The sequence below is a fragment of the Rhizobium sp. SEMIA 4085 genome (assembly GCF_013004495.1).
Taxonomy (GTDB): Bacteria; Pseudomonadota; Alphaproteobacteria; order Rhizobiales; family Rhizobiaceae; genus Rhizobium; species Rhizobium gallicum.
Genome location: NZ_JABEPH010000007.1, coordinates 1 through 40,600, shown reverse-complemented (window position 1 = coordinate 40,600; position 40,600 = coordinate 1). Strand labels below are relative to the sequence as shown.

36 protein-coding genes and 1 pseudogene are annotated in these 40,600 nt (G+C 58.7%); 20 read left to right on the top strand and 17 right to left on the bottom strand.

Annotation, left to right across the window (positions count from 1 at the left end):
* Positions 1 to 59: 59 nt before the first annotated feature.
* Positions 60 to 569: an FxsA family protein gene (locus tag C9413_RS01910; protein ID WP_039843400.1), complete on the bottom strand. Its 510-nt coding sequence runs from the start codon at positions 567 to 569 to the stop codon at positions 60 to 62.
* 126 nt (positions 570 to 695) lie between these two features.
* Here C9413_RS01910 and C9413_RS01905 point away from each other — a divergent pair, with 126 nt between their 5' ends.
* The 5 genes from C9413_RS01905 (at position 696) to gyrB (ending at position 6,018) form a co-directional block, all read left to right on the top strand.
* On the top strand, positions 696 to 1,397 hold the full coding sequence (locus C9413_RS01905; protein ID WP_039843401.1) for a Tim44/TimA family putative adaptor protein: 702 nt from the start codon (positions 696 to 698) through the stop codon (positions 1,395 to 1,397).
* Complete coding sequence (locus tag C9413_RS01900; RefSeq protein ID WP_039843402.1) at positions 1,394 to 2,512, top strand: murein transglycosylase A; 1,119 nt, start codon at positions 1,394 to 1,396, stop codon at positions 2,510 to 2,512. Before C9413_RS01905 ends, C9413_RS01900 begins: the two co-directional genes overlap by 4 nt.
* Positions 2,512 to 3,075 (top strand): Smr/MutS family protein, encoded by a 564-nt coding sequence (locus C9413_RS01895; RefSeq protein WP_039843403.1) that lies wholly within the window; start codon positions 2,512 to 2,514, stop codon positions 3,073 to 3,075. Before C9413_RS01900 ends, C9413_RS01895 begins: the two co-directional genes overlap by 1 nt.
* Entirely contained in the window at positions 3,072 to 3,449 is a 378-nt protein-coding gene (locus C9413_RS01890) for a helix-turn-helix domain-containing protein (RefSeq protein WP_022718415.1), read from the top strand. Before C9413_RS01895 ends, C9413_RS01890 begins: the two co-directional genes overlap by 4 nt.
* A 133-nt stretch (positions 3,450 to 3,582) precedes the next feature.
* On the top strand, positions 3,583 to 6,018 hold the full coding sequence (gyrB, locus tag C9413_RS01885) for a DNA topoisomerase (ATP-hydrolyzing) subunit B (protein ID WP_039843404.1): 2,436 nt from the start codon (positions 3,583 to 3,585) through the stop codon (positions 6,016 to 6,018).
* Positions 6,019 to 6,070: 52 nt separating this feature from the next.
* Here gyrB and C9413_RS01880 read toward each other — a convergent pair whose 3' ends face one another.
* The gene (locus C9413_RS01880) at positions 6,071 to 6,664 is read right to left on the bottom strand and encodes a nitroreductase family protein (RefSeq protein WP_039843405.1); all 594 of its coding nucleotides are present in this window, start codon (positions 6,662 to 6,664) and stop codon (positions 6,071 to 6,073) included.
* Between the two features lie 234 nt (positions 6,665 to 6,898).
* Here C9413_RS01880 and C9413_RS01875 point away from each other — a divergent pair, with 234 nt between their 5' ends.
* The 9 genes from C9413_RS01875 to C9413_RS01835 all read left to right on the top strand — a co-directional run bounded on the left by C9413_RS01875 (position 6,899) and on the right by C9413_RS01835 (position 15,787).
* Positions 6,899 to 7,741: a fumarylacetoacetate hydrolase family protein gene (locus tag C9413_RS01875; RefSeq protein WP_039843406.1), complete on the top strand. Its 843-nt coding sequence runs from the start codon at positions 6,899 to 6,901 to the stop codon at positions 7,739 to 7,741.
* A 205-nt stretch (positions 7,742 to 7,946) separates the two neighbouring features.
* Positions 7,947 to 9,218, top strand: a complete 1,272-nt coding sequence (phaZ, locus tag C9413_RS01870; protein WP_039843407.1) for a polyhydroxyalkanoate depolymerase — start codon at positions 7,947 to 7,949, stop codon at positions 9,216 to 9,218.
* Positions 9,219 to 9,362: 144 nt separating this feature from the next.
* Positions 9,363 to 9,797, top strand: coding sequence for a DUF2852 domain-containing protein (locus C9413_RS01865; protein ID WP_039843408.1), 435 nt, complete (start codon positions 9,363 to 9,365; stop codon positions 9,795 to 9,797).
* A gap of 88 nt (positions 9,798 to 9,885) precedes the next feature.
* Positions 9,886 to 10,650, top strand: a complete 765-nt coding sequence (locus tag C9413_RS01860) for a SprT family zinc-dependent metalloprotease (protein WP_039846551.1) — start codon at positions 9,886 to 9,888, stop codon at positions 10,648 to 10,650.
* Positions 10,651 to 10,726: 76 nt separating this feature from the next.
* Positions 10,727 to 11,395 carry a phosphoribosylanthranilate isomerase gene (locus C9413_RS01855; protein ID WP_039843409.1) on the top strand — a complete coding sequence of 223 codons (669 nt, stop codon included), beginning with the start codon at positions 10,727 to 10,729 and terminating at the stop codon, positions 11,393 to 11,395.
* 2 nt (positions 11,396 to 11,397) lie between these two features.
* Positions 11,398 to 12,618 carry a tryptophan synthase subunit beta gene (trpB, locus tag C9413_RS01850; protein ID WP_039843410.1) on the top strand — a complete coding sequence of 407 codons (1,221 nt, stop codon included), beginning with the start codon at positions 11,398 to 11,400 and terminating at the stop codon, positions 12,616 to 12,618.
* A 3-nt stretch (positions 12,619 to 12,621) separates the two neighbouring features.
* Complete coding sequence (trpA, locus tag C9413_RS01845) at positions 12,622 to 13,461, top strand: tryptophan synthase subunit alpha (RefSeq protein ID WP_039843411.1); 840 nt, start codon at positions 12,622 to 12,624, stop codon at positions 13,459 to 13,461.
* A 39-nt stretch (positions 13,462 to 13,500) separates the two neighbouring features.
* Complete coding sequence (accD, locus tag C9413_RS01840; protein WP_039843412.1) at positions 13,501 to 14,403, top strand: acetyl-CoA carboxylase, carboxyltransferase subunit beta; 903 nt, start codon at positions 13,501 to 13,503, stop codon at positions 14,401 to 14,403.
* A 31-nt stretch (positions 14,404 to 14,434) separates the two neighbouring features.
* Positions 14,435 to 15,787 (top strand): folylpolyglutamate synthase/dihydrofolate synthase family protein, encoded by a 1,353-nt coding sequence (locus C9413_RS01835; protein WP_039843413.1) that lies wholly within the window; start codon positions 14,435 to 14,437, stop codon positions 15,785 to 15,787.
* A 120-nt stretch (positions 15,788 to 15,907) separates the two neighbouring features.
* Here C9413_RS01835 and C9413_RS01830 read toward each other — a convergent pair whose 3' ends face one another.
* Entirely contained in the window at positions 15,908 to 17,374 is a 1,467-nt protein-coding gene (locus tag C9413_RS01830; protein ID WP_039843414.1) for an MFS transporter, read from the bottom strand.
* A 129-nt stretch (positions 17,375 to 17,503) separates the two neighbouring features.
* Here C9413_RS01830 and C9413_RS01825 point away from each other — a divergent pair, with 129 nt between their 5' ends.
* Positions 17,504 to 18,118: a TetR/AcrR family transcriptional regulator gene (locus C9413_RS01825; RefSeq protein ID WP_039843415.1), complete on the top strand. Its 615-nt coding sequence runs from the start codon at positions 17,504 to 17,506 to the stop codon at positions 18,116 to 18,118.
* Positions 18,119 to 18,184: 66 nt separating this feature from the next.
* Positions 18,185 to 18,509: pseudogene (locus C9413_RS32985) on the top strand (bifunctional folylpolyglutamate synthase/dihydrofolate synthase); the annotation flags it as partial.
* Positions 18,510 to 18,601: 92 nt separating this feature from the next.
* On the opposite strand, the gene trxA reads toward C9413_RS32985, so the two are convergent.
* From trxA to C9413_RS01755, 12 genes are all read right to left on the bottom strand, one after another.
* Entirely contained in the window at positions 18,602 to 18,922 is a 321-nt protein-coding gene (gene trxA / locus C9413_RS01810; protein WP_022718427.1) for a thioredoxin, read from the bottom strand.
* A 75-nt stretch (positions 18,923 to 18,997) separates the two neighbouring features.
* Positions 18,998 to 22,549, bottom strand: a complete 3,552-nt coding sequence (gene addA / locus C9413_RS01805) for a double-strand break repair helicase AddA (RefSeq protein WP_039843418.1) — start codon at positions 22,547 to 22,549, stop codon at positions 18,998 to 19,000.
* Complete coding sequence (addB, locus tag C9413_RS01800) at positions 22,542 to 25,736, bottom strand: double-strand break repair protein AddB (protein ID WP_039843419.1); 3,195 nt, start codon at positions 25,734 to 25,736, stop codon at positions 22,542 to 22,544. Before addB ends, addA begins: the two co-directional genes overlap by 8 nt.
* 3 nt (positions 25,737 to 25,739) lie before the next feature.
* Entirely contained in the window at positions 25,740 to 26,474 is a 735-nt protein-coding gene (locus C9413_RS01795) for a nucleotidyltransferase family protein (protein ID WP_039843420.1), read from the bottom strand.
* A 24-nt stretch (positions 26,475 to 26,498) separates the two neighbouring features.
* The gene (gene tsaE, locus C9413_RS01790) at positions 26,499 to 28,001 is read right to left on the bottom strand and encodes a tRNA (adenosine(37)-N6)-threonylcarbamoyltransferase complex ATPase subunit type 1 TsaE (RefSeq protein WP_170250136.1); all 1,503 of its coding nucleotides are present in this window, start codon (positions 27,999 to 28,001) and stop codon (positions 26,499 to 26,501) included.
* A complete protein-coding gene (locus tag C9413_RS01785) occupies positions 27,998 to 30,577 on the bottom strand; it encodes a PAS domain-containing sensor histidine kinase (RefSeq protein ID WP_039843421.1) in 2,580 nt (859 codons plus the stop codon). The genes tsaE and C9413_RS01785 overlap by 4 nt, the downstream gene beginning before the upstream one ends.
* A 202-nt stretch (positions 30,578 to 30,779) precedes the next feature.
* Positions 30,780 to 32,180, bottom strand: a complete 1,401-nt coding sequence (ahcY, locus tag C9413_RS01780) for an adenosylhomocysteinase (RefSeq protein WP_039843422.1) — start codon at positions 32,178 to 32,180, stop codon at positions 30,780 to 30,782.
* A 163-nt stretch (positions 32,181 to 32,343) separates the two neighbouring features.
* Positions 32,344 to 32,619, bottom strand: a complete 276-nt coding sequence (locus C9413_RS01775) for an HPr family phosphocarrier protein (RefSeq protein WP_039846553.1) — start codon at positions 32,617 to 32,619, stop codon at positions 32,344 to 32,346.
* Positions 32,620 to 32,636: 17 nt separating this feature from the next.
* Positions 32,637 to 33,038 carry a PTS sugar transporter subunit IIA gene (locus C9413_RS01770; protein ID WP_039843423.1) on the bottom strand — a complete coding sequence of 134 codons (402 nt, stop codon included), beginning with the start codon at positions 33,036 to 33,038 and terminating at the stop codon, positions 32,637 to 32,639.
* Positions 33,039 to 33,190: 152 nt separating this feature from the next.
* Positions 33,191 to 33,643 carry a serine/threonine protein kinase gene (locus C9413_RS01765; RefSeq protein WP_039843424.1) on the bottom strand — a complete coding sequence of 151 codons (453 nt, stop codon included), beginning with the start codon at positions 33,641 to 33,643 and terminating at the stop codon, positions 33,191 to 33,193.
* Positions 33,640 to 35,433, bottom strand: coding sequence for a sensor histidine kinase (locus C9413_RS01760; RefSeq protein ID WP_039843425.1), 1,794 nt, complete (start codon positions 35,431 to 35,433; stop codon positions 33,640 to 33,642). Before C9413_RS01760 ends, C9413_RS01765 begins: the two co-directional genes overlap by 4 nt.
* 77 nt (positions 35,434 to 35,510) lie before the next feature.
* Positions 35,511 to 36,242: a response regulator transcription factor gene (locus C9413_RS01755; RefSeq protein ID WP_194730257.1), complete on the bottom strand. Its 732-nt coding sequence runs from the start codon at positions 36,240 to 36,242 to the stop codon at positions 35,511 to 35,513.
* A 78-nt stretch (positions 36,243 to 36,320) separates the two neighbouring features.
* Between C9413_RS01755 and C9413_RS01750 the strand changes: the two genes are divergently transcribed.
* The 4 genes from C9413_RS01750 (at position 36,321) to C9413_RS01735 (ending at position 39,341) form a co-directional block, all read left to right on the top strand.
* Positions 36,321 to 36,464 (top strand): hypothetical protein, encoded by a 144-nt coding sequence (locus C9413_RS01750; RefSeq protein ID WP_170250135.1) that lies wholly within the window; start codon positions 36,321 to 36,323, stop codon positions 36,462 to 36,464.
* 120 nt (positions 36,465 to 36,584) lie between these two features.
* Entirely contained in the window at positions 36,585 to 38,195 is a 1,611-nt protein-coding gene (locus C9413_RS01745; RefSeq protein ID WP_039843427.1) for a phosphoenolpyruvate carboxykinase, read from the top strand.
* A gap of 98 nt (positions 38,196 to 38,293) precedes the next feature.
* Positions 38,294 to 38,728, top strand: coding sequence for an alternative ribosome rescue aminoacyl-tRNA hydrolase ArfB (gene arfB / locus C9413_RS01740; protein ID WP_039843428.1), 435 nt, complete (start codon positions 38,294 to 38,296; stop codon positions 38,726 to 38,728).
* A gap of 1 nt (position 38,729) precedes the next feature.
* Positions 38,730 to 39,341, top strand: a complete 612-nt coding sequence (locus C9413_RS01735; protein WP_170250134.1) for an alpha-ketoglutarate-dependent dioxygenase AlkB — start codon at positions 38,730 to 38,732, stop codon at positions 39,339 to 39,341.
* Between the two features lie 6 nt (positions 39,342 to 39,347).
* Here the strand turns inward: C9413_RS01735 and coaA are convergent, their stop codons facing one another.
* Together coaA and C9413_RS01725 are read right to left on the bottom strand one after the other, a co-directional pair.
* On the bottom strand, positions 39,348 to 40,343 hold the full coding sequence (gene coaA, locus C9413_RS01730; RefSeq protein ID WP_170250133.1) for a type I pantothenate kinase: 996 nt from the start codon (positions 40,341 to 40,343) through the stop codon (positions 39,348 to 39,350).
* Positions 40,340 to 40,600: phosphoribosyl-ATP diphosphatase (locus tag C9413_RS01725; protein ID WP_170250132.1), on the bottom strand; the 261-nt coding region annotated here is incomplete at its 5' end. The genes C9413_RS01725 and coaA, both read right to left, overlap by 4 nt.

The following is a 40,600-nucleotide window of genomic DNA, read 5'->3' as shown; positions in this document are numbered from 1 at the left end:
GGATGTTGCAGCCATCTAACATTTCGGGAAAAGGCTTACAACCCTGGGCGAATCGGTCTCTACTCCCCGAGCCGCTTGCCTGACCAGGGAGACTTGTCGTTAGGCTCGCGGCGATAATCGTCCTCGTCAAGATCAACAACTTTTGAATCCGGCTTGGATTGGTTGCTGAATCCGGACGATCGCGACGCGCTAGAGCCTCTCGCCGCCTCAACGATAACGAATCGCTTGCGGATGTAGTTCCAGGCAAGATCACGAACGGCCGGGATGAAAAGCGCGATGGCGATAATGTCCGAAATAAATCCCGGAACGATGAGAAGCAGCGACGCGATGACGAGCATGGCTGGCCGCAGAAGCTCCCGGCCAGGTATTACGCCGTTTCTCCCCTCGCTCGACATACGCTGCAGGATGCCGATCCCCTGGCGACGAAGCAGAGCCATGCCGATCACAACGCTCAGCACGACGAGACCAAGGGTTGCCAGTAGGCCGACTGCGCGCCCGACGATTACGAAGCCCGCTATCTCCGCCAGCGGCAGCAGCAGCACAAAACCTGGTAGCATTGCAAGTCGCATCGTCTCTCCAACCGGCGCTCGCCGGGCCTCAATGGCAATCGCAAGATTGCGGCTATTTGAATCATCTGTCTATGCGGACTATATGGGAGTACAAATCATAGATGTTAACGGTGGCTGCGGCACGATATGAGTTCAAACGACTTCATCACTTTGTTTTTCCTTGTGGCGGCGGTGCTGATTTTTTTCCAGCTCCGCAGTGTTCTGGGACGCCGCACGGGAAATGAGAAGCCGCCGCGCGATCTCTTTACGCCGCGCGATGCCGCCGGTCCTGAGCATTCCGATGCCGGCAAGGTCGTGACGCTTCCGCGCCGCGATACGCCTGCAGAGGAAGAAGGCCGCTTTGCAGTGGTCGACGCTTTTGCGGCCCCCGGTACGCCGCTCAATGAGCCCCTGCGTGCGCTCAGTAAAGCCGACCCAGCCTTCGCACCTAAGGAATTTTTGAACGGCGCGAAGATGGCTTACGAAATGATCGTCATGGCTTATGCCGACGGTGACAGAAAGACGTTGAAGAATCTTTTGTCCCGCGAGGTCTATGACGGTTTTGATGCGGCCATCGCAGATCGCGAGGCCAAGGGCGAGAAAGTGAAATCCACCTTTGTCGGCATCGATAAGGCGGACATCACACAGGTGGAAGTCAAAGGCAGCGAGGCACAGATTACGATCCGTATCGCCAGCCAGCTGATCTCCGCGACCTACGACAAAGCTGACAAGCTGATAGAAGGCGATGTCGAGAACGTTGCCGAAGTCAACGATATCTGGACCTTTGCCCGCGATACGCGATCGCGCGATCCCAATTGGAAACTCGTGGCGACCGAATCGGAAACATGAGTGACGATAAAGCGGGCTTCGTTCTGCAAGCTGCCGGTTTCGATGAACTCAAGGGCTGGAAGGATGATGATCCCTCCAGCCTTTTTGAAGTCATGGAAGCGTGCCGCAGCCAAGTTACCGGCACGAAACCCTACCGCACCGGATCGCTCGGCCTGAGCACCGACGATCTTTTGCCTCTGCTTAAGGCAGCCCGAAATGCGAAACCCGCATCTGCTTCGGAAGCCCGATCCTTCTTTGAGCAGAACTGTCGGCCGTTCTTTATCAAAAAACTGGACGGTGGCCGGGGTTTCGTTACCGCTTTTTACGAACCGGAAATCGCCGTTTCCGACAAGCTCGATTCTACTTATCGCTTCCCGTTCTACCGGCGACCCGATGATCTGATCGAGCTCGACAATAGCAACCGCCCCGTAGGCCTCGATTCATCCTATGCCTTTGGTCGCCTCCAGGATGGAGAGATAAGCGCCTATCCCGACCGGCAAGCGATCGACCAAGGCTTCCTCGACGGTCGAGGCCTTGAAATCGCCTGGGCGAAATCCAAGGTCGATGTCTTCTTCGTGCATGTGCAGGGCGCGGCGCGATTGCGCTACCCGGATGGACGGAAGGCGCGTATCACATATACGGCAAAGGCCGGGCATCCTTTCTCCGCCATCGGCAAGCTGTTGGTCGACCGCGGCGAAATCGACCGTGCGAACATTTCCATGCAGTCGATTCGCGCCTGGCTCGCAGCGCATCCAGAGCAGGTCGATGATGTTCTCTGGCACAATCGGTCCTATATTTTCTTCCGCGAGGCGCCGGTTGCCGCGTCTAAAGCTGGACCAGTTGCTGCAGCGAAAGTGCCGTTGGTCGCCGGACGGTCGCTTGCCGTCGACCGCCTGATACATACCTTCGGTTTTCCCTTCTTCATCCGTTCCGAAAGCCTGACCCATCTTGATAAGGGTAGGCCGTTCCAGCGTTTGATGCTTGCCTTGGACACTGGCTCCGCGATCGTCGGTCCTGCGCGTGGCGATATTTTTACGGGTTCCGGCGATGAAGCGGGCGAATTGGCGGGTACGGTGCGCAACGACGCGGACTTTGCCATCCTCATTCCGAACGCTGCGGCTGGAAGGTTCGGCTGATGACGCGAGACCGCAAGCTCAGCACGGACGAGCGAATTCTATGGGGCAAGGTTGCGCGCAGTACGCGGCCGCTCGCCGGCAAGAAGGGCGAGTTGACTGAACTCGATGCCTTTCTTGTGGAAACCGAAGCCGAGGTCGCGAATGCCGTACAGAAATCATCTGCCGACACGGAAATGCAAGCTGCAGCGCTGCCCGCGGCAGCGAAGCAGCCTTCCGGCACCCACCATCCACTGGAGCGGCCCGTCAAACGCAAGATCGCCAAAGGCCGGCTGGCACTAGAGGCGCGTATCGATCTCCACGGCCTCGTGCAAAGCCAAGCCCACGTCATGCTTCTCGATTTCCTCATCCGCGCGCACGAGCGCGGCATGCGGCATGTGCTGGTGATCACCGGCAAGGGCAGTTCGATGGGGAGCGAAGGTGCGTTGAAACGGGCTGTACCGCTCTGGTTTTCGAAGCCGGAATTCCGCTATCTGATCTCGTCTTACGAAGCGGCTGCGCACCACCACGGCGGCGAGGGCGCGCTTTATATCCGGCTCTCCCGGCGGCAGGGGGACAGGTCATGACGCCGTTCGGCGAAGCTGTTCGAAAGCTTCGGGCGCGCAAAGGCGTGTCGCAAAAGCAGATGGCAGCGGCGCTCAACGTCTCGCCTGCCTATCTCTCCGCACTCGAACATGGAAAACGCGGCTTGCCGACCTTCGACCTGCTTCAGCGGATCGCCGGCTATTTCAACATCATCTGGGATGAAGCTGAGGAACTCTTCCTGCTCGCCCGCGCATCGGACCCGCGCGTGGTGATTGATACCGCAGGTCTCCCCCCCGAATATACGGCTTTTGCCAATCGTTTGGCGGGCCGGATTCGCAACCTTGACAGTGCAGCTTTGGCCGAGCTCGCCGCTACGCTTGAAAATCTCGGCAAAGCTGACGGAAAAGCGTCATAATCCCCTGCTTTATGCCGGATTCCCAGGCTCTGCCATTGGGAATGGCGTCCAAAAACCCTATATTCCGAAATGAAAAAGGCCGGTGATTCGCAAGGCTCTCCGGGCTCCTACAACAGGGAAATTCAAAGACAGCATGACCGATATACCAGCGACGGAAAACGGCGTTAGCACCGAATATGGCGCGGATTCCATCAAGGTCCTCAAGGGACTTGATGCCGTGCGTAAGCGCCCCGGCATGTATATCGGTGACACCGACGACGGTTCCGGCCTGCATCACATGGTTTATGAGGTCGTCGACAACGCAATTGACGAGGCGCTGGCCGGCCATGCCGACATCGTCACCGTCACGCTCAACCCCGACGGCTCGGTCACCGTGACCGACAACGGCCGCGGTATTCCAACGGATATACACACCGGCGAAGGTGTTTCCGCAGCCGAAGTCATCATGACGCAGCTTCATGCCGGCGGTAAGTTCGACCAGAATTCCTACAAAGTTTCCGGCGGCTTGCATGGCGTCGGCGTCTCGGTCGTCAACGCGCTGTCGGTCTGGCTGAAACTGAAGATCCGCCGGCAGGGTAAGATTCATGAAATGAGCTTCACGCATGGCGTTGCCGATGCGCCGCTCAAGGTGACGGGTGAGGCGGGCAGCGACACAGGCACGGAAGTCAGCTTCATGCCGAGCACCGGAACCTTCACGATGACGGACTTCGATTACGGCACGCTGGAGCACCGCCTTCGCGAGCTTGCCTTCTTGAATTCCGGTGTCCGCATTTTGCTGACAGACAAGCGTCATTCGGACATCAAGCAGGAAGAAATGCGTTATGACGGCGGCCTAGAGGCCTTCGTTTCCTATCTCGATCGTGCCAAGAAACCTCTGGTCGACAAGCCTGTCTCCATTCGCGGCGAAAAGGACGGAATTACCGTCGAAGTCGCAATGTGGTGGAACGACAGCTATCATGAAAATGTGCTCTGCTTCACCAACAATATTCCACAGCGCGACGGCGGCACGCATATGGCCGGCTTCCGCGCCGCGCTGACGCGCCAAGTTGTGTCCTATGCCGATAGCTCCGGTATTACCAAGAAGGAGAAAGTCACACTCCAGGGCGAAGACTGCCGCGAGGGCCTGACGGCTGTCCTTTCGGTGAAGGTGCCGGATCCGAAGTTCTCGTCGCAGACGAAGGACAAGCTGGTTTCCTCGGAAGTCCGTCCGGTGGTCGAAAGCCTCGTCAATGAAGCGCTCAGCACATGGTTTGAAGAGCATCCGAGCGAGGCCAAGGTGCTCGTCGGCAAGGTCGTAGAGGCCGCCGCGGCCCGCGAAGCGGCTCGTAAGGCCCGCGAACTGACGCGCCGCAAAGGTGCGCTCGATATCGCCTCGCTGCCTGGCAAGCTTGCCGATTGCTCCGAGCGCGACCCTGCGAAGTCCGAAGTCTTCCTCGTCGAGGGTGACTCCGCGGGCGGCTCTGCAAAACAGGGACGTTCCCGTGAAAACCAGGCGATCCTGCCTCTGCGAGGCAAGATTCTCAATGTCGAGCGTGCCCGCTTCGACAAGATGCTCTCCAGCCAGGAAATCGGCACGTTGATTACCGCGCTCGGCACGGGGATCGGCAAAGACGAGTTCAGCGCCGACAAGCTTCGCTACCACAAGATCATCATCATGACGGATGCCGACGTCGACGGTGCCCACATCCGCACGCTTCTGCTGACATTCTTCTTCCGTCAGATGCCGGAGCTGATCGAGCGCGGCCATCTCTACATCGCCCAGCCGCCGCTCTACAAGGTTTCGCGCGGCAAGTCCGTTCAGTACGTGAAAGACGAAAAGGCGCTAGAAGATTATCTGATCGGCCAGGGCCTTGAGGATGCGGCGCTGAGGCTCGCAAGCGGCGAAGTCCGCGCCGGTCAGGATCTGCGCGAAGTTATCCTCGATGCATTGCGCCTGCGTGCGTTGCTCGAAAACCTGCATTCCCGTTACAATCGCGCTGTCGTTGAGCAGGCGGCAATCGCCGGGGCACTGAACGCCGAAGCGGTCAGCGATCGTGCCAGGGCCGAACAGCTCGCGACTGACGTCGCCAAGCGACTAGACATCATCGCCGAGGAAACCGAGCGCGGCTGGGAAGGCGGCCTGACCAGCGAAGGCGGGTTGCGGCTTGAGCGAATGGTGCGCGGCGTCAAGGAAGTCGTCGTGCTCGACATGGCGCTGATTGGATCGCAGGATGCGCGACAGATTGATCAGCTCTCGTCGCGCCTCAAAGAAATCTACCAGAGCCCACCGGCGCTTTCGCGCCGCGACGGAGATACCGAAATTTCCGGTCCGCGCGCTCTGCTCGATGCAATTTTTGCAAGCGGCCGCAAGGGACTGACGATGCAGCGCTACAAGGGCCTTGGCGAAATGAATGCCGAGCAGCTCTGGGAGACGACGCTCGACCCGAACGCCCGTTCGCTGCTACAGGTCAAGGTAAACGACGCGACGGATGCGGATGGCCTTTTCGCCCGGCTGATGGGCGACGAAGTCGAGCCGCGCCGCGAATTCATTCAGGATAACGCGCTCAGCGTTGCAAATCTCGATATCTAATTGATTTCTTGTACAAAAAGGCGCGTTCATGGCGCCTTTTTCTTTCACAGAATCAATTAGCAACGAATTTTCCGTTGAAGGCCACCTCCGCAAGCGGCATGCGCTGACTTGGCACTTCGCGTGCCTGGTTGCGCTCCGACAGAACGCTCTTGTCGCCAAGGCGGCCGATGGCTATTCCGGCCTCGACGCGATAGCCTTCCGGAATGGCGAAGGCTAGCCTGATTTCGTCATGTTTGATTCCGCCCATGCCATGGGCGTAGAAGCCGGAAAAGCGTGCCTGGAGGGCGAGATGCCCCCACGAGGCACCAGCGTCGAACGAATGCGTATAGCGCGGTTTGTTCTCCGAGAAAGCGCCACTAAAACTGCGTGAGACAACGAAGATCAGCGCGCAAGCATTTTTTGCCCATTCCTGGTTCGATTCCACGAGCAGGCTAAGATGCTTCTCGAAATGTTCCGTGCCCCTAAGGGCGTAGATGAAGCGCCAAGGCTGCTGGTTGCCGGAAGATGGCGCCCAATGAGCTGCGTCAAGGATCGTCAGCAATTGCTCTTCGGCTATGGTTTCGCCCGTGAAAGCACGTGGCGACCAGCGATCGAGAAACATCGCATCGATCGGATATTCGGATGTGCGGCTATTGGCTTCGGTCATCTTGTTTCCGGATAGTGGTTGAGGGGCTGGAGCGAATGATATTGCCCGCGAACAGAACTTTGCAAGCAAACCCGTCGCCGCAGATGCTTCTCCCTTCATTCAATCCGGCGTGCCAAATTCAGTTCCGGCGAATTTTTTAACAATGCGTACCGCTTCAGCAAAAAGCCGTAATGACACGCTTAGTCGACTGGTCCATAGGTGATGGTAGTCCGTTTTCGATGAGGAGGAGATTTTATGAAGCTGATGCGCGTTGGCGAACCAGGTCGTGAAAAACCGGCGCTACTCGATTCCGATGGCAAGATCCGCGACCTTTCGGCGCATGTTTCCGACGTCGCTGGCGAGGCGATTTCGCCGGCCGGCCTGGCAAAAATCGCAGCGCTCGACGCGAAAAGCCTTCCGGAATTGGCTCCGGGCCGCATCGGTGCCTGTGTTGCAGGCACGGGCAAATTCATCTGTATTGGCCTGAATTTCTCTGATCACGCTGCCGAAACTGGCGCAACAGTTCCGCCGGAACCGATCATTTTCATGAAGGCCACCTCCGCGATCGTCGGTCCCAACGATAACGTCGTCATCCCGCGTGGTTCCGAAAAGACTGATTGGGAGGTCGAACTCGGCGTTGTGATCGGAAAGACCGCAAAATATGTCACCGAGGCCGAAGCGCTGGACTACGTTGCCGGCTATTGCGTCTCCAATGATGTCTCGGAGCGCGCATTCCAGACGGAACGCTCCGGGCAGTGGACGAAGGGCAAATCCTGCGACACCTTTGGCCCAATTGGCCCCTGGCTCGTTACCAAGGACGAGATCGCCGATCCGCAGAATCTCGGCATGTGGCTGAAGGTCAACGGCCAGACGATGCAGAACGGCTCGTCGAGGACGATGGTCTACGGGGTCGCTTATCTGGTCTCTTATCTCAGCCAGTTCATGTCGTTGCAGCCTGGCGATGTCATTTCCACCGGTACGCCGCCGGGCGTGGGCATGGGTTTGAAACCGCCGCGTTACCTCAAGGCTGGCGATGTCGTCGAACTCGGAATCGAAGGCCTCGGCACGCAGAAGCAGACCTTTGTCGCGGATCGCTGAAGCTGTCCGATCCTTAATAAATGTGAGTGTATTATTTGCCGGGAATCACTTTTCCCGGCATTTCTTTTCGCGACACGGCTGCATTTGTTGCTATGCAACAAATAAGCCTGTTACTCTCAATTGAAGTGCCCGCAAACGATGGAAAGAAGTAGATGGTCTGCCTGACGGCGCTGTCCTTTCCGGCAAAAGAAAGGTGGCGCAACTCATGTTTTATCAGCTTTATGAATTGAACCATGCAGCGATGGCGCCGTTCCGCGCTGCCGCTGATGCGATGAGGCTTGTTTATGCCAATCCGCTTAATCCTTTTTCGCAGACGCCGTTTGGCCGCACGATCGCCGCAAGTCTCGAGATGTTCGAGCGGACGACGCGCCGCTACGGCAAGCCGGAGTTCGGATTGAAGGAAACGGTCGTCGGCGACAGCAAGGTGGCAGTGCGTGAAGAGATCGTCTGGTCGCGTGCTTTCTGCAATCTTTTGCATTTTGCGCGCAACACGCCTTCCGGCCACCGTGATCCCCGAATCTTAATCGTTGCACCGATGTCCGGTCACTATGCAACGCTGCTTCGCGGTACGGTCGAAGCGCTGCTTCCGAGCGCCGATATCTACATCACCGACTGGGTCGATGCCCGCATGGTGCCGATGACGGAGGGAACCTTCGATTTCGATGACTATGTTGATTATGTCATCGAGATGCTGCATTTTCTCGGCCCCGATACGCACGTCATTGCCGTATGTCAGCCCTCCGTGCCTGTGCTGGCCGCCGCCGCCGTCATGGAAGAGGCAAACGACCCGTTGTCACCGTCGTCAATGACACTGATGGGCGGACCGATCGATACTCGCATCAATCCGACAGCGGTCAATAAACTCGCAGAAGAGAGACCGCTGACGTGGTTTGCCGAAAACGTCATCATGAATGTGCCATGGCCACAACCAGGCTTCATGCGGCCGGTTTATCCGGGTTTCCTGCAACTCTCGGGTTTCATGTCGATGAACCTCGACCGGCACGTGGTCGCACACAAGGAGTTCTTCATGCATCTCGTGAAGAACGACGGTGAGCCTGAAAAGCACCGCGATTTCTACGACGAGTATCTTGCCGTGATGGACCTGACCGCGGAATTCTACCTGCAAACGGTCGATCAGGTGTTCATGAAGCACTCCCTGCCGAAGGGCGAGTTGATTCATCGTGGCAAGCGCGTCGATCCGGCCGCAATCCGCAATGTCGCGCTGCTGACAGTGGAAGGCGAGAACGACGACATCTCCGGTGTGGGCCAGACGAAGGCGGCGCAGACGATCTGTGTCAACATCCCCGACGACATGCGCATGCACTACCTTCAGCCCGACGTGGGCCACTACGGCGTCTTCAACGGATCACGCTTCCGCCGCGAGATCGCGCCGCGTATCGTCAACTTCGTCCGCGAGCACTCTCGTTCTGGAAAACTCAGCGTCAAGCGCGTCATCAGGGGCGGCAAATCCGCCTGAGTTAGAGGATGCTGATTTAATCTTGCCTGTTCAAGGCCTTGTCCGATTTCGCGGGCAATCGTCTTGAAGGGTTGGCCAGCGGTAACCACATCGATTTTCAGCGCTCGGTATTCTGCCGGGCGCAGAAAGCGAGGATACCGCACGATGAACCAGTCAGCATTGCTTCGCCCGGATTGGACTCCGGCTACCGTTGCGTTGATGGTGCTCGGCTTCGTGGTCTTCTGGCCTCTGGGCCTGGCCATGCTTGCCTATATCATCTTCGGCGAGCGGCTTCGCGGTTTCAAGCGCGAAGCGAACAACGCGACTGACGGCTTTTTTGCCGGCTGCCGCCGTTCGCATGGCCGCTACCGCCCGCATTTTTCGACCGGCAACGTCGCCTTTGACGATTGGCGGAAGGCCGAGCTTGACCGCCTCGAGGAAGAGCGCCGTAAGCTCGATGAAATGCGCGAGGAATTCGATACCTACATGCGCGAGCTTCGTCGCGCCAAGGATCAGGACGAATTCGACCGTTTCATGCGCGACCGAAAGAATGCAAAGCGCGATGACAATGGCCCGGTTGCCGAATTTCAGACGCCTTAACGTGTCAGTAGATGATCAACAGACCGGCATCAGCGATGCCGGTTTTTCTTTGCCCGGATTTGTTGCGAATCGTATAGAAAAAGCGCTTATGTTTCCGCTCCTTTCCAAGTCGCAACGGACTGCTGCACGAAAACCTGCCCCGCCCGAAACGCGGACGCTGGACGTCGCAGGCAGGCTGATGCCGCTCACGATCAAGCAGCATGATCGCGCAACCCGTATTACGCTGCGCATCGAGCCCGGCGGCAGAGCGCTGAAAATGACGGTTCCGAAGGGCCTTGCGCAGCGCGAGGTCAACGCCTTCCTCGACCGTCATCAGGGATGGCTGTTGACGAAACTGGCAAAGTTCTCCGTCGACAATACCCTTCACGATGGCGGCGAGATCCTTTTGCGCGGCATCAAGCACCGGATCGAACATACCGGCAGTCTGCGCGGCCTCACCGAGGCAGTCATGGTTGGCGACCGGCATGTGCTGAAGGTCAGCGGCCTACCGGAACATCTTGGCCGCCGGATCGCAACCTTTCTTAAGAAGGAGGCGCGCTCTGACCTCGTGCGGCTCGCGCACTTCCACGCACGTTCGATCAAGGCGCCGATCAAGTCGATTTCCATGAAAGACACGCGCAGCCGTTGGGGCTCATGCTCGTCGGAGGGAAATTTGAGCTTTTCCTGGCGCGTCGTCATGGCGCCGGCCTCGGTGATCGATTATCTAGCGGCCCACGAAGTGGCGCATCTCAGAGAAATGAATCACGGCCCGCATTTCTGGGCGCTTTGCCAAAAGCTCTGCCCGCATATGGAAGATGCGAAAACCTGGCTGAAACGCTACGGAAGCCAGCTTCACGCAATCGACTTTGATTGAGCGTTTAGCCGCGGGAAATTAAGCCTTAGTCGCAAATTGGCTCGACTCTTTTGCCTTTTCGTGTCACTTCGCTGCCATGAAACCCGATATCAAAATCTGCGGCCTGAAGAGCGCTGAAGCGATCGAGCGCGCGGTGTATCGCGGCGCGAACCATATCGGTTTTATCTTCTTCGAAAGAAGTCCTCGTTATATCGAGCCGGACGTTGCCGGAAAGCTTGCCGATGCTGTCCGCGGCAAAGCCAAGATCGTCGCCGTCACCGTCGATCCGACGAATGATGAACTCGATGAAATCGTAGCGCTTTTGAAGCCGGACATGATCCAACTTCACGGCAACGAGAGCCCGGAACGCGTCTTGACGATAAAGGCCGTCTACGGTCTCGCGATCATGAAGGTATTCTCTGTTCGCAGCGCCGATGATCTGAAGCGGGTTGAGGCTTATATTGGGATAGCCGACCGGTTTCTCTTCGACGCCAAGCCGCCGAAGGGGTCCGAATTGCCGGGCGGCAACGGGGTTTCCTTCGATTGGAGCCTGCTCGGCCAGCTTGACGATAGCGTGGATTACATGCTTTCCGGTGGGCTGAACAAGGACAACATCGCCGAGGCGCTGACGATCACCAAGGCGCCGGGCATCGACGTATCCTCCGGCGTCGAAAGTGCACCCGGCGTGAAGAGCGTTGCCATGATCGATGATTTTTTCGATGCGGTCGAGAAGGCTTGCGAGCCTGAAACGGTCTCAGGGAGTTGAGAGTGAACCAGACGCTAAAACCGAATTCCTTCCGTTCCGGTCCCGATGAGGATGGCCGTTTTGGCATCTATGGCGGCCGTTTCGTTGCCGAAACGCTGATGCCGCTGATCCTCGATCTACAGGAGGAATGGAACAAGGCGAAGGACGATCAGGAATTCCAGGCGGAACTGAAACATCTTGGCAGACACTACATCGGCCGTCCGAGTCCGCTTTATTTTGCTGAGCGCCTGACTGCCGAGCTTGGCGGCGCGAAGATCTATTTCAAGCGGGAAGAGCTGAACCACACGGGTTCGCACAAGATCAACAACTGCATCGGCCAGATCCTGCTTGCCAAGCGCATGGGCAAAACGCGCATCATCGCTGAAACTGGTGCGGGCCAGCATGGGGTTGCCTCTGCAACGGTCGCCGCCCGCTTTGGCCTTCCCTGCGTCGTCTATATGGGCGCGACGGATGTCGAGCGCCAGGCGCCGAACGTTTTCCGCATGAAGCTGCTTGGCGCCGAGGTGAAGCCGGTGACAGCAGGTCACGGCACGCTGAAGGATGCGATGAACGAAGCCCTGCGCGACTGGGTCACCAATGTCGATGACACCTACTATCTGATCGGCACCGCAGCCGGGCCGCATCCCTATCCGGAAATGGTTCGCGATTTCCAGGCGGTCATCGGCGCGGAAGCCAAGGAGCAGATGATGGAGGCCGAAGGACGTCTGCCGGATCTTGTCATCGCTGCGGTTGGCGGCGGTTCGAATGCAATCGGCATCTTCCATCCGTTCCTGGATGACGAAGGCGTAAAGATCGTCGGCGTCGAAGCCGGCGGCAAGGGTTTGCAAGGCGATGAGCACTGCGCTTCAATCACGGCCGGCTCGCCGGGTGTCCTTCACGGCAATCGCACGTATCTGCTCCAGGACGGTGATGGTCAGATCAAGGAGGGCCACTCGATTTCGGCCGGCCTCGATTATCCCGGCATCGGCCCCGAGCATTCCTATCTGAACGATATTGGCCGCGTCGAATACGTGCCGATCATGGATCACGAGGCGCTCGATGCCTTCCAGACGCTGACCCGCCTCGAGGGTATCATTCCGGCGCTTGAGCCGTCGCATGCGCTGGCCGAAGTCATCAAGCGCGCGCCGAGAATGGGCAAGGACGAGATCATCCTGATGAACCTCTCCGGCCGCGGCGACAAGGACATCTTCACCGTCGGCAAGATTCTGGGAATGGGTGTGTAAGTCATGACCGCACGTATGGATAAACGCTTTGCCGATCTGAAGGCTGAAGGCCGTCCGGCGCTCGTGACCTATTTCATGGGCGGCGACCCGGACTACGAGACCTCGCTCGGCATCATGAAGGCGTTGCCGGAAGCCGGTTCTGATGTCATCGAACTCGGCATGCCGTTCTCCGATCCGATGGCCGATGGCCCGGCAATCCAGATGGCTGGCCAGCGCGCGCTAAAGGGCGGACAGACGCTTAAGAAGACGCTGCAGCTGGCAGCCGATTTCCGTAAGGGTGACAACGCGACGCCGATCGTGATGATGGGCTATTACAATCCCATCTATATCTACGGGGTCGAGAAGTTCCTGGACGATGCGCTCGCATCAGGCATCGATGGCTTGATCGTCGTCGATCTTCCGCCGGAAATGGATGACGAGCTTTGCATTCCAGCAATCAGGAAGGGCATCAATTTCATCCGTCTGGCAACGCCGACGACCGATGACAAGCGCCTTCCGACGGTACTGAAGAACACGTCTGGCTTTGTCTACTACGTTTCGATGAACGGCATCACCGGTTCGGTCCTGCCTGATCCATCGCTGGTCTCCGGGGCCGTGAAGCGCATCAAGCAGCATACCAATCTGCCCGTTTGCGTCGGTTTCGGCGTCAAGACTGCCGATCACGCCAAGGTCATCGGCAGCTCCGCCGATGGCGTCGTGGTTGGTACGGCCATCGTCAATCAGGTGGCGATGAGCCTGAGCAGCGACGGAAAGGCCACAGCAGATACAGTCCAGGCCGTGGCCACCCTCGTCCGTGGTCTTTCATCCGGAACGCGTTCGGCGCGCCTTGTTGCTGCCGAATAGTGTCCCCACATTGGCTGTAGTCAATCAGGAGTTTTCGACTTGAACTGGATCACCAACTACGTTCGCCCGCGCATCAATTCCATGCTGGGCCGTCGTGAAGTGCCGGAGAACCTCTGGATCAAGTGCCCGGAAACGGGCGAGATGGTCTTCCACAAGGATTTGGAAGACAACAAGTGGGTCATTCCGGCCTCGGGCTATCACATGAAGATGCCGGCAAAGGCGCGCCTTGCCGACCTTTTCGACAACGGTGAATACGAGTCGCTGCCGCAGCCGAAGGTCGCGCAGGATCCGCTGAAATTCCGTGATTCCAAGAAATACACGGATCGCCTGAAAGACAGCCGCCTCAAGACAGAACAGGAAGACACGATCCTCGCTGGCGTTGGCAAGGTTCGCGGGCTGAAACTCGTCGCCGTCGTGCACGAGTTCAACTTCATGGGAGGTTCGCTCGGTATTGCTGCCGGTGAGGCGATCGTCAGAGCCTTCGAGCGTGCGATTTCCGAAAAGTGCCCGCTCGTCATGTTCCCGGCTTCCGGCGGCGCGCGCATGCAGGAAGGCATCCTTTCGCTGATGCAACTGCCGCGCACCACCGTTGCCGTTGATATGCTCAAGGAAGCTGGCCAGCCCTATGTCGTCGTTCTCACTAACCCGACCACGGGCGGCGTAACGGCTTCCTACGCTATGCTGGGTGATCTGCATTTGGCAGAGCCGGGCGCTGAAATCTGCTTCGCCGGCAAGCGCGTCATCGAGCAGACGATCCGCGAGAAGCTGCCGGAAGGTTTCCAGACCTCGGAATACCTTCTCGAGCACGGCATGGTCGACATGGTCGTCAAACGGCACGATATTCCGGAAACGCTTGCGCGGGTCCTGAGCATCCTGACCCGCAAGCCCGCCAACTCGCTTGCGGTGAATGGCGGCACGATCGCAATCGCAGCGAGCGCCTGATTGATACAAACCTGCTTGGGCGGGGTGCTGAATGATACCCAGGGGCCAGACCGCAGTGAGTGAAGCAGCGCAGGAGATCGACAAACTCATGGGATTGCATCCCAAGGGTTTCGATCTTTCGCTCGATCGCATCACCCGCCTTCTCGAAGTACTCGGCAATCCGCAGAACCGGCTGCCGCGGGTCATTCATGTCGCCGGAACAAATGGCAAGGGTTCGGTTACAGCCTTTTGCCGCGCATTGCTGGAAGCCGGTGGCTACGGCGTCCATGTCCATACCTCGCCACATCTGGTCAACTGGCATGAACGCTACCGGATCGGTCTTAAGGGCGGCCGGGGTAAGTTTGTCGACGATTCGGTTTTTGCAGAAGCGCTTCGGCGCGTTGCTGAAGCGAATGCCGGCCAGAAAATCACGGTCTTTGAAATCTTGACGGCGGTGACTTTTCTTCTCTTTTCCGAGCACCCGGCCGATGCGGCAATCATCGAGGTGGGTCTCGGCGGACGGTTTGATGCGACAAACGTCATCTCCGATCCGGCCGTTTCGGTTATCATGCCGATCTCGCTCGATCATCAGCCCTATCTCGGCGACCGCGTCGAACTGATCGCGGCCGAAAAGGCCGGCATCATGAAGGCCGGGCACGCCGTGGTGATCGGTCATCAGGAATATGATGCAGTCCTGGATGTCTTGATGTCGACTGCCGAGCGCTTGCATTGCCCGACCGCTGTCTTCGGCCAGGATTACATGGCGCATGAGGAATATGGCCGCCTCGTCTATCAGGACGAATTCGGTCTCGCCGATCTGCCGTTGCCGCGCCTTCCCGGCCGCCATCAATATGCCAACGCCGCAGCAGCAATCCGCGCCGTCAAGGCAGCAGGTTTTGTCGTCACCGAAGCGATGATGGAAAAGGCTATGAATTCCGTCGAATGGCCTGGTCGCCTTCAGCGGCTGACCGAGGGCCGCCTTATCGCACACGCCCCGGCCGGTGCCGAAATCTGGATCGATGGAGGCCATAATCCCGGTGCTGGCGAAGTTATCGCCGAGGCCATGGCGAATTTCGAGGAAAAGCAGCCGCGGCCGCTCTACCTCATAACCGGCATGATCAATACCAAGGACCCGGTCGGCTATTTCAGGGCCTTCGTCGGGCTTGCGGAAAAGGTCTTCTGCGTACCGATCCGTGGCAGCGAGGCGATGATCGATCCGGTGATCCTGTCAAATTCTGCCTATGATGCCGGCCTTGTTGCAGAGCCGAAGGCCACAGTCGGTGAAGCGTTGGACGCGATCAAGGAGATCCTTGATCCGCAAGCTCCGGCGCCCAGAATCCTGATCGGCGGGTCGCTCTATCTCGTCGGCGATGTTCTTGCTGACAACGAAACACCCCCGAAATGAAACCGAAATGTGGAAGCATTCTGCAGACTCAATTGTCGCAGAATGCCTATTCTTGTGACGACGTAAACCACGTCGCAAAACTATCGCTTCAATCGGGGATTTTCGCGACACCACGGATCACTATTTCGGCAGGTTTCTTGGCAGCCAGAGCCACGCAATGATTCCGACGACAAGCATGAGCAACCCTCCGACTCCGACTGCGACATGCAACCCGGTAAGGAAGGCTTCTTTGGCCTGTGCGACGGTCTCAGGGGGAAGGCCTGGCCGATCCAGGGTCTCGTTGAGCGTGCCCGCTACGCCGGGACCAAGCAGGCGGAAGCTCAGGGCGGCCAGCGATCCGAGCAGAGTGATGCCGAGCGCATTTCCCAGCTCGTTGCTGGTTTCCGCGATGGATCCGGCCGCGCCGGCCCGTTCGGGCGAAACCGCCGAGACAGCGACCTCGGCCACGAGGCTGAACGACAGTCCGTAGCCGATGCCGGCGATGAGCGTTGATGCGATGAAGGCCGCGCCACCAACCTCAGTGCTTGTAAGCAGCAGTAAGATGACGCCTGCGCCTATCAGTAGATGCGTCGCCACAAGAGCAGTCTTGCGGCCGATCCACTCCACGATGCGAGCGGTGCCTACGCATGTCGCAGTCAGCACGATGGCCCCCGGCAGCGTCAGCAGCGCCGTGGTGAAGACATCGAAGCCGAGCACCGATTGCAGATAGATCCCGGACAGGTAGCCGGCGACAGACCAGACGACGAGGGATAAAAGTCCGGTCAGGATCGCGATGGAGAAAACGCGATCTCGAAATAGGCTGAGATCGAGCAGCGGATAGTCGATGCGGGTCTGTCGGCGTAGGAACAGCACGAGGGCAAGAATGCCGATGATCCCGCCGGCGGACTGCGCCGCCGTAATACCCTCGGCTGCGGCGAACTTGAGCGACCAGGTGAACAGCAGGATGCCGGCGAACGACAGCAGGAGACTCGGCAGGTCGATCCGACCATAGGTCGTCGAGCGGACCTCGCGAAGCAGGATCGGCGCGACGATGAGGAAGGCGAGCACGACGGGGACATTAATGAGGAACACGACGCCCCACTTGAACTGCCTGAGCAACATGCCGCCGATAAGGGGACCAATGGCGAAGCCGGCTGCGAATGTCGCGGCGAAGATGCCGATGGCCCGCGCGCGCAGCCGCGGATCGGGAAACAGGGCGCTGACGATTGCCAGCCCCGACGGCAGCAATGTCGCACCGCCCAGCCCCATGAGCGCCCGTGCGGCGATCAGCATCAATGGAGATTGCGAATAGGCCGCGCCGAGCGATCCCGCACCGAATACCACCGCGCCCACCATAATGAGCTTGAGCCGCCCATAGCGGTCACCGATATTGCCGAAGACGATCAGCAGGGAGCCGACCACGAAGCCGTAGATGTCGAGAATCCAGAGCGCCTGGTCGGCTGTCGGCGTCAGGGCGGACGTGACGTGCGGCATGGTGAGGTAGAGAATCGAGCCGTCCATTGCGACGAGCAGGACCAGCGGCAGCACGGCCATGAGGCCGAGCCATGCCTTTCTGTTCACGGAGCTTGGAAGTGCCATATCGGTCATTGGGTAAATTCCTTCTGCGAACGGCGCGCGCAGGCGTGCCGCTTCGGCCGCTGACGAAAGACCAGCGGATGGTTGCGTTGGAAGGGTTGTATCTATATACTTTAAGTAAGTTACATTTGGTATATAGAGATGTCAAGCACACCCGATGACACGCAGATCCCGAAGCGCGTCCGTTTGAGCCGTGACCAGCGGCTATGCCAGCTTCTCGACGTGGCGTGGCGGCTCGCGCGCGAAGAAGGCACCGATGCCCTGACGCTGCCGCGCATGGCGGACGAGGCCGGCGTTACAAAGCCCGTAATCTACAGCCATTTCGGTACCCGCAACGGCCTGTTGACGGCTCTCTATCAGGACTTCGACGCGCGCCAGACGGCGGTGATCGACGCCGCGCTCGAAGCCTGCGCGCCGATCTTGGAAAAAACCGCAAGGGTCATCGCTTCGTCCTATGTCGAATGCGTGCTGGCCCAGGGTCGCGAGATTCCCGGCGTGTTGGCCGGACTTGCGGGCTCCCCCGAACTGGAGGCCGTCAAACGCGACTATCAACTGGCGTTCATCGAGAAATGCCGAAAGGCGTTGGCGCCGTTCACGGGCCCAAAGGGCATCATGCAGTCAAGCTTCTGGGCGGTGCTCGGGGCGGCCGATTCGTTATCTCATGCCGCTGCGACGGGACAAATCACCATCGAACAAGCTCAAGACGAACTCTATGAGATCATCGTTGCAATGGTGAGCAGGAGCTTTCACACTTAACGGGCGGCAGGCAATCGCAGGACTCAGGCAGTTTCGCTACGAAGCTACTTCGGCTCATGCAATCGCCCGACCGCTCTCTTCGGCCAGGATTACATGGCGCATGAAAAACATGGCCGCCTCGTCTATCAGGACGAATTCGGTCTCGCCGATCTGAGTTGCCGCGCCTTCCCGGCCGCCATATACCGACGCCGCAGCAGCAATCCGCGCCGTCAAGCCAGCAGGTTTTGTCGTCACCGAAGCGATGATGGAAAGGCTATGAATTCCGTCGATGGCCAGAGCTTCAGCGGGTCGCCTTGTCGCACATGTCCCGGCCGGTGCCGAAATCCGGGTCGATGTCGGGCCCGTCGGTGAAGCGCTGGACACGATCGAGGAGGTCCTTGATCCGCAGGCTCCGGTCGGCGATGTTCTTGCTGACAACGAAATACCCCCGAAATGAAAAAAGCCCGGTCAGAGCCGGGCTTTTTCTCTCAATATGCAATGAAATCACGCGGCGTTCGAAATCCAGCTCGAAAGAGCGGTCTTCGGAGCAGCGCCGACCTTGATATCGGCAACTTCACCAGCCTTGAAAATGGCAAGCGTGGGGATCGAGCGGACGCCGAACTGGGCTGCCAGTTCCGGGTTTTCATCGATATTAAGCTTAGCGACCTTAACCTTGCCTGCGAGTTCGGTTGCAATTTCCTCAAGGCTCGGAGCGATCATCTTGCACGGACCGCACCACTCAGCCCAAAAATCAACGACGACGGGTTCTGCAGATTCCAGAACTTCCGACTGGAAGTTGTTGATATCGACTTTCACGGTAGCCATAGGCTGCTCCTTTAGCGGAATTTACTGTTGATCCACATGTGATGGTGCGGTGCCGAACTTTCAATGTCCGGTATTTCACTTTGTTTTGAGTCCTGCAAGCGCCATTTCGAGCTCCCGCCCGCTCAACGTATAGACAGTGGCGTTCTCGGTATAGACCAGCATGCAATCGATGCGCCTGCCCGGATAGAGCGGCGCCAGGATCTCGCGGTAGATCGCAAGCTGCGCCTGATGCGCAGAGGGAATGTCCTTTTGGGTCGCGGGCGGCACGCGATTGGTTTTATAGTCGAGAACGACGACGCGATCGTCGAATACGGCCAAGCGATCGACACGGCCGGAAACGGCATAGTGGCCCCCCTTCAAGGTGAGCGTCCCCATGATCGAGACTTCCGGCTGCGTGTGCACTGCAAAGATCGCCTGAAGGCTGTCTTCCGTCATTAGTTTCAGCACCGAATCGATCAATCTCTGCCGTTCGGTTTCGGGCCAGAAACGTGCAGCGCGGCTTGCGTAACGCGCCGCCGCGTCCGCTCTCTCGGCTGGAGCGATGTCCGGTAGAGTCTGGAGCATGCGGTGGATCAGACGCCCCTTTTCCAACGACCTGTCGGAGCGTGTTTTTTCCGCAAAGAGCGGCGAATTGATCAACAGGTCATCCGCCTGCTCATCGATGATGGTTCCGGCGCCGGATGGGCTGAGAGGTCTCGGCAACTGCCTTTGCGGCGGGAGCGGCCGGAGAATGCTGGAGGGCAAGGCCTCGCGCTCGTTCCAGTCTTCCAGCTTCTCTGAGCGCTCGAACGTGCGGCCCACTTGCGGCACGCGCCATTTCACGCCCTGCCATTCACCATCCGGTCCTTCGAAGCTTGCCGGTGTAACATGTGGGTGACTGTCTGCCATCGCTGATGAAATCATCATGTGCCAAGTATCGCTGTTTGCCCTGACACCGCGATAACCGCAAACAATCAACCGGTCGGCGGCGCGTGTCATCGCTACATAGAGCAGCCGCCGGTATTCCTCTTCCGCCAATTTCTGAAGTCGTGCCGCATCGGCTTGCGTCATCGAATTGGCAAGGCCGCTGACCGGAACCCAGACAGGTATTGGAGGGGTTTCTGCATTTGTTTCGAGCAGGCGCAGTTTCGGCATGTGGGTATGCGTGAAAGCTTTGGAGCCGCCGTCGACAAGAAAAACGATCGGTGCTTCCAGCCCCTTAGAAGCGTGCACGGTCATGATCCGAACCTCGTTGCGGCCCTTGTCCTGCTCACGCTTCACTTCGGGCGCTTCGAGTTCCAGCGCTGAGATGAAGGATTGCAGGCCGGGCAAGCCCGAGCTTTCGTGATCAATCGTGAATGTGAGGAACTCGTCCAGAATATCGCTGACCTCGGTGCCGAGACGCGCGAGAAACTGCCGCCGGCCGCCGTGAACGCCAAGCAGACGCGCGTAAAAGTCGTGAACGGAGAGGTTTCGCGATTGATGAAGAAGGAGCGTGAGCTTTTCTGTCACGGTCGCATAACGCTCGTGACCGTCGAGTGCGAATTGCTGCAGGTGAGTCCACACGCTTGCATTGTCGCTACGCAGCGCAGCGAGTGCGAAGATATCGTCTTCCGATAGGTCGAACAGCGGGCTCTTGAGCACCGCCGCCAGTGAAAGATCATCCTGCGGCAACAAGAGGAAGCGGCCAAGCGCCAGCAAGTCCTGAACAGCGATATGGCTGGTCAGCCTGAGGCGGTCTGCGCCCGCGACCGGAATATTGTTGCGCCGTTTCAGTGCGCGGGTCAGGGCATTGACGAAGGCATCGCGCTTGCGGACGAGCACAAGGATATCACCCGCCCGAATAAGACGCTCCTTGCCCTTGTCGACGATCGTCTCATGGCCGACAAGCCGCTCGATCGTATGGGCCATCCGCCGCGCAAGAATAGCAGCTGGCGCGCTTTCGGGAGTCGCGTCAAAGGGCGCTGTCCAGTCTTCGTCCTTAACGGTGGCTTCGGGGGCGATCATCTCCCAGAGATCGACGGCACCTGGGTGACCGATGCGGCTAGATCGGTGAACGACCGGTTCTTCGACGGCGCTGAGGCCTCGCGCGTTTTCGGACGATGTGAAGATATGGTCGACCGCAGCGAGAACGTCGGATGTCGAGCGAAAGGAAAGGGGCAGGCGCACGGACGAAAACATTTGACCGCTTGCCGAGACCCGCCTCCTCGTACGTTCGCTCTCCTCGGAGAAACGTTCCGGGCGCGCGCCCTGGAAGGAATAAATCGATTGCTTCTCGTCGCCGACGGCAAACAGCGTCCGCACGACCGGCCGCGCACTTTCGCCGGAAAAGAAATCTTCCGCCAGCGACTGGATCACGCTCCATTGGATTGGGCTCGTATCCTGCGCTTCATCGACCAGAATGTGATCGATGCCCTGGTCGAGCTTATAATGAATCCAAGGCCCGACGCCGCTTTTCGTCAGCAGATCCGCGGTGCGCGTGATGAGATCTTCGAAATCCAGCTGACTGCGCTGCTTTTTCAGGTCGTCATAGTCCCGGTTCAGCCGGTCAGCGAGGATCATCGCTGCATGCGTGGCATTGAACATCCGCATGATCTTGAGGCGGTCGCGGCAGGCGACGACATGCGCGCGCGCTTCAGCGATCGCATCTGCAAGCTCAGGTGCATCGCAGAGCATGGCTTTAACGGTGAATTGCGAATCCGACTTGGGTTCGCCCTTCGCCGTCAGGAATATTTTTTCCAGCAATTCGGCGCGCTTAGTCGCATTGCGCTCGTTGGAAGCCTGCCGCAAGCCATAGGCGACTTCCTGCGCTTTCGCGCCGCCCTTTTGGGCTGTCAATGTCAGGTAAAGATCGAACGTCAGGCCGAAGAGACCCGGCAGCGGCCAGTATCGCGAGGTGATCTGGGCCTCTGTTTCGTCGGCGGATAGTTGCAGTTCCCTGCGCAGCGTGGCCGCAATCCCGCCTCGTTGCTCGGCCGAGGAAATGAAGCGGCGAATGGCGTTACGGCTGGCGACGATCTCGCCGAGTAGTGTTTCCAACCCGGTCTCGTCACCGAGATTGAGAATATAGGAGAAGGCATCGGCAAGCTCGGGATCCTGGTCGGGTGTCGTCGCGGTCAAGAGCGAGCGGCGGGCATCGGCGAGCAATGTCGCTGCGGCACGATCGTCGAGAACCGAGAAGTGTCCGGCGACATTGGCCTCCAATGGAAACTGATGCAGTAATGCCTCGCAAAAGGCATGGATGGTCTGGATTTTCAGCCCGCCCGGCGTTTCCAGCGCCTTGGCAAAAAGCCGTCTCGCTTCGGCAAGCTTGAGCCGATCCGGCGTTTCGCCTTCGATCTGCGTAATGCGGTTTTTGAGTTCCTCGTCCGGCAGCACCGCCCACTCGGCCAAACGTGCGAAGACACGATTCGACATTTCGGATGCGGCGGCCTTGGTATAAGTGAGGCAGAGGATGGCCGAGGGCCGCGCACCGGAAAGCAGAAGGCGGATGACGCGCTGCGTCAGCACATGCGTCTTGCCGGAACCGGCATTGGCCGAAACCCAGGCTGACCGCGACGGGTCGGAGGCAATCGACTGCTGGATCGTCGTCCAGCTGATCCACATGCCCGGATCGTCCCCTTGCGGAAGTGCGGTCGGATCACTCATCGCCGCCTCCTTCTTCGTTTTCGGCCGTCGACCATTCGGAAACGCGGGCAAGGTGATCGTAATCACCGCCGAAATCGAACTGCTGCGCGGGAATTAACCGTGAAGTGAAGCCACGTTCGCCGGATTGCAGAAGAGACACGAATTTGACCAATTGATCGATCGATTCCTCTGCCAGATCGAGGGCCGATTTTGCCTTGTCGCTTCGGGTGGAAGTTTCATTGTTGACGACATCGGTGTCGAAACGGCTGCCGGGCCGAAGGCGCACATAAATGAGATCCTGCGGCGTCAGACTTCCGACGTCGCGAAAGGCGCCGGCGCGGAGCGCCGCGGCCTCGAGCGCCAACTGCGGATCGAGAAGCGCGCGCGCCTGTGCGGGCGATGGATTGTAGCCGGTCTTGTAGTCGATGATGTCGGCAGCGTTTGGCCCCGTCACATCGATGCGATCGGCAACGCCTGTCAACCGGATATTGATCGGTTCGAGTTCCACGCCGCCGCGCACTTCCGTATAAGTCTTGCGGATCGCCGGTCGGCGTTCGGCTTCCCATTCGAGGAATGCGCGCGCCACCTCCCTGAAACGCGGACGCCATACTGCATCAATGTGCGACGGCAGGCGCTCCATGTCGAAGAGCTCCATCAGAATGGTTTCCATGGCTTGCGCGGCTTCCGGGGTACCGGCGACATGTCCTTCACGGACAAAGCGGTCGATGATCGTGTGATAGAGCGTTCCGCGTTCCGCAGCACCTGGATCGCGATTGAAGGGATCCACGGGGTCAAGCCGCAAGATGCGCCGGGCATAGATGGCATAAGGATCGCGGCGCAGGCGGCCAACTTCGCTGAAGGAATAGGATTTCGGCTGCAATTCAAGGGGCGGTGTAGGCGAGGGGCGTTGCGCGGGTGTTTGGCTCTTGCTCTCGTCCAGCAGGCTTACCCAATGCACGAAGCGGTCGCCGCGTGCTTTCAGTTCCCTTTCGAAAGCCTCGCCGCCCAGCGCCAAGAGCCGCTGAAGCCAGCGCGAAGCGACCGTCGGCGTCGAGCCTTGCCGCAGCGAGCGCGAATAGATCAGATGCCGTGTTCCGCTCGCCATTACGAAGTCATGGGCCAGTTGACCGATGCGCCGCTCCGGCGGCTCGAGGCCGATTTCCGTCTTCATCGTGCGCGAGATGAAGGGATTGTTGGCCGTTTGGCCAGGCCAGGAGCCTTCATTCAGTCCACCCAGGATCAGCGTGTCGACGCTTTGCAGACGCGCCTCCAACGTGCCGAAAATGAAGACTCTTGGATGGCTGAGCGCGCGTGGCTTGACCGCCTGGCCGGCCGAAAGCGCCGCCATGATATCGATCCATTGCGGTCCATCGGCTTCGATCTGGCCCTCCGTCTCGATCACCTCTGCGAGCAGGCTTGCAAGTGAATCCCCCGCTTCACCAGCCCAGAGATTGGCGAGGTTGCCGCGTTCATCGATTGCCACAGCTTCGAGTGCACGTCCGGTCCGCTCCGCCCAATCGGAAAGAGTGAAGCTGGCCGTCAGCCCACGGCCATCCGGGCGGTGCGCGACAAGCGCGGATGCCAGCGGTTCGGTCGCATTCGACATCCGCCGGGCAAGGTTTCGCGCTTGCTCCACCGCTTCCGGTGGCAGCGACCTGCGCCAATTCGGCGCGTGTCTGTCCCTTGCCTGCTCTGAAAGTTGATGCTCCAGCAAAGGCTCCAACGCGCTGATATCAACCGCGGCAACACCGCCACGCAGGGCGAGCAGTTCGAGTGCTTGGACGGCTTGGGCGAGCGCGCCGCGTTCGAGGCCGAAGCGGGCCAGCGGATGCTTGAGCAATGCAACGATGGTGACTGGATCGCCGGGCCGGAGGGTTGCCTCGAGGAGCAATTGAAGGAGTGTTCCCTGCAGCATGGCCGCAAGTGGCGTACCTGCCGAGTCGTCGGCCAGGATGCCGAAACGGGAGAGCTCTGCCATCACGCGCCGTGCCAGATTGCGGTCCGGTGTGATAAGCGCTGTCTGGCTGTCGCCGTTTCGTCCCGGCTGCTCCAGTGCCAGCCGCAAGGCTATGGCGATCGCCGTCGCTTCTTCACGTTCGTTTGTGGCTTCGATCAGCGAGACATCGGCAAAGGCAGCCGCCAATGCATCGTCGGGGAGTTCTTTCTTCCATTCGCCCCAATTATCCGTCGCTTCCGCTGGAGCGAGCGCACGGGAAAGAATTTCTGCGCGGCGATGCAGATCGTGTTCGGCCTCCTCGATCGCAACGACGTCGCCGCGCGTGAGGTTCAGCCGTTTGAGGAGGGACGAAAGGCCATATTGCGGGTGGCTTCGGCTGGCGGGGTTGGTCCGCCCCCCAGCGGTAATCTCTGGTGCGACCATCTGCCAATGCGCATCCGGCATGGATAGATCGAGGCCCGGAAGGACGATCACGCCCTCGGGCAGATTGGCGACGGCAGCGATGAGGTCGGCCGTTGCCGGCATCGAGCCGGTGGACCCGGCAATAATAATCGGTCCGCCAGGTTTTGCCGTTGCGAGCCGGTGGGCTTCCGCACGCAGGATTGCATTGCGATGGCGTACCGGTGACGATTTTCCGAGTTCTGCAAGCCGTTCCGGCCAGAAAGCGATGGCGATCTGCAGAAATTCGGCCGTCAACTGCCACCACAGAGCGTGATCTTCGGCATCGAGTTTCGAGATTTCCGACCACTCGCGATCCTCGGTCTCGATGGAATCGATCAGTTCGGCAAGATTGCGTGCGAGCCAGATCGCGTCTGCCGGGCTCGCCGGCGCCGCCAAGGGCGAATCGGCGTGGATACGCCGCACGATCTCTGGCAGCCTGTTGCGCCAGGCGAGGATGAGGCGGGCAAGCTCCAGCAGGCGCGCCGTATTCGAAAGCGGCTGTGCGAGATCGAGCGTTGCAGGCAGCGCCTCCTCGAAATAGCCGCTGTCGTCATCCGTCTCGCCGAGCGGCCGGATAACCGGCAGGATCGCCGAACGGCCGCCGAGAAGATCGACGAAATGCGAACGCAGCACGCGGGCGGCGCGACGCGTTGGCAGGTAGATCGTTACTTTGGAGAGCGAAAGCGGATCGTCCGGATCGTGCCGGAAGAGCGGTGTCAGTCCCCCGTCGCAGAGCGTCGCGGCAAGCGTCTTCAGGAAAGGCAGACCTGCCGGGATCGTTAGGACGCGAGGCTGGTGCCGTTCGGCCATCCGTTACACAAACGTCCGGAAGCGCCGGATCGTTTCCTCCGCTTCGCCGATCGCCTCCGGCGTGCCGACCGTCAGCCAATGGCCTTCGAGCATCATGCCAAAAAGCCGTCCGCGCTCGATCGCCTTGTCGAAATAGATATTGAAATTGAACGGGTCATCGGCGGGAGCATCGTCCAGAAACGATGTGTCCATGACGATTGCACCGGCATAGACGACGGGGTTCGGACCGCTTTCACGATAGCGGGTAAGCCTGCCATCTGGGGCGAGGTTGAAATCATTCTTGCCATTGTGGCCGGTCGTATCCGCGAGTTTGACGCAGAGCATGGCCATATCCATGCTGTTTGCTTCGAAGAATCCGGCTAATCGACGGAGGTTGCTCGGCCGGTCGGCCCGTTCACCGATCCAGAAAAGATCGGCATTGGTGACGAAAACTGTGCCGCGCTCAAGAAGCTTGAGGCCCTTTGCCAGACCGCCGCCATTGTTCATCAGTCGGTCGCGCTCGTCGGAAATGATAATATCAAGCGCTTCGTAAGAATTCAGATGTGCGAGCATCTGATCGGCGAGATGATGGATGTTGACGACCGCCTTCTCAACGCCTGCCTCTGCAAGCGAATCCAGTGCATAGTCGATCATCGGCTTGCCGTCGATTTTCACCAGCGGCTTCGGGATTGTATCGGTGATCGGGCGCATGCGGGTGCCAAGGCCGGCAGCCAGCACCATGGCTTGTTTGATCGTCATCTGATCCGGAACTTATGATTCGCTCTAACCTATTCCAGCCCTTGCGCACCAATCGCGCAAGGGGGCAAGCGCTTCATGTTCAAGCGCCACTTGGAGATAGGAGAGCGTGCGGGGCATGTGTTTCGTATAGCCGGGCTTTCCGTCGCGCTGCAATAGCCGCACCCAGAGACCGGCAAGCTTGCAGTTACGCTGCGCCGACATGATCGCCCAGCTTTTCAGGAAGCCGGCTTCGTCAAAATTGCCCTGTGCGCTGCGAAAAGCCAAATAGTCGTCCATGAGCTGCCTGAACAGGGCTTGTTCGATGGTGACGCGCGCATCCTGCACGATGGATGCAAGATCATAGGCGGTCGGGCCAATCATGGCGTCCTGAAAATCGATGAGGCCGATCTTCTGAATGCCTTTTTGTCCTTCGCGCCAGATGATGTTTGGGGAATGAAAGTCCCGGAGCAACAGATTTTTTTCTGCCGATGCGAGTTCATCGATGAGCCTATCCCAGATCGCCAGATATTCCTCACGCTCGGCATCGCTGGCGGCTGTACCGCGCTTCCAGGGGAGATACCAGTCGAGAACAAGGCGCACTTCCATCTTCATGGCGGTGCGGTCAAAATCGGGAACGTGGTGGATGTGGTTATCGGTGACGCGGATATCCTGCGGTATCTTCATCCCGTGCAAATGCGCAAGACAGGCGACACTTTGTCGGTAACGCGAGGCGATGGGCTTGCCGCCCTCATCGAGCACGCCATCGCTGCCGAGATCTTCGATCAGCAGAATGCCCTCAGCATAGTCGACCTCGTAGATCTCTGGCGTTGCGAAGCCTTTCTCGCGCAGCACATTGGCAATTGCAACGAAGGGATAGGCATTCTCGGCAATATGGGCAACCTTCGGATAAGGCTTTCCGTCGAGTACGGCCGGTCCCTCGGGAAGCGGCGGCCAATCCATCAGTATCTTGCGGCTCTTCTGATCCGGATAGACCGCTTCGTAGGCGCGCAGCGATGCATCACCCGTCAGGAAGCGGCGTTTTGCGATCGGGTGCCCGGCTTTGGCGAGAAAAGTGCGGATTGCAAGGACGCGGCGGATTCTCTGCATCTGTGCGGGCGGTGCGCAAATCGTTGCCCGCCGGCCCCTGCCTTCATGCTCAAGTTTCATCACGATACGATCGGCGGGCAATTCGTCTTCTGCCATTTCTGGCCATTCGACAAGGCAGATACCGTTCTGAAGCGCTTCGTCGAAGCCGAGTTCCTCCAACTCCGCCCCATCAGCGAGGCGGTAGAGATCGAAATGCGAAACCGGAAACCGCAAATCGTAGGATTGGACCAGCGTAAATGTCGGGCTCGGGACCTCAAGCCGCTCGTCATCCGCCATGGCGCGCAGAAACGCACGGGCAAGGGATGATTTTCCGGCGCCGAGATCTCCCGAAAGTGCCAGGCAATCACCTGCCTTCAGCGCGAGCGCCAAATCTTCCCCAAGGCGGATTGTTGCCGCCTCGTCTTCCAGGAAAAGGGAGATTGTGCCGTCCTTCGTGATCATTCTGCTGCTGCGACGGAATGCGGCAGGTTGACCGAGGGAATCCGGCAAATAACCTTCGTGCCTTTGCCCGGCTGGCTATCGATCGAAACCCTGCCGTTATGTAGGCTGACGAAACTGTCCACAATCGAAAGGCCAAGGCCTGCACCGCCGCGCTTGCCGCTTTTTGCGCCCGTGGCAAAACGATCGAAGACTGTCGCGATCATGTCCTGCGGAATACCGGGGCCGCGGTCGCTGACGGAGAACACGAAATCCGTGCCCTCGCGATGGCATTCGAGAGCGATTGCCGCACCTTCCGGTGAGAAATTCGCAGCATTGGAAAGCAGCTTCAATAGGATTTGTTTCAAGCGCTGGGGATCGGCGACGATCGAACCAAGATAGGCAGGCGCTGTGATCTCCAGCGTCACGCCGCTTTCCTGCAGCCGGTCGGCAATCTGCATGGAGACATCATCAAGAAGATCGTTGAGGTCGATTTCCGAATAGTTGAGCCTCATAATGCCGGCATCGACGGTGGCAAGATCGAGAATATCGTTGACCAGCGTCAGCAGCACGGACGAGGAGGTCGAAATGTGGTCGATATATTCGGCCTGACGCTCGTTCAGCGGCCCGACACTCGGGGTGCGCAGCAGGTCGGCAAAACCGATGATATTGGTCAGTGGTGAGCGCAGCTCATAGCTGACATGCTGGACGAAATCGTTCTTCAGCTCGTCGGCCTTGCGCAGCGCCTCGTTCTTCTCGGTCAGCGCACGCTCAGCGCGGACACTGTCGGTCATGTTGACGAAAGTCAGCATCGTCTGGGCGTTTGGCAGCGGAATGACGGCGTAGTCCAGCACAAGGCCAGAGAGCAATTCCAGTGTTCCCTGACTGGAACGGCGTTCGTCATCGAAGCTGGTAATCAGCTCCCCAAAGGTTTTCCAGCCGTCCGGCCGGTCATAGGACGGTAAGCACGTTTCGCCGATCGCACGAATATGTGTTCCCGGCTTGGCGTCGGCTTCGGTAATGCCCCAGAGCATACGGAAGGCCGGGTTCGAAAGGCGAATACGGCCGTCGGCTCCGAAAACGGCGACGCCTTCGGAGAGATGGTCGATCGTTTCGCCTTGGACCTTCACCAGTGTGTTGTATCTCGTTTCGAGAGCGACCTGTTCGGTTAAATTCTCGAAAACCCAGGTTGCGCCGCCTTGCGGATGTGCAGTCGCAAAGACCCGCAGTGTCTGACCGTTCGGCAGATGCCAGAGGTCCGTTTGCGTATCGAGTGCCCGATAGACGGAAAGTGCGGTTTCTTTCCAGCTTTTCCAGTTGAGCTGATCGGGAAGCTTCTTTGCGGCGCGCAATCGCTCCAGCAACTCGGCGTTGTCGGGCTTGCTTTCGAGGAAAGCGATATCGAGTTCCCAGAGCGCGACGAAGGCCTGATTATAAAACTGCAAACGGCGCTCGCCATCGAAGATCGCTACAGGCGTCGCAAGATGGTCAAGTGTCTCGGCATGGCTTTTCAGCGTCCGCTCGAGCTCGGCGCGGACGGATGCGGCTTCAGAAACGTCGATCGCGATTCCCGCCGAACCGCTTGGCAACTTCACGTCAACGACGTCGAAAAAGGTGCGATTGCCGCGGACGACCGTCGAAATCTTGTCGTGGAAGGGTGATTCGGGCGTCGCCGCAACGCGGATGTGTTCTCGGGCGACCGTCGTCAGGAATTCCCGCCCTTCATTGATCGCGTGCTGGGGCGACGTCGCCTCGACCGCATCGCCATAGGCCTGATTGACCCAGGTAAGGCGCCCTTCGGTATCGCGCTGCCATGCGGGCAGGTCGATCGCATCGAGCAGGTTCTGGAAGGCCGAGATCGAGGACATCAGCCGGTCGCGCTCGATCTTCAATTCGGCAAGCTCGGCGCGGAGGTTGTTGAGCGCCACGAAACGCACGAAGGCGCGGCCACCGGAAACCCGGCCTTGCGCCTCGAGGATTTCTTCGCGACTGGTTTCGACGACCATATCGAAGCTCTGTGCAACTCCACGCAGACGATCGATCGCTCTTTCGAGCTCTGTAGCGGAACGGGGTTTCAGCCAGAGGCCGAACGCCAGGAATTCGCTGTCTTGCGGCGCACCGGTTTCGGCTGGGAGCTGGCCAAGCAGTTCCGGCCGCTCATCGCCGTCCCAGACGACGATGCGGCGATTTTTGTCGGCGATCAGCGCCTGGTATTGAGAAATGCGCTGATGCGCATCGGAAAGGGCGGAGCGGATTTCACGGCTTTCGTTTTCAAGATTACCGCGCTGACGCACGAGCCAGAGAGTTGAAAGCAGGGCTGCGGAAATGACGCCGATCACGACGGAAAAGCCGACGACCTGCGAAGATGTGAAAAGATGTGCGGATGCTGCTGCTTCGGATTCGACCTGGGCCAGCACCGGCCGCGCCAATGCTGCGATTGCCGTTCCGCCTGCGCAAATCCTCGCGAGCCGCGTCAGTGACCCCGAGCTTTGCTTCACGGCTTTTCTGGCCGTATGTTTTTGGCCTGCCTCGTGTGAACGGATGTCAGGCCAAGCGCCCTCGTCCGCCTGTCCCGGCAGGCTGTGATTCATTTCCGACATCAGCGGTATGTCTCCGTCCTTCAATGTGCCGCATCACGACAAGACATCCCATTTTCGGGCAAACCGGATACCTCCGCGCCACGAATCGAGTTCTAGAACAATACTTCGGAAGGGAATCGGCGGGAAGGTGGGACCCAAAAAATAGGGATGCCGCATTTGTCAATGCGGCATCCCCAAGATGTTGTGGATATTGTTGCCGAGGTTAATATCTGTAGTGGTCGGACTTGAAAGGACCCTTCGGCGACACGCCGATATAGGCGGCCTGTTCTTCAGAAAGCTGCGTCAGTTTCACGCCAAGCTTGTCGAGGTGCAGGCGGGCAACCTTCTCGTCGAGATGCTTCGGCAGAATATAGACCTTGTTTTCGTACTGCCCGGGCTTGGTGAAGAGCTCGATCTGCGCCAGTGTCTGGTTGGTGAAGGAGGCCGACATCACGAAGGACGGATGGCCTGTCGCGTTGCCGAGATTGAGCAGGCGGCCTTCCGAAAGAAGGATAATGCGATTGCCCTTCGGGAACTCGATCAGATCGACCTGCGGCTTCACATTCGTCCACTTGAGGTTACGGAGTGCCGCGACTTCGATTTCATTGTCGAAGTGGCCGATATTGCCGACGATCGCCATGTCCTTCATCTGACGCATATGGTCGATGCGGATGACATCCTTGTTTCCGGTCGTGGTGACGAAGATATCAGCAGACGAGACGACGTCCTCGAGCAGCACGACTTCGTAACCGTCCATCGCTGCCTGCAGCGCGCAGATCGGATCGGCTTCGGTGACCTTGACGCGGGCGCCGGCGCCCGAAAGCGATGCCGCTGACCCCTTGCCGACGTCGCCATAGCCGCAGACGACGGCAACCTTGCCGGCCATCATGACGTCGGTGGCGCGCCGGATGCCGTCAACCAGCGATTCCTTGCAGCCATACTTGTTGTCGAATTTCGACTTGGTGACCGAGTCGTTGACGTTGATCGCCGGGAAAGGCAGCAGACCCTTCTGGCTGAGCTGGTAGAGGCGGTTGACGCCGGTGGTGGTTTCTTCCGTGACGCCCTTGATCGCATCACGCTGCTTCGTGAACCAGCCCGGTGAAGCGGCAAGACGCTTCTTGATCTGTGCGAAGAGGATCTCTTCTTCTTCGGAATGCGGGTGCGAGAGTACATCTTCGCCGGCTTCGGCACGCGCGCCGAGCAGGATGTACATGGTGGCATCGCCACCATCGTCGAGGATCATGTTGGAGAGGCCGCCATCGGCCCACTGGAAGATCTTGTCGGTGTAGACCCAGTAATCTTCGAGCGACTCGCCCTTGACGGCAAAAACCGGTACGCCCGATGCGGCGATTGCGGCAGCGGCATGGTCCTGGGTCGAAAAGATGTTGCAGGAAGCCCAACGGACTTCTGCGCCGAGCGCGGCGAGCGTTTCGATCAGAACGGCCGTCTGGATCGTCATGTGCAGCGAGCCGGTGATGCGCGCGCCCTTCAGCGGCTTTGACGGGCCGAATTCGGCGCGACAAGACATGAGGCCCGGCATTTCAGTTTCGGCGATCGAAATTTCCTTGCGGCCGAAATCCGCCAGACCGATATCGGCGACGACATAATCTCTTTCAGTGCTCATCGAGGTCTCCAGCTGAAAAGCGTCTCATAAGCGCGCAGTTGACGGCGCGATAGCTCGAACGCGTGCATTGACGCACGGCCATGCCCGCCGTGTAGCAGGCTTCGCATGCGATGGCAATAAGGATATAAAGAAGTCTTTATATGTTTATATGAAGCCTGGAAGGCTACATTTCTTCGCCGAACTTGTCCTGAACCAATTGATCCAATGCGTTCAGCGCTTCGGCCGCCTGATTGCCGCTCGCAGAAACGAGAACTGTCGTGCCCGGACTCGCGGCAAGCATCATCAAGCCCATGATCGAGGTGCCGCCGACTGTCATTCCGTCCTTGGAGACAGTAACGGCAGCGTCGAATGTTTCGACCATTTGGACGAATTTGGCGGAGGCGCGCGCGTGAAGGCCGCGCTTGTTTACGATGAGCAGTTCCCGGGAAAACGAGGTCATGGCGGGACTTGTTTTCATCATTTGCCACTCAGAACGCGGCTGGCGACGTTGATGTATTTCCGCCCGGCCTCCGACGCTTCGACGAGCGCCTTTTCCATGTTGTTTTCGCCACGCACGCCAGCAAGTTTGATCAGCATCGGCAAGTTCATGCCGGCAATCACTTCGGTATGACCGCTGCTCATGACCGAAATAGCGAGATTGGAAGGAGTACCCCCGAACATATCGGTCAGGATGACGACGCCGTGGCCGTCGTCCGCGCTAGAGACCGCCTGCAGGATATCCTGTCGTCTCTGATCCATATCGTCTTCGGGGCCGATGCAGACCGTCTCGATAAATTTCTGAGGACCGACGACATGCTCTACAGCATGACGAAACTCTTCAGCCAGCTTGCCATGAGTGACAAGCACAAGTCCGATCATGATTCAACTGCTCCCAATGGCATATAAACGGTGGCCCCAATATCGCAACGCAGCAATCGCGTCCACCGGTGGGGGCACATCTTGGCCATCAAAAGCCGAAGTGCAAGATAAAAATGCAGGCATATGCGGCGAATGCGCCTATGCAGCAGGCATTATCGGCCGATGTCCGGTGCCATTGCCATCAAAATCGCGAGAGGTACTGGAGCGTTTGGCAGCAAGCGCAGAGCCGGCAGCGAAAAGCCTTCTGCGAATTGAGCGACGTCGTTTTCAGGCGGCAGACGATTTTCGCCCGACGTACTGCCGGGCAGCACGGCATAATGCATCGGGGCGAGCGGAACGCTTTCGCACTTGACGATGCCGGTACCGCGCAGCTCGATCAAACCAGAGATTGCGGACGGTCGTTCAGCGATCATCTGTCCGTCGCGTTTCGACAGAAATACCTGATCGTCGGCGACCAGTGAGGCGGGCAGCCCCATCCGTTTGGCTTCCGTGATGCACGTGAATGCCAGCATGGATTTACCCCAGCCGGAGGGGCCAACAAAGAGCAGGCCGGTCTTGTTGACGACGATCGCCGTGGCGTTGATGTTGAAAGTTGCGCCCGTCATGATGACACCGAGACTGCGGGGAGGGCCAGAATGAAGCGGGCGCCAAGCACATCTGCCCTTTCTGCATCGATGATGTTTTCGGCACGCAACGAGCCGCCATGGGCCTCTGCGATCTGACGGCTGATCGACAGGCCAAGACCGGAATTTTGCCCGAACCCTTCTGACTCGGGCCGGTCGGTATAGAAGCGCTCGAAGATGCGGTCGATATTTTCGGCCTGGATGCCCGGACCGTTGTCTTCGATATAGACAATGCAGCGCGACCGGGTGCGGAACAGCCGGACGGTGATCTTGCCGCCTTCATCCGGAACGAAGGAGCGGGCATTCTCGATGAGGTTGGTAATGATCTGACCGATACGCAGATCATGACCATTGACGACGAAGCGCGTCTTGACGCCGGGCTTGCGTTCGATCGCGAGCTCGATCTGTACCTCTTTATTCTTGTGGCGAATCTGCCTTGAAACCTCCACCAGATCGCTGAGGAACACCTCGAGATCGACGGATCGAGCATCGACGCGGGCAAGTTCGGCATCGAGGCGCGAGGCGTCGGAGATATCGCTGATGAGACGATCGAGGCGGCGGACGTCGTGCTGGATCACATCCATCAACCGCTTCTTGGAATCGTCCGACTTGGCTAGCGGCAGCGTTTCCACGGCGCTGCGAAGCGAGGTCAGTGGGTTCTTGAGCTCGTGGCTGACATCGGCGGCAAAGCTCTCGATCGCATCGATACGGTCATAAAGTGCGGTAGTCATCTCGCGGAGCGCGATCGAAAGGTTGCCGATCTCGTCCTGGCGGGCTGAGAAATCCGGGATTTCCTCGCGCTCCTTTGCGCCGCGCCGGACGCGGATCGCCGCAGCCGAGAGACGGCGAAGCGGATTGGCGATGGTCGAAGAAAGAACCAGCGACAACAGAACATTGACGAGTGTCGCCACACCGAAGACGCGCATGATCGCCAAGCGTTCGGCATGAACGATGTTGTCGATGTCACCGGCTTGCGTCGAAAGCAGCAGAACGCCGAGAACGGCACGAAAACGCTGGATCGGGACAGCTACAGAGACGATGAGTGCGCCCTTGTCGGTGGTGCGTACAACGGCGCCGCGCACTCCCGTCAACGCATTCATCACTTCCGGATAGATCGACCCGTCGCCACCCGGCGCTTCCTTGTAGACCGGCAGATTTCCAGGCTGGAGCGCCTTGTTGAAAAGGGTTGTAAGCCATTCAGCCCAAGTCTGCTTCTCTTCCTCCACCGGCGGCAGGTCGAAGCGCAAGACCTGACCTCGCGAATAGAGATGGCGCGAATCGAGAAGCAAGTTGGCATCGGCATCAAAGATGCGGGCACGCGTCCGCGTGGGCGAAATCAACCGTCTGAGAACCGGTGCTACCTTTTCCGGATCGATCGGGAATTCAAGATCCTCATCATTCGGGACGGGCGTAATGCTCTGCCCGGCCTGCAGTTCGAGAAGCTTCTGCGGATCGATGGTGATAGAGTTCGTATCGACGGAGGCCGATGCCGAAACCGCACCGGCGATGATTTCGCCCTGCGTGAGCAAGCTCTCGACGCGGGCGTCGATCAGGCCCTCGCGAAACTGGTTGAGGTAAAGAATGCCGCCGACAAGGACGAGCAGTGCTGCGAGATTGAAGAAGAGGATGCGGCGCGTCAGGCTCGAAAAGACCGCATTGCCGAAGATGCGGCGAATGATGGTGAAGGGATGCGACCAGCGCCTTCCCCTGACACGGCGGCCGCTCAAGCCTTCCGCATCATCCAAATCCCTTTCCTGCACCAACTGTGCCAACGACAGGCCCTTTCGGAGGGCGTGGCGGTCTCCCGCCTCCAGCCCTCGACAATACTCATGCGCCGCGCCGACAGGCGTCAGGCTGCTTCGCGGAAGCGGTACCCCACTCCGTAAAGCGTTTCAATCATATCAAAGTCGGTATCGACCATCTTGAATTTCTTGCGAAGCCGCTTGATGTGGCTGTCGATGGTACGGTCGTCGACATAGACCTGTTCGTCATAGGCCGCGTCCATCAGCGCGTCGCGGCTTTTCACCACGCCCGGCCGTTGTGCGAGCGAGTGAAGGATCAGGAACTCGGTTACCGTCAGCGTCACCGGTTCGCTCTTCCATGTGCAGGTATGGCGTTCCTGGTCCATCACCAGCTGGCCGCGTTCGAGTGAGCGCGCGAGCTGGGCAGCGCCTGTTTTTGGCGCGGCGCCAGCGCCAGCAACCGTCGTTGTTTCCCGGCTGGAAGCCCGGCGAAGCACGGCGCGGACCCGTTCCACGAGCAGTCGCTGGGAGAATGGCTTGGTGATGAAGTCATCGGCACCCATCTTCAGGCCGAAGAGTTCGTCGATCTCCTCGTCCTTGGACGTGAGGAAAATCACCGGCATATCGGATTTCTGCCGCAACCGGCGCAAGAGCTCCATTCCATCCATGCGCGGCATCTTGATATCGAAGATAGCGAGTTGCGGAGGGCGCGCGATAAGGCCATCGAGGGCCGAGGCGCCATCCGTATAGGTTTCGACCTTGTATCCTTCGGCTTCCAGTGCGATCGACACGGAAGTCAGGATATTGCGGTCGTCGTCAACGAGCGCGATTGTCGCCATGGTGTTCATCTCCGTCATCTATGCGCATCTCCCGGAATGTCTGATGTCCCCAGGCCGGCCCAACGACCGGAGGCGCTTATGGAGGATAAAGGTGGAACAAATTGTGGCAAAGATAAAGGGCAGGCATTGCTGCAATGTGCAAATGGTGGACGCACGTGGCGCGGCGAAAACCAAACCCAAACGCATAATTCAAACGATTTAAAATACACGAAGGAAATTTAAATCGATTAATTATTTGATATCATTATATTTTCGCCATTTTGCACTATTGCTTTTTAAAATTGGTCACCGTAGTTTTGCTCTTGGTTTTAACGGCGGAAGCCTTGGACGAAAGGAAAAGCCATGGAGACGTTCGGAATTCACAACCCGGCGATAACGCTGGCGACGATTGGTTTGAGCGGCGCAAAAAGCGTCCGCTATAACCTCACCGCCGCCTCCCTTTATGAAGAAGCGATTCGCCGCGGTGAAGCCGAACTGACGGCCCAAGGCGCCCTTCGTGCATTGACGGGACAACATACCGGCCGCTCGCCACGCGACAAATTCGTCGTTCGCGATGCCAATACCGACGGCGAAATCTGGTGGGACAACAACAAGCCGATGTCGCCGGAGCATTTTGCCTTGCTGCATCAGGATATGCTGGCGCATGCCGCCGGCAAGGAGCTTTTCGCCGAGGACCTGATCGGCGGCGCCGACAAGAACTACTCGCTGCCGACGCGTGTGGTGACGGAATTTGCCTGGCACTCGCTTTTCATCCGCAATCTTCTGATCCGTCCGGAGCTTTCTGCCCTTGCATCCTTCGTGCCGAAACTGACGATCATCGATCTGCCGAGCTTCAAGGCCGATCCGAAGCGTCACGGCTGCCGCAGCGAGACGGTTATTGCATGCGACCTGACGAACGGTCTCGTGCTGATCGGCGGCACATCCTATGCTGGAGAGATGAAGAAATCCGTCTTCACCGTACTCAACTACCTCTTGCCGTCAAAGGGTGTCATGCCGATGCATTGCTCGGCTAATGTCGGCCCGGATGGCGATTCTGCGGTCTTCTTCGGCCTCTCCGGCACCGGCAAGACGACGCTGTCGGCTGATCCGTCGCGCACCCTGATCGGAGACGACGAGCATGGCTGGGGCGAAAACGGCATCTTCAATTTCGAAGGCGGCTGCTACGCCAAGACAATCCGTCTTTCGGCGGAGGCGGAGCCGGAAATCTACGCGACAACGCAGCGTTTCGGCACGGTACTGGAAAACGTCGTGCTCAACGAACTGCGCGAGCCCGATTTCGACGATGGCTCGTTGACGGAAAATACGCGCTGCGCCTATCCGCTGAATTTCATTCCCAATGCCTCGAAGACGGGCCTTGCCGCGCATCCGAAAACGATCATCATGCTGACGGCGGATGCTTTCGGCGTCATGCCGCCTATCGCGCGTCTGACGCCGGATCAGGCCATGTATCACTTCCTTTCCGGCTACACCGCAAAGGTCGCCGGCACGGAAAAGGGAGTGACGGAACCAGAAGCGACGTTCTCGACCTGCTTCGGTGCGCCGTTCATGCCGCGTCATCCAACCGAATATGGCAATCTGCTGAAAGAACTCATCCATCGCCACGGTGTTGAATGCTGGCTTGTCAATACCGGTTGGACGGGTGGTGCTTATGGTACCGGCAAGCGCATGCCGATCAAGGCCACACGTACTTTGCTGTCGGCAGCGCTCTCCGGCGAACTGGCCAAGGCAGATTTCCGCATTGATCCTAATTTCGGTTTCGCGGTGCCCGTGACTGTCGCTGGCGTCGAAAGCGGTATTCTCGATCCGCGCTCTACGTGGGCCAACGGTGCAGCCTATGATATTCAGGCAGAAAAGCTCGTCTCCATGTTCATTTCGAACTTCGCGAAGTTTGAGGCACATGTCGACGGCGGCGTGCGCGATGCGGCGCCCGGCATCAAGGCTGCGGCCGAATAGGTTCTAAAATATTGATGATTCACGTGAAACCCGGCCCATTCCGCCGGGTTTTTCTTTGCGTGTTTTAAAATTCCCGCGGATATGAGATAGAAGCCCGCATGGCCAGCGACGCGCTCTATATCAACGACGGGATCACCATCGCTGGATGGGAGCTGACGGAACAATTTGTTCTGGCCGGTGGCCCCGGCGGCCAAAATGTCAACAAGGTTTCGACGGCCGTCCAGCTGTTCTTCAATATCCCCAATTCACCTTCGCTTCCCGATCGCGTCAAGACGAATGCCATCAAGCTTGCCGGCAAGCGCATGTCGAAAGAGGGCGTGCTGATGATCGAGGCAAGCCGCTTTCGCAGCCAGGATCGCAATCGCGAGGATGCGCGAGAACGCCTCAAGGAACTGATCCTTGGGGCCGCCAAGCCCCCACCGCCACCGCGCAAGAAAACGAAACCGACCAAAGGCTCGATCGAACGCCGCCTGAAGGAAAAATCCGGGCGCGCCGAAGTGAAGAAGATGCGCGGCCGTCCCGGCGGAGAATGATATGACGGAGCTTTCGACCGGCGTCCGTCACTTTCCGGAATATCTGGACCGCGCCCGGCAGGAAGCGCTCGTGGAAATGATCCGCAGCATCGTCGCTGAGGCTCCGCTTTTCGTGCCCGTGATGCCGAGCACGGGCAAACCGATGTCGGTCCGGATGAGCAATTGCGGTCCACTGGGCTGGGTCACCGATAAGGAGCGCGGCTACCGCTATCAATCGACGCATCCTGTCACCGGCAGGCCGTGGCCGGCGATGCCGGACGTCTTGCTCGACATCTGGAACGGTGTTTCCGACTGCGAAAAACCGCCGCAGGCTTGCCTGATCAATTTCTATTCGGACGACGCAAGAATGGGTCTGCATCAAGACAGGGACGAGCAGGATTTGAAGGCGCCTGTCGTTTCGATCTCCCTCGGCAACAGTTGTCTTTTCCGCATCGGCGGGCTTTCCCGCACAGACCGCACGCGGTCGGTCAAACTCGCCAGCGGCGATATCGTGGTTCTTGGGGGCGAAGGGCGTTTATGCTTTCACGGCGTCGACCGCATCTATCCGGCAACTTCGACGCTGCTCAAGAATGGCGGGCGGATCAATCTGACGTTAAGGCGGGGGGATCCGTGAATCCGGCTAGAGCTTCCTGAGCGCGACCTGCTCGATGAGGTGGTTTTCGCCCTTGCGCTGGATCAGATCAGCCCGTGGGCGGGTCGGCAGGATGTTCTGCCGGAGATTCTTCAGGTTGATGTTGGCCCAAAGACCTTCGGCGATGGAAAGCGCTTCTTTTTCGCTGATCGAGGCATAGCGATGGAAATAGGAATTCGGATCGCGGAAGGCGGTTTCGCGCAGACGCATGAAGCGTGTGACATACCAGTTGTGGATCAGTTCTTCTTCGGCATCGATGTAGATCGAGAAATCGAAAAAGTCGGAAACCATCGGCACGATCTTGCCGTCGGCCGGAAGGTCGCGCGACTGCAGAACGTTGATGCCTTCGAAAACCAGGATGTCGGGCCGGTCGATGATCGTGTATTCGTTCGGAACGACGTCATAGACCAGATGAGAATAGACGGGCGCCTTCACATTCGGCTGTCCGGCCTTGATCGCGGAGAGAAATTTCAGGATGGCGCCTGTGTCGTAGCTTTCGGGAAAGCCCTTGCGCTGCATAAGGTTTTCCCGCTCGAGTACTGCGTTTTGATGCAGAAAGCCGTCGGTCGTGATCAGGTCGACCTTTGGACTCGATGGCCAGCGCCGCAGCAGTTCCTTCAAGATACGCGCGGTCGTTGATTTACCGACGGCGACGGAGCCGGCGATGCCGATGACGAATGGTGTTTTCGTCACGTCGGACAAGCTGAGGAACCGGTTGCGCTGTTCAAAGAGCAATTGCGATGATTCGACATGTGAGGAGAGCAGACGCGACAGCGAGAGGTAGATGCGCCGGACTTCGTCGAGATCGACCGGATCGCCCATCGAGCGCAACCTCGCGACCTCCTCGGCCGTGAGCGTGAGCGGCGTGTCGGCGCGGAACTTCGCCCATTCCTCGGAAGAAAAGAAATTATACGGCGAATAGGAATTCGCCTGGAAGTGATCGAGCGTTTCTGGCGCCCCGAGAATTTGCGTCGCGATACTCATGAACTCTGCCGGCTGGCCTTTTCCTTGACGCCGGATTGAGCCGTACGCCGCTCAAGCTCCGCCATCACATCCTGCAACGGAATGCCTGCTATCTTCAATACGACCAAAAGGTGATAGAGGAGGTCGGCCGCCTCGTAGGTAAGATTGGCGCGATCCCCCGCTACAGCAGCCATGACGGCTTCAATGGCTTCTTCGCCGAGTTTCTTTGCTGCCTTCTGCTGCCCGGCGGCAACGAGCTTCGCCGTCCAGGATTCATC

Coding starts and splice junctions, on each gene's coding strand:
- C9413_RS01795 (WP_039843420.1), bottom strand. CDS start 26,474: ATGACGATCAAACAAGCCATGGTGCTGGCTGCCGGCCTTGGCACCCGC.
- C9413_RS01905 (WP_039843401.1), top strand. CDS start 696: ATGAGTTCAAACGACTTCATCACTTTGTTTTTCCTTGTGGCGGCGGTG.
- C9413_RS01890 (WP_022718415.1), top strand. CDS start 3,072: ATGACGCCGTTCGGCGAAGCTGTTCGAAAGCTTCGGGCGCGCAAAGGC.
- C9413_RS01900 (WP_039843402.1), top strand. CDS start 1,394: ATGAGTGACGATAAAGCGGGCTTCGTTCTGCAAGCTGCCGGTTTCGAT.
- C9413_RS01835 (WP_039843413.1), top strand. CDS start 14,435: ATGATACCCAGGGGCCAGACCGCAGTGAGTGAAGCAGCGCAGGAGATC.
- C9413_RS01865 (WP_039843408.1), top strand. CDS start 9,363: ATGAACCAGTCAGCATTGCTTCGCCCGGATTGGACTCCGGCTACCGTT.
- C9413_RS01880 (WP_039843405.1), bottom strand. CDS start 6,664: ATGACCGAAGCCAATAGCCGCACATCCGAATATCCGATCGATGCGATG.
- C9413_RS01775 (WP_039846553.1), bottom strand. CDS start 32,619: ATGACCTCGTTTTCCCGGGAACTGCTCATCGTAAACAAGCGCGGCCTT.
- C9413_RS01735 (WP_170250134.1), top strand. CDS start 38,730: ATGACGGAGCTTTCGACCGGCGTCCGTCACTTTCCGGAATATCTGGAC.
- C9413_RS01855 (WP_039843409.1), top strand. CDS start 10,727: ATGAAACCCGATATCAAAATCTGCGGCCTGAAGAGCGCTGAAGCGATC.
- C9413_RS01825 (WP_039843415.1), top strand. CDS start 17,504: ATGTCAAGCACACCCGATGACACGCAGATCCCGAAGCGCGTCCGTTTG.
- C9413_RS01750 (WP_170250135.1), top strand. CDS start 36,321: ATGGAGGATAAAGGTGGAACAAATTGTGGCAAAGATAAAGGGCAGGCA.
- addA (WP_039843418.1), bottom strand. CDS start 22,549: ATGAGTGATCCGACCGCACTTCCGCAAGGGGACGATCCGGGCATGTGG.
- C9413_RS01895 (WP_039843403.1), top strand. CDS start 2,512: ATGACGCGAGACCGCAAGCTCAGCACGGACGAGCGAATTCTATGGGGC.
- ahcY (WP_039843422.1), bottom strand. CDS start 32,180: ATGAGCACTGAAAGAGATTATGTCGTCGCCGATATCGGTCTGGCGGAT.
- tsaE (WP_170250136.1), bottom strand. CDS start 28,001: ATGATCACGAAGGACGGCACAATCTCCCTTTTCCTGGAAGACGAGGCG.
- C9413_RS01875 (WP_039843406.1), top strand. CDS start 6,899: ATGAAGCTGATGCGCGTTGGCGAACCAGGTCGTGAAAAACCGGCGCTA.
- addB (WP_039843419.1), bottom strand. CDS start 25,736: ATGGCCGAACGGCACCAGCCTCGCGTCCTAACGATCCCGGCAGGTCTG.
- C9413_RS01785 (WP_039843421.1), bottom strand. CDS start 30,577: ATGTCGGAAATGAATCACAGCCTGCCGGGACAGGCGGACGAGGGCGCT.
- phaZ (WP_039843407.1), top strand. CDS start 7,947: ATGTTTTATCAGCTTTATGAATTGAACCATGCAGCGATGGCGCCGTTC.
- trpA (WP_039843411.1), top strand. CDS start 12,622: ATGACCGCACGTATGGATAAACGCTTTGCCGATCTGAAGGCTGAAGGC.
- C9413_RS01765 (WP_039843424.1), bottom strand. CDS start 33,643: ATGACGGGCGCAACTTTCAACATCAACGCCACGGCGATCGTCGTCAAC.
- coaA (WP_170250133.1), bottom strand. CDS start 40,343: ATGAGTATCGCGACGCAAATTCTCGGGGCGCCAGAAACGCTCGATCAC.
- C9413_RS01830 (WP_039843414.1), bottom strand. CDS start 17,374: ATGACCGATATGGCACTTCCAAGCTCCGTGAACAGAAAGGCATGGCTC.
- C9413_RS01745 (WP_039843427.1), top strand. CDS start 36,585: ATGGAGACGTTCGGAATTCACAACCCGGCGATAACGCTGGCGACGATT.
- arfB (WP_039843428.1), top strand. CDS start 38,294: ATGGCCAGCGACGCGCTCTATATCAACGACGGGATCACCATCGCTGGA.
- C9413_RS01910 (WP_039843400.1), bottom strand. CDS start 569: ATGCGACTTGCAATGCTACCAGGTTTTGTGCTGCTGCTGCCGCTGGCG.
- C9413_RS01770 (WP_039843423.1), bottom strand. CDS start 33,038: ATGATCGGACTTGTGCTTGTCACTCATGGCAAGCTGGCTGAAGAGTTT.
- gyrB (WP_039843404.1), top strand. CDS start 3,583: ATGACCGATATACCAGCGACGGAAAACGGCGTTAGCACCGAATATGGC.
- trxA (WP_022718427.1), bottom strand. CDS start 18,922: ATGGCTACCGTGAAAGTCGATATCAACAACTTCCAGTCGGAAGTTCTG.
- C9413_RS01755 (WP_194730257.1), bottom strand. CDS start 36,242: ATGGCGACAATCGCGCTCGTTGACGACGACCGCAATATCCTGACTTCC.
- C9413_RS01860 (WP_039846551.1), top strand. CDS start 9,886: ATGTTTCCGCTCCTTTCCAAGTCGCAACGGACTGCTGCACGAAAACCT.